The organism is Aeromonas sp. s13 (genome assembly GCF_040907905.1).
Lineage (GTDB): Bacteria > Pseudomonadota > Gammaproteobacteria > Enterobacterales > Aeromonadaceae > Aeromonas > Aeromonas veronii.
In genome coordinates this window covers 1-56,120 of sequence record NZ_JBFOCS010000054.1, presented here as the reverse complement: position 1 = coordinate 56,120, position 56,120 = coordinate 1, and the positions used below count along the sequence as shown (strand labels likewise).

Here is a 56,120-nt window from a genome sequence, read left to right as displayed (position 1 = left end):
TTCGGGTAAGCGATTCATTGAGGCTGCATTCTGGGGCGCGACCGCCAAAAGCTCAATAAAAAAGGGAGCCCGCGAGCTCCCTTTTTCATATACCAGAGGGTCGGGATCAACCGGCCATCTGTTTTTCCTTGATCTCGGCCAGCGTCTTGCAATCGACACAGAGGTCGGCAGTCGGACGGGCTTCCAGACGACGGATACCGATCTCGATACCGCAGTGTTCGCAGTAACCGAAATCATCGTCTTCAAGCAGCTGCAAGGTCTTCTCGATCTTCTTGATCAGCTTGCGTTCACGGTCGCGGGTACGCAGTTCAAGAGCGAACTCTTCTTCTTGCGCGGCACGATCCACGGGATCCGGGAAGTTGGCAGCCTCGTCTTTCATATGGTCGACGGTACGATCAACTTCCTGCATCAGTTGGTTGCGCCAGGCACCCAGGATCTTGCGAAAATGCGCCTTTTGTTGGTCATTCATGTACTCCTCACCCGGCTTTTCCTGGTAAGGCGCGACACCCGCAATGGCCAGGGGGCCCAGAGATTTCCTGTTTTCGCCTGTTGGCATGCCCTGTCTCCTAATTCAGCACGCTACCCGTGCCATCCATAAATTGAGGGCGACATCTATAGCAGAAGGGTAACGGGTAAGCAAACGAGCCGTACCAATAATGTTACCCACTCCAATATTTATGCACTCCCCTCGGGTAACAGGTGACCAGATTCAAACGGGATAAACCCTTGAGCCACCATGCCTTGCACCCCAACATGGGGCCGATAGCATAAAATTTCAACCCCCGCCGCGATTGCCTGCTCAATTAGCAGACTATAGTGCGGATCTATATGGGTTGCAGGGCGCATCCGGCTTATTCCGGAGTGCAACACCATAAAGAGCAGCACGGCCCTGTGGCCCGCCGCTTTCATCGCCATCAACTCGCGCAAATGCTTGGCACCACGGGCGGTGACCGCATCGGGGAAGTAGCCCATGCCAGCCTCCTCCCGCTCGTCGAGCAGGGTGACCGATTTTACCTCGATGTAACAATTGCCCTTTTCGTCATCTTCCAGCAACAGATCGATGCGACTGTTCTCTTCGCCATACTTCACCTCGGTGCGCAGCCGGCTGTAACCCGCCAGCGGAGCGATGGCCTCCTGCTCGATCAGCTCCCGGGCAATCTGGTTGGCGCGGGCCGTGTTGACGCAGATAAAGTGGCCTGCCGGGCTCTCGGCGATCTCCCAGCTGTTGGGCAGCTTGCGCTTGGGGTTATCGGAAGTGGAGTACCAGACCTGGGTGCCCGGATCGGCACAGCCGGTCATGGCACCGGTATTGGCGCAGTGGATAGTGATGACCTCGCCGTTATCGAGTTGCACATCGGTCAAAAAGCGCTTGTAGCGGGCTACCAGCTGGCCCGATTGCAGGGGGGGATCAAAGATCACGGGTTAGCCCTCCGCGCGTTTTCTTTTACCCGGGCACGCAGCGGCCAGCAGGCAAGCGGTTCGTAGCGAACCCCGTCCGGGGTCGAGATGGATTGATAGAGGCAGAACTCATCGGCCTGCAGCAGAAAATTTGGGGCAGGCAGGATGGCTGGCGCCTCGCCCGCCTTGCGCGACAGGGTGACGTGGGGGCGATAACCCTGCTCGCCATTGCCAAGGCGCAGCTTCTCACCGTGGCGGCGCAGCGCCTTCGCCAGCACGGTCAGCTCGTTGGGCCACTCCTTCGGGCCAATCCAGGCTGCCTTGGCCCGGCTGAACCAGCCGGTCTCATCCAGCCTGATGGAGAGCGGCGGACAGTGCTGACGCTCTACGGCGGCGATCAGGCGGCGGGTGGTCAACTCGTCCGCCTCACCCAGAAAAGCCAGGGTCAGGTGGAGGTTGGCTTGTGGCACCGGCTGACCGGGCCAGGGCAGCTTATCGCGCCAGGCGATGAGCTCGGGGGCGAGCTCCTTGACGGGCAGGGCAAAAAAAAGTTTGGCCATGTGGTGATAATGCCTTTTTCACGCTCATTGGATGAGCCCATTCTATGGCAGCCATCCGGCCATGTCTCGCCACCCTCCCGCCCGAGTGACCATCTGCGCACATCCACTCACGGTGGCACGGGTGGCTGTGGCAGAATAGGCGCCGTTTTACCGGTTGCTACAGAAGGTGCTCATCACTTTGTCCCAGCTCCCCATCGTTTCGGTATTGCCCGAACTCTTTGCCGCCCTCGACACCCACGCCAGCGTGATCCTGCAGGCGCCTCCCGGCGCAGGCAAATCGACCCTGCTGCCGCTGGAGCTGGTGCGTCAGAACCGGCTGCCCGGCCGCATCATCATGCTGGAGCCAAGGCGCCTCGCGGCGCGCAATATCGCCACTTTTCTGGCGCGCCAGCTGGGGGAGAAGGTGGGCGAGCGCATCGGCCTGCGGGTGCGTGGCGAGAGCCGCACCAGCTCAGCGACCCGGCTCGAGATTGTCACCGAAGGGGTGCTGACCCGGATGTTGCAGCAAGACCCTGAGCTGAATGGCGTCTCGCTGGTCATCTTCGATGAGTTCCATGAACGCAGCCTGCACGCCGATACCGCGCTGGCCTTCGCTATCGAGAGCCAGCAAGGGCTGCGCGATGACCTCAAGCTTGTGATTATGTCCGCAACCCTTGATGGCATGGCACTCGAGACCTTGTTGCCGGATGCCCCTGTGGTTCGCTCGGAAGGGCGCGGTTTCCCCATCGACTACCACTACCGCCCAGCCAACCGCCAGCAGTGGCTGGAGCCGCAGGTCGGCGCCGTGGTACTCGAAGCGCTGGCCGAGCAAGATGGCAGCCTGCTGGTCTTTCTGCCGGGACAGGGTGAGATCGAGCGGTTGGCGCAGTGGTTGGCAGACAAACTGCCGGACGACGTGACCCTCGCCCCCCTCTACGGCCGCCTCGACATGGCGGCACAGCAAGCGGCCATCGAACCGGCGCCTGCCGGCCGCCGTAAGCTGGTGCTCACCACCAATGTGGCGGAGACCTCCCTCACCATCGAGGGGGTCTCTGTCGTTATCGACAGCGGGCTGGAACGACGGGCCTCCTATGATCTGAAAAGCGGCGTCACCCGGCTGGAGACACGCCAGATAGCCAAATCCTCCGCCACCCAGCGGGCAGGCCGTGCTGGCCGTCTCGGCCCCGGCGTCTGCTACCGGCTCTGGAGCAGCGAGGTGCAGGAGCGGCTCGCCGAGCAGAGCCCGCCAGACATCCTCACTCAGGAGCTGACCGGCCTGCTGATAGATGCCGCCCAGTGGGGCGCCAAGGTAGAAGATCTGCCGCTTCTCGATATGCCTCCCGCCGCCGCGGTGGCCAGCGCCCAGAGGTTGCTGGTGGCCCTTGGCGCCATGAAGCCGGAGGGTGAGCAACAACTCACTCCCGCTGGCCGCGCCATGGCCGCCTTCGGTACTCACCCTCGCCTCGCTCGCATGCTGCTGCGCGCCCGCGAGCTGGAGTCCGAGGGTCTGACAGGGATTGTCGCCGATGCCGCTTATCTGGTGGCGTTGCAGGAAGAAGATCTGCGAGGATCGGAGCGCCTCTCCGTGCTGTTCCACCGCCGTCAAAGTGCCCTGCGTCAGGGAGCGGCCCGCTGGTTTGAGCGGCTTGGCGTGCGCCCTGCCAGTGCGCAGGGGCAGTGGCTGGGGCTGCTCTGTGCCCTCGCCTGGCCGGATCGCATTGGCAAACTGCGCAGCGGCAGTCGCTATCAACTCAGTGGTGGGGTGAGCTGCGATCTGGTAGAAGGTCATCCCTGTCAGGGACAAGCCGCCCTTATCGCCATCGAGATGGGGCAGAACGATCGCGGCAGCCGCATTTTTATCGCCGAACCGGTCGATCTGGACGAGCTGGTACGCCTGCTGCCGGAACTGGTGAGCGAACGGCAGTGGTTCGACTGGGATGAGCGGGAAGAGCGGGTGCGCGCCGAGCGCCAGCAGGTGATCGGCGAGCTGGTGCTGAGCCAGCGACCGCTGACCGAACTCTCTGACGAGCAGAAAGGGCGCTGCCTGCTGCAAGGCATTCGCCGCAAGGGGCTGCATGTACTGCCTTGGGACGAGAGCAGCGAAGGGCTGCTGGCCCGCCTGCGCTGCGCCCGCGACTGGCTGCCTGATGAGGGGTGGCCCACGATGGATGACGACAGCCTGCTGGCCACGCTGGAACAGTGGCTGCTGCCAGCGGTGAGCGGTATGACCCGGCTGGAGCAGCTGAAGAGGCTCAATATGAGCGACATCCTGCGCCAATCCCTGCCCTGGCCGTTGCCCAAACGGCTGGACGAGGCGCTGCCGAGCCACTTTGCAGCGCCCACCGGCAGCCGGGTGCGGATCCGCTATCAGCCGGGGCAGGCACCGGTGATCCCGGTGCGCATTCAGGAGATGTTCGGGCAAGGTTCGACCCCCTGCGTGGCCGATGACCGGGTGCCGCTGGTAGTGGAGCTGCTCTCCCCCGCCCAGCGACCGCTGCAGATCACCGCCGATCTGGCCGCTTTCTGGGCAGGATCCTACGAACAGGTGAAAAAAGAGATGAAGGGGCGCTATCCCCGCCACTACTGGCCGGATAATCCGCTGGAAGCGATGCCGACCAAGGTCACCAAGAAGAAGATGGGTATCTAGGTTCGATTGGCCAGGCCCGATCGGACGTTCGCGAATGCGACATAACAAGTAGAAAGGAAAGCAAAGAGGATTTATGGCAACCCAACGACGCAAGCGCGCCCCCAAGAAAGCGCCACCCAAGCGTACCATCTGGCGCAAGCTGTTCTGGCTTGGCTTCAAGCTCTCCCTGGTGGTGGCGGCCTTTATGGTGGTGTTTGGCATCTACCTCGATACCAAGGTGCGCGAGCGCTTCGATGGCGAGAAGTGGCAGCTGCCGGTGATGGTCTACAGCCGCCCGCTGGAGCTCTACCCCAGCCAGCGCCTGTCGCGGGACCAGATGCTGCGCGAGCTCAACATGCTGAGCTACAAGCAGGTGCGCCAGCCTCACACGCCGGGTGAATACACCATCAACGGCAACCGCATCGAGCTGATTCGCCGCCCGTTCGAGTTCTATGATGGCGCCGATGGGGCCCGTGGCCTTCGCCTCACCTTCAACGGCCCGCGCCTTGAGGGGATCCAGTCGCTGGAGAACCAGCGCCAGCTCGGTTACGCCCAGATGGACCCGGTGCTGCTCGATCGCCTCAATACCGAAGATCGGGAAGATCGCCTGCTGGTGCGCATCGCCGAGGTGCCCGACAGCCTGCTGGTGACCCTGCTCACCACCGAAGATCGCGACTTCTACCAGCATGGCGGCGTCTCGCCGGTGGCCATCATGCGCGCCATGTTTGCCAACCTGATCGCGGGTCGTACCGTGCAGGGGGGCAGTACCCTGACCCAGCAGCTGGCCAAAAACTTCTTCCTGACCCGTGAGCGCAGCCTGTGGCGAAAACTGCAGGAAGCCTATATGGCGGTGCTGATCGACTATCGCTACAGCAAGGACGAGATCCTGGAGTCCTACCTCAACGAGGTCTATCTGGGGCAGAACTTCTCGCAAGGGGTCTACGGTTTTGGCCTCGCCTCCTACTTCTACTTCGGCATTCCGGTCAACGAGCTGGATATCGATCAGGTCGCCCTGCTGGTCGGTCTGGTGAAAGGCCCCTCCTATTACGACCCATGGCGCTTCCCGGAGCGGGCCAAGACCCGCCGTGATCTGGTGCTGAAGCTGCTGATGGATCACGGCAGCCTGACCCAGGCCGAGTATGAACTGGCCAGCCGCCAACCCCTCGGCATCATCGCCCGTGGCCAGATGAGTTATGGCCGCACCCCGGCCTTTATGGGACTGCTCAAGCGAGAGATCCAGAGCCGCTTCGGTGCCGATCTGCTCAAGCAGTCCGGCCTCAAGATCTTCACCAGCCTCGACCCCATCGCCCAGCATGCGGCCGAGCGGGCGGTCGAATCGGGCCTCGCCGATATCGAGAAACTGCGCGGCAAGAAGAAGCTGGAGGCGGCCATGGTGGTCTCCGACTGGCATAAGGGCGAAGTCGTCGCGCTGGTGGGTGGCCGCGATCCCCGCTACGCAGGGTTCAACCGGGCGCTGGATGCCCGCCGCCAGATCGGCTCGCTGGTGAAACCGGCGGTCTACCTCACCGGTCTCTCCAACGGCCTGACGCTCGCGACCCCACTCAAAGATCAGCCGATCCGTATTCGCGGTCAGGATGGCCAGGTCTGGACACCGCAAAACTACGATCGCAAGTTCCGCCAGAGCGTGCCGCTGATGGATGCGCTGGCCAGCTCACTCAACGTGCCGACCGTCAATCTGGGTCTGCAAGTGGGGCTGGAAAAAGTGGTCGATACCCTGCACAAGCTGGGAGTCCAGCAGGAGATCCAGCCCTATCCGTCGCTGGTGCTGGGGGCGGTTGCCCTCTCCCCGCTGGAGGTGAACCAGATGTATCTGCCCATCGCCAATCAGGGACTGACCCAGCCGCTGTCGGCCATTCGCGCCGTAGTCAACGGTGATGGTAGCCTGCTCTATCAGCATGATCAGACCGCCAAGCGGGTCACCGACCAGCAAGCAAGCTGGCTGACCCTGTTCGCCATGACCAAGACGGTGAGTCAGGGCACAGCCCGCGCGCTCAGTGCCAAGTTCCCCGGCGCCACCATGGCGGCCAAGACAGGCACCACCAACGAGCTGCGCGACTCCTGGTTTGCCGGGATGGACAACAACGAGCTGGTCAGTATCTGGGTCGGTCGCGACGACAACACCCCGGCGGGCTTGACCGGTGCCAGTGGTGCTCTGCAGCTCTTTAGCGGCTACATGAGCCAGCGCGGCGTCAACAGTCTGGGATTGAAGATGCCGGAAGGGGTCACCTGGGCCAACTTCTCCCGCGCCAGCGGCACCCGCGTCACCAGCGACTGCCCGGGCAGCCTGCAGGTGCCGGCCAAAGCCTCCACCATGGGCTCCCCGGCCGGTTGCGCCAGCAATGCGACACCACGCAGTGCGCTGGATGACTGGTTCGGCGGTTTCTTCAACTAGATCAACAACACGGGCAGCGCAGGCTGCCCGTTCACTATGCTGCTGACAAGGAAACACCATGACCTTTCCGCTGTTTGACGCCATCCACCATGTGGCCATCATCGCCAGCGATTACCCACGCTCGCGCCACTTCTACCACGAGGTGCTGGGGCTGCCCATCATCGCCGAGACCCTGCGCGAAGCGCGCCAGTCGTGGAAACTGGATCTGGCCCTGCCGGACGGCAGCCAGCTGGAGCTGTTCAGCTTCCCCTCGCCTCCCGAGCGCCCCTCCCGCCCCGAGGCGTGCGGCCTGCGCCATCTCGCCTTTCGGGTCAGCGACCTTGACCGGGTCATCGCCCACCTGCTGGCCCATCGGGTCGAGGTAGAGCCGGTGCGGGTGGACGAGCTGACCGGCAAGCGCTTTACCTTCTTCGCCGACCCCGACGGCCTACCGCTGGAGCTCTACGAAGCGCCGCGCTGAGCCTGCATCGACCAAGCAATCAGCCAAACAAAAGCCGCCCGGCGAAACCGGGCGGCTTTTGTTATTGCTTCAGATTATCAGGCTGTCGTCAGCATAACGACAGCCAGCGCCATCACCATCATGCCAGCCCAGCCGATGGGCTTGAGCCGCTCACCGAAGAAGAGCAAACCGCCCAGCGCCGTACCGACGATGCCGATAGCCCCCCAGGTGGCGTAGGCAACAGCCAGGTCAATCTGGCCACCACTTACCGCTTCCGAGAGCAGGGTAAAGGCGCCGAGTACCAGCATGATCCCCAGGAATCCCCACCCCTTGTAACGAAAACCCTTGGAGCGGTTGATGGCCATGTTGGCGCCGATATCGATCAGTGCGGCACCCAATACAATCACAAACGGACTCATGCTGTGGCCTCCGCTTCTACTGACTTGTCTGCGGGCTCATCATGGGTCTCCCCCATGGTCACCATAACAATCCCCACTATCGCGAGAGCCAGGCCAATCAGCTCCTGAACGGTCACATCGTAACCAAGGAACATGACCGACACTATGGTGATCAAGGTGATCCCGAGCCCCTCCCAAAGCGCAAAGGCAATACCAATGGAGATTGTTTTGGCGGCTTTCGCCAGCAACCAGTACGAGAAACCGATCAACAGCCACATCGGGATGTAATTCATCCAGCCTGCCCCCTGCTCGGGGATCATGGCCATGCTGGAGGTACCGGCGACCTCGGTCACGATGGCGCCGGTCAGAAACAGCCGGGCCAGAAACATACGACTTAATAACATATAAGATGCCTTTGTTGCTTCGACGGGAGAGATGGTAAACGGGGAGAAGCAACTCGCGACAATCGCTCAGCGTCGATTATTCCGACGCCACAGGTTTGCCTTGCCTTGGTTCGACACGCTAAGGTGATGGTGAAAAACTCCGCCATGGCCTGTAAAACATGAAGCTATATCAGATAGAACTCTTTGTAGAGTCAGCCAATAGCGGCTCTATTGCCAACACCGCCCGTCGCCTCGGCAAAAGTCGCAGCGCCGTCAGCACCTCCATCGCGGCGCTGGAAGTTGAGCTTGGCGTCGAACTTTTTGAACGAGGCGCCAATCAGAGTCGCCTGACCGAGATCGGCGAGCTGGTGCTGGATGATTGCACCCGCCTGCTGCAGGCAGCCAACAGCCTGCAGCAGAAGTGCAAACATTACGCCTCGGGGGCCGAAGTGGCGCTGCGGGTCGCCCGCGATGACGCAATTCCCGAACCGGTGTGGCGCGAGATGCTGGCCAGCCTGCACAATCAGTTTCCCGGCACCAGTATCTCGCTAGTGCTCGCCTCTCCGCCCGAACTGCCGGCGCTGGTGGAAGAGGGATTCGTCGATGCCGCTTTTGGCCTTATCACAGAAGATCAGGAGCGCAGCGGCCTCAATATCGACGTGCTCAACCCGATCCGCACCCTGATGGTGGTGGCCCCCAGCCATCCGCTGGCCGGACTGAAGCGGGTCAAACAGCAGGACCTGACCGATCACACCCAGGTCACCCTCTCGTATGTAGATGAATTTTCTGTAAAAAGCCTGCTACCTGTGGGAGGCCAGCATATCGGCCTCTCCAGCTTCGAGTTGATGCGCAATGCGGTGCTGGACGGACTGGGCTGGGCAGTGCTCCCCTCGCCACTGATCCAGAGCCAGCTGCGACAAGGCTCCCTGCTGACCCTGAAACACAAGTTCAGCCTGCAGTGGCGGGATTACGGGGTCTATCTGGCGGAAAACGCCTATCACGGCAAGGTGTTGGCCTGGTTGAAGAAGTCGATCCAGGGGTATCTGGAACCTTTCGAGTAGCGATAAAGAGGCGGAGCCAGCTCACGATATCTACTTATCCTGATGATCCGAGAGGATGTGATCGTGCATACTGTTCACATACTCATTGAGCGCCGGAGGCGTAACCGATATGAGCAGTGCCCAAGACAAGGACGATATCTTGCTGGACGACGACATTATCGAACTCGATGATGAGGAGGTCGTGGTCCCCAAGGCACTCAACCCATGGCAAGTGCTGATCGTGGATGATGAGCCGGATATCCATCATGCCACCCGCCTGGCCCTCTCCAACATTCACTACAAATCCCGTCCGCTGGAGCTGCTCAATGCCTACAGCGGCGCCGAAGCTGGCCGCATGCTGGAGGCCAATCCCAGGATTGCGCTGATCCTGCTCGATGTGGTGATGGAGACCGAAGACGCAGGTCTGCGGCTGGTGCACCGGATCCGCAACGAAATGCACAACTCGCTGGTGCGGATCGTGCTGCGTACCGGCCAGCCCGGCCAAGCCCCCGAGCAGCGGGTGATCCTCGATTACGACATCAATGACTACAAGACCAAGACCGAGCTGACGGTACAAAAGCTCTACACCACTGTCATCGCATCCCTGCGTTCATACGAAACCCTCAGTGCCATCGACAAGAGCCGTCAGGGGCTCGGCAAAATTCTGGAAGGAGCGGGCGATCTCTACCATCTTCATTCACTCAAGGAGTTTGCCTCCGGCGTGCTGAAACAGATCAGCGCCATTCTCGATGTGGGCACCGAAGGGGCTATCTGCGCCGAGCGCCGTCCCGGCGAACAGGGGCTGGAGATCCTCGCCGCCACCGGCGACTACGAGACTCTGCTGGATGATGGCAAGATCACCGACTTTCCCACCCTCAATGACTCGGTCATGAAGGCACTGGCGGCGCGCTGCAACCGCTTTGAACACCCGCAGGACTCCCTCTATATCGCCGCCCAGAATGGTCGCGAGTTCGTGTTGAGTTTTACCCCGACCCAGCCCCTCGATCCCCTCGAGTGCGATCTGCTGGATGTCTTCTGTCAGCGCATCTCGGCGGCCTACGACAATCTCTATCTCTACAATCAGCTGCTGCGCGCCCAGGAGGCCACCGTGGTGGCGCTGGCGGCGCTGGCAGAGTTTCGCGACTCCGATACTGGCGAGCATGTCTTGCGGGTGCAGAAACTCTCGGATGCCATCGTGGCCGAATTGAAGCAGATGGCAGCCTATCCCGAGCAGCTGACCCCGGAGTTTGTCGAGATGATCGGCATGGCCTCCATCCTGCACGATGTGGGCAAGGTGGGCACCCCGGATCATATCCTGCACAAGCCCGGCCGTTTCGACCCGGAAGAGCGGGCCATCATGGAGCAGCACGCCGGCATCGGCGCCAATATCCTGCACAAGGCGGGCGAAATGGTGGAGGGAACCAGCTACCTCTCTCTCGGCGCCGAAATCGCCCGAGGCCACCACGAGCACTTCGATGGCAAGGGCTATCCGCAGCAGCTGGCTGGTCAGCAGATCCCACTGTCGGCGCGGATTGTGGCGGTAGTCGATGTATTCGATGCCCTGCTCAGCAAGCGCCCCTACAAGGAGCCCTGGACGCTGGCGCAGACCATGGAGTATATCCAGTCCCGCTCCGGCACCCAGTTTGACCCTCATGTCGTAACAGCCCTGTCACGACTGGTCAATGAGTCGAGACTACCCTACTCGCTCTGACCCTCTTTGCTCGCAACTCCACATGCCCTGCCGGTGACCAAGGTCAGCGGCAGGGCATCAAAACAGCCATTTTGTTGCATCCTGCACACATCAACGCGCCGCAAACAGGAAACATCCCCCTTCTTTGTTAGCGATAGCCGCTGAAATATGGTCATTTAACATCACATCGCTATAATATCGGCCTGCAAACCTGATACTAACAACGAAGGAATTATCATGAGCCTGAACCTGGTACCGGCTGGCAAGAGCCTGCCCGACGATATCTATGTCATCATCGAAATCCCGCAGAATGCCGACCCGATCAAATACGAAGTCGACAAGGACAGCGGTGCTATTTTCGTCGATCGCTTCATGTCTACCCCGATGTTCTATCCGTGCAACTACGGCTACGTGAACGCGACCCTCTCTCTGGATGGTGACCCCGTCGACGTACTGGTTCCGACCCCCTACCCGCTGCTGGCCGGTTCCGTCATTCGCTGCCGCCCGGTTGGCGTGCTGAAGATGACCGACGAATCTGGCGAAGATGCCAAGATCGTTGCTGTACCGCACTCCAAGCTGACCAAGCAGTACGACCACATCCAGGATGTGAACGATCTGCCGGAACTGCTGAAAGCCCAGATCCAGCACTTCTTCGAGCGCTACAAAGAGCTGGAAGCGGGCAAATGGGTCAAGGTGGAAGGTTGGGGCGACAAGGCCGCTGCCGAAGCCGAGATCAAAACCTCTGCCGAGCGTTACGCTGCCAAGTAAGCATCACTCGGTTTGTAAAAAAGGCGCCTTATGGCGCCTTTTTTGTCGGTGTTTGCGGCAGCTGACCGGCCGCATCTCCGGCAGGATTGCCCTGAATGTATATTTCACGGCCATCTTTCTGGTAAGGCCGATAGTAATCACCGCCACAGCGATAGCCGCCGCCCGGCTGGCTCATCAGCTCGCAGTTGACCGGCAACACCTCCAGCCACTTGATGGCCTGCTGGTAGCGCAGCCACTCCTGCCATTCGTGCTCGCGTGCCAGCTGATCACGCAGGGCAAAGGTATCCGCAATGGACATCCCCTTGTTGACGATCACCTGACCCGCCATGGCTGGCAGGCTGAGCAGCCCAAACAGCACTATGATCCAAGGCTTCATAACCCCTCCAGAGTGACTTAATTTCACAATTAAATTAAAAGTCACATCAATCTGTTATCCAGATCACAAAACGAAACATCACCAAAGTGGTGCTGGCTCACCTAGTTGTTAATTATCGTCCACGGCAGGAAGCACCACCATGAAGCTGACCCCCGCGCTGTTGCTCAGCCTCACTCTCTGCACCACTCTTGGTGCTACAAGCAACGCCAGCGAAATCAACATGAGCTGGCAGTGGCAATCCACCGATGGCCAGCGCAAGCACTTCCAGCTGACCACCGACGATCAGGTGATGGCCGCCAGTCGCCACGAGATGAGCCTGCTGAAGGCTTCCCTCACCAATCCGCTGGAGACGCTTTACGCCTACATCAGCCCGCGGCTCTACAACAGCATCAACCTGATCAATCAGAGCAGCCCCGAGACCGCTACCAAATTTCGCAATCTGGAGCAGGCCTTCACCCTGCGGGACGACAGCATGGAGTCGATGCTGTTCTGGCAAGCCTACCAGCAGTATCAGGAGGATGCCTTCTACCAGATGAGGGTGATCCCCTGCGTCCATCCTGCCAATCGCAAACTGCCTTGCGTGCGACCCGATTACTCCCAGCTCTTCTACCACTTCAAAGGGCACCTCAAGCCGCTGGCTCAGCAATTTGCGGCCAAAGATCTCGCCACCAGCGTCAGCCTGCTGCAGGAGTGGCTGAACGCCATCCCCACCCAGCCGGAGCAGCTGGATCACTTCGCGCCGCCGCTACAGGCACTGCAGGATAACAAGGCCGACAGCGACGAGAAGGCGCTGCTGATGGCCAGTCTGCTTGCGGAGCTGGCGCCGCAATATGTGCTCAGCATCATCTATCCGGATATCAGCATCGGCAGCGTCTCCCCTGCCTGGCTAGCCATTACGGCAGACAGCGGCGTACCCGGTGATGTGGTGGTGATCAACAATCAGCGCCATGTGCTGCTGACCGGCTCGTCCCTGCTGGCCCAGCAGATGACCATGGCCAAGATCCCTCTCATCAGCGAGTCGCTCTACTGACGCAGACAGCTCAGACCAGCAGCCAATTCATTGATTTTTATTGATGTCATGCCATCCTAGCCGCCCTTGCCAGCCAACCACCTGACTGGCGGGGCGCCGACGCTTCTGAATTGCGATCTTATTTAACACTTTTTAAACAGATCCGATCAGTTTAGGATGAAGCTCGCCCATTCCCTCAATCCGAAACTCGTTATAACATAACAAATGGAGTGTCATCAGGATGAAACATCTCGTACTTACTTTGGCGCTGCTGCCATCTCTGGTCTTTGCTCACAACTTCAAGGATGGCAACCCGGTGCCGCTGGTCAATGTCAGCGACAAGGGTGAGCTGGTACTGGACGGCAAGGATATCGGTTACCAGCCGTGGCAGAGCACCTCGCTCACCGGCAAGGTGTTCCTGATCCAGCATATTGCCGGTCGCTCCAGTGCCAAGGAGCTGAACGCCCCGATGATCGAGGCGATCAAGGCCGCCAAACTGCCGCAAGACAAGTACCAGACCGTTACCGTCATCAACAGCAATGACGCCATCTGGGGCACCTCCGGCTTCGTGAAGAGCAGTGCCGAGGACAGCAAGAAAGAGTTCCCCTGGTCCGCCATGGTGCTGGATGCCAAGGGCATGGCGCGCAACGCCTGGGATCTGACGCCGGAAAGCTCGGCGATCATCCTGCTGGATAAAGAGGGCAAGGTGCTGTTTGCCAAAGATGGCCAGCTCGATGCCAACAACATTGCTACCGTGATGGGGCTCATCAAGTCCCATCTCTAAGTCAGAGAGAAAGGGCGCTGATGGCGCCCTTTCCATAAGGGTCTATGGGTCGTATCAAGCTGAAAATCTGGATCTTGCTGCTGGGCTGGTTATGGCTGCAGCCTGCCCTTGCCCGGCACCAGTTTGAATCTGCCCTGCCCGGCCACGACGACCATCACTGCCTGGTTTGCGCCCTCCATCTGGATGGCAAACAGGTCATCACCGCTACCCCCTATTGTTTCCCCGGTTCGACCTCTGTTCTGCCCGTCGTTGCAACCATGCAACGATCGGCGGATACCGCCACGCTTCACAGCTATGCCATCCGTGCGCCGCCCGCCTCTGCTTTTCTCTATCCCTTTGCTTAATTTCGCTATTTGTTTTGAAAAAGGATTAAAGATGAAAGCAGTTACTCTGTTGCTGGCGGTAGCCACCTTTGGCGCACACTCAAATCACGACGAACACGAGAGCCACAGCCACGGCGCCCACGAGCATGGCCACGGCCACCTCAATCTGGTGGTCGATGGCGACCAATTGATGATCGAGCTGCAGGCACCCGCAGCCGATCTGGTGGGCTTCGAGCACACCGCCAAGAGCGATGAAGAGAAGGCGCAGTATGCCAAGGCGGTCGCCCGCCTCCAGCAGCCTGACGCCCTGTTTCGCTTCGACCCGGCCGCTGGCTGCAAACTGACCCAGCAGGAGCTGCAAGCCGCCAAAGAAGAGCATGATCATGATCACGACCACGACCATGACCATGACAAGGCTGCCAGCGACAAACATGCAGACCACCATGATCATGACGAAGCGGGTCACGCCGATATGGGCGCCATGTACACCTACACTTGCGCCACGCCGGCCAAACTGACCGGCCTTGAGGCGACCCTGTTCAGCGTCTATCCGAGCCTTGAGAAGCTGAGCGTGCAGGGGATCCTGCCCACTGGCCAGACCGCTGGCGAGCTGACCCCGTCCGCCAACAAGCTGAGCTGGTAACGCCATGAAAAAAGCCGTGGTTGAGATCCGCGATCTGGCCTTTGCCTGGCCAGGTGGCGACGCTGTACTCGATCTGCCCGCCCTCACCATCCGAGAGGGTGAGCGGGTCTTTATCAAGGGCCCATCGGGCTCTGGCAAGTCGACCCTGCTCGGGTTGCTGGCCGGGATCCAGACCGCCAACCACGGCACCCTGGAGGTGCTGGGCCAACCATTGGCCCGGCTCTCTGGCCGTGCCCGTGACCACTTCAGGGCGGCCAATCTGGGTTACATCTTCCAGCAGTTCAATCTGCTGCCCTTTCTCTCGGTGCAGGACAACGTGACCGCTGCCCTCACCTTTTCGCCCGCCAAACGGGCCCGCCTGCAAGGGAGCCCGGAGCAGGAGGCGCGCCGTCTGCTGGCGGAGCTGCAACTGCCGGACGAGGCGCTGCACCGCCCCGTCCATGCCCTCAGCATCGGCCAGCAGCAGCGGGTTGCTGCCGCACGGGCGCTGATCGGCTCGCCGCCACTGGTGATCGCCGACGAGCCCACCTCGGCCCTCGACACCGACAATCGGGCCGCCTTTATCAAGCTGTTGTTCGAGGAGTGCGACAAGCAGGGCTCGACCCTGATCTTCGTCAGTCACGACCCTTATCTCGAACCCCTGTTCCCGCGAGTCGAAAACCTGCAACAGCTCAACCGGAGGGCATCATGCTAAAGCTCGCCCTGCAAAGTCTCTGGGCCCGCCGCCTTACCGCCGGGCTCACCCTGCTGGCCGTCGCCATCAGCGTCACCCTGCTGCTCGGGGTGGAGCGGGTGCGCACCCAGGCCCGTGAAAGCTTCTCCAACACCGTCTCGGGAACCGATCTCATCGTCGGCGCCCGCTCCGGTCAGGTGAATCTGCTGCTCTACTCGGTGTTTCGCATCGGCAACCCCACCAACAACGTGGGGTGGGACTCCTATCAGGCCATCAAGCAGAAACCGGGCGTTGCCTGGACCATCCCGCTTTCCCTTGGTGACTCCCACAAAGGATTTCGGGTGCTCGGCACCAATGACGACTACTTCACCCACCTGAAGTACGGTCAGCAGCAGTCGCTGCAACTGCGCGAGGGGCGGCCATTCGACACGCCGTTTGAAGCGGTACTCGGCGCCCAGGTGGCCGAGAAGCTCGGCTATCATCTCGACCAATCCATCGTCATCGCCCACGGCGCTGGCAACACCTCGTTCAGCCAGCACGACAATCTGCCATTCAAGGTGGTGGGCATTCTGGCGCCGACCGGTACGCCCATTGATCGCACCATCCATGTGCCGCTGGCGGGGATAGAGGCGATCCATCTGGGCTGGGATACCGGCCGCCACAGCAAGAACGTGACGCCGGAGCAGGCGCTGGCGCAGGATCTCACCCCGAAAACCATCACCGCCTTTATGGTGGGCTTGAGCAACCGGATCCTGGCGTTCCAGCTGCAACGCAGCGTCAACACCTATCCCAAAGAGCCGCTGATGGCGATCCTGCCTGGGGCCGCCCTGCAGGAGCTGTGGAGCCTGATGAGCGTGGCGGAAACGGCCCTCTCGGTCATCGCCGGTTTCGTGGTGGTGGCGGGCCTGATCGGCATGCTGACTACCCTGCTGGCAGGGCTTAACGAGCGGCGCCGGGAGCTCGCCATATTGCGATCCCTCGGCGCAGGCCCTGCCCATCTGTTCCTGCTGCTGGCGCTGGAAGCGATGGCGCTGACCACGGTCGGTATCGCTCTCGGGGTCGCCGTGCTCTATCTGGGGCAGGGGCTTGCCTCGCCCTGGCTGCTCAGCCACTATGGCCTGCAACTGAGTCTGGGGCTGCCGAGCACCTACGAGTGGCAACTACTGGGGGTCGTCTGGCTGGCAGGCATGGTGATTGGCCTGCTCCCTGCCGCCCGCGCTTACCGCTACAGCCTGAGCGATGGCATGAGCATTCGCGTCTAGCGAGACGCTAAAAATAGAAACAGAAGGACAGATGATGAAGTGGAAAATTGTGGCTCTGCTCGCCAGCCTGCTGGTGCTGCCCGCCCTGGCCGCCGATTACAAGACCATCGACTGGGATGTGCTCATCCCGGAAGGGGAGAAACTGCTGCCACCGCCCCAGGTCAATCACGAAGATCCCATGTCGGTACCGCAACCGGTGGGCGGGGTAAACAAGAAGCTGGACAACCAGGATCTGCGCATTCCGGGCTTCGTGGTGCCACTGGAGGGGGATGCCAAGAAGATCACCGCCTTCCTGCTGGTGCCCTACTTCGGCGCCTGCATCCATGTGCCGCCGCCCCCCACCAATCAGGTGATCTATGTGAGCTACCCCAAGGGGGCGCCGGTGGATGATCTGTGGGATGCCATCTGGGTGAAGGGCAAGATGCGCACGGTCAGCTCCAGCCACGAGATGGCCACCGCCTCCTATTCGATGGAAGCGGTCGAGGTGAGCGTCTACGAGGAGTAATCCTCCCGTTGCAAAAAAAGCGGCCTCCACGGAGGCCGCTTTGTTATCTTGGCATCCCGGTTGGAGTAACATTCAGCTCCAGAACCTGTGCGAATGGAGTCAGCATGGCAGACCTCCCCCCCCCGAAGAAAGAGAGTTCGATCCTGAGCAGCCAGGAGCAGACCCTGCGTCTGGCCCGCAGTCGCGGCATCGACGGCATGCTCACCCGCAACACCGACAGCACCTTCGAACAGCGCGCCACCTTTCGCCATCTGGCGGATCAGGCCGCCCGCCAGCGCAATCTGGAAGCCATCATGGTGATGGCCTCCCGCCACTGCGAAGAGACCGCGGCTGGCGGCGAGATGGACAGCGACTGGCTGACCCGCTTCCTGCAACTGGCGGAAGATATCAGCATGGTGCCGATGCAGCAGCTGTGGGGGCGGATCTTCGCGCTGGAAGTCGCCACGCCGGGCCGCTTCTCCATTCGGGCGCTCGCCACCCTCAAAGAGATGACCCAGCGCGAGGCCCAGCTGTTCCAACGTATCTGCTCACTGACTTGCCACTATACCGGCAGCGACGAGCAGCGACTGCTGCTGGGGCTGCACAAGGGGGCCAGCCTGCTGAGTCGTGCCAAGGCAACGCGCCTTGGCCTTGGCAAATACCGACTGCCCTACAACGCCCTGCTGCAACTGTTTGAGCTCGGGCTGCTGCATCGCGCGGAGCTGGAGTCCGGCCCGCTGCCCGCCGATGGGGTCGAGCTGGAGTTCGGCAACCAGCGCTGGCGACTGCAGTGCAAGCAGAACAACATCACCCTGCTCTACTACCGCCTCACCCCGGTGGGCAACGAGCTCGCCCAGCTGCTGCAAGAGTCGCCGCTGGAGGAGTACCTGCAGGATCTGAAAACCGTGCTGGTGCAGGGGATCCAGATTGAAGTGATGCAGCTCGTCAGCGCCCCCTCCTCACCCGCTCCCGACCCTCTCCCCTGATCTCTGGCGGGGCAGCTGATGCCCCGTCGGTTCATGGCTCCTTCGCATCAAGCTGCTGGCTCCAAGCTTATGGGCTTGTCCAGAATAGGTTGCAAATTGCAGATGCCGCAGAGGCACACCCCGTCAGATCCGTTGCATATTGCAAACAACCACGCGCTTTTCCTCTCCAAACCTCGCTAATAACACATCAATCATTAGTTTTTGCCAGCTGGCCCGCCCCTTGCACATGTCTTGATGCAGATCAAAATTTAACCACCACAGCTCGGGAGCAAGGCCATGAGAATCAATCAACCGGTTACCCAAAGAGAACGTCTCTATCCAGACCACCAGAGCCTGATCTCCACCACGGATCTGGAGAGCCGCATCACCTACGCCAACGATGAGTTCTGCGATATTGCAGGCTTCTCGCTCGACGAGCTGAAGGGGGAGCACCACAATCTGGTGCGTCATCCTGACATGCCGAAACAGGCCTTTGCCGATCTGTGGGGTCACATCAGGGATGGCAAGAGCTGGATGGGGCCGGTGAAAAATCGCTGCAAGAATGGCGATCACTACTGGGTCAGCGCCTTTGTCACCCCCATCAAGGATGCCAGCGGCCGGGTGGTGGAGTATCAGTCGGTGCGCACCGCCCCGAGCGAGGAGATCAAACAGCGGGCCGAGAAGGTCTATGCCGACCTTCGCAACAACAAGCTGCCGCTGGCGCTCAAGTTGCCCACCTTCTCCCATACCCTGGCCATCAACCTCTGTCTGCTGCTGAGCCTGCTCGCCATGTTTGCCCTGGGCTACAGCCACGATATGAACTGGCAACTGGCGCTGGCCGCCCTGCCGCTGGCGATAGCGGCCATCACCCTGAATGCCCTCTCCCGTCGCCTCGGCAAGCTCAACAAGATGGCCCGCAGCCGCTTTGACAACCCGCTGATGCAGTTGCTCTACACCAACAAGGTGGACAACATCGCCGCCATCGAGCTCTCGATGGTGATGAATCAGGCCGAGTTCAACGCCGTGCTGGCCCGTACCCAGCAGACTTGCAGCAAGATCCTGCAAGCCGCCGAGGGGGATCTGCGCAACGCCGAATCCATCACCGACAACCTGCAACAGCAGCAGGCCGAAACCAATCAGGTAGCCACTGCCGTGACCGAAATGTCGGAATCCATTCGCGAGGTGTCACAAAGCTCGACTGACTCCTCCAGCCTGCTGGATGAAACAGCCGTGCTGTTCAAGAGCGGCAACAGTAGCGTGGCCGAAACCGTGGCTGCCGTGGCGGGCATGAACAGCGAACTTATCACCTCCAAGAGCGTGATCAGTGCGCTGGTCGGCCACTGCCGCGATATCGACGGCATCCTCGATGTGATCAACAACATCGCCAACCAGACCAACCTGCTGGCCCTCAACGCCGCCATCGAAGCGGCCCGGGCTGGCGAAGCGGGTCGCGGTTTCTCGGTAGTGGCTGACGAAATCCGCACCCTCGCCATCAAGACCCAATCCTCGACCAGCGAGATCCAGAAGATGATCACCGAGCTGCAAAACAGCTCTGGCGAGGCTGAGCAAGCGATGGAGAAGGGCTGCCAACTTGCCGACAGTTGCCAGCAGAAGGCCACCGCGACCGGCACCATACTCCAGCAAATCAACAACATGTTGCAGCAGGTCGCCTCCGGCAGCAGCCAGATTGCCCAGGCGGTGCAGGAGCAGTCCCACGTCACCGCCGAGATCAACCGCAACGTGCTCAGCATCAAGACCCTGGCCGATGACTCCAGCGTGGGCAGCCAGCACGCCGTGCACGGCATCACCCAGCTGGTCAACCAGTTGAGCGATCTCGACCGGCTGGTACGCCAGTTCCAGAAGGGCGCTCCGGCAAGCCAAAGCCGCTACGAAGTGACCGCCACCCGCGCCGTGCCGGTACGCCAAGCCAGATAACCACGACCCAAGCAATCACCGCAGAACAACCCTATGGGCCTTTGGGCCCATGTGGTTTTTTAATGTCTGTCGACAAGCTGGCGACACTCCCGCTTTCACCGTCCGATTTTCCCCAGCTCTGATGGCCGCCACTGTTGAGCGGTTATATCGTCGTCCGTTATTTATTAATTTATTGATCTTGCTCAGAAAACCGCCCGCTTGCGCTTTTCACCCAAGCCCCGTTCGGTAACATAGCCACTTGGCAACCTCTTGTCGGAGTCAGCCATGAGCCAAGCCAGTGCCAAAACACAGGTAAAAGGCAGCAAACTGGAGGCTGAAATTCAGGGGCGGTAGCGTGGTTTTTTGCTGGTTGGCGCAGAGCGTAGCCAAGCCCAGCAAATGAGCATGATCACCTCAACCAGAGCAGGATAAACATCGATTGGGTCGCTCGGTAACACAAATTTGTAGATACGTTTCGCGATAAACGTTGGGCTTCACTGCGTTCAGCACCAACCTACGATTTTTAGCCCAACATACGAGATGTCCGATTTCCCTCTGCGCTGATGGGCCCAAGCGGTTGAGCGACCACATTTAAACCCATTAATGATTAATTTGTTGATCTTGCTCAGGAAACGGCCCGCTTGCGCTTTTCACCCCAGCCCCGTTCGGTAACATAGCCGCTTGGCAACCTCTCGCAGGAGTCAGCCATGAACCAAGCCAGTACCAAAACGCAGGTAACAAACAGCAGACTGGAGGCTGAAATTCAGGGGCGGTAGCGTGGTTTTTGTCGGTTGGTGCAGAGCGCACCGAAGCCCAACAGACGAGATGCTTTTTCATACAGTAGTAACAGTGGCATAAAAAGAGGAAGTCAAGCGAATATGCCCAGCACGAGAAAGAAGCGGATAACATCATGATTTAATGATTATATTTACTTGGCGACAGTGAAAATGTTACGGAGTTATATGAAATGCTCTGCTAACGGATTAGTGCCGCCTTCCATCTAATCACTGTTAGATTTTTCTATGCACATACCATCTAGCCACGTATTTGAAGCTCTTTCAGAGAAAGGCGTTGACCAATTGCACCATGCGAACAGTGTTGCGACCGCATGCCAGTTCTTAAGGTCACGTGCGCTCCTATCCAGAGGCACGGTAGAGCGTCTTGGTATAACCCAAACGCCTCAGGAATCAGATGACATCGATCGCCGATACAGTATTTGGTTTGATGTATTTATCGACTCCGTTGATATTCATCATCGTGCGCGCCGTGCAAACGTATACGGCCCAGTGCTTTTCGTTTTCGATATTGGTCTAATAGATAGAACCGGCACCGGCCGACTATGGGTAACAAAACTAAATCCTACCAAATGGGCTGGTAAATCAGAAAAACAGCGCTGGTTCCAAGACAAGGACGATCTAGAAGAAAATTTTGTACTGGGACAATTCGATCAAATGGTTCTAGCCCGCCATAGTGGCGGAGAGCTTCCATTCAAGGGGCACTTGAGAAAAATAATACTTGATGACCCACGCCATGAAGACGACGAGGGAATAGATACATACAGTATGGCTGTAGGTGCTCTTCGGCTTGCAATGCAAGATGCGGGGCTTAATATTCCGATTGAGCGACGAGCTTGCAGGCAAGGTTGCATGTGCAGGCGATACTGGACGGAAGATGATGATCGAACCCTTAAGATGTTTAGCCCAAAAATCTAACCAGTGGTTCAAATCGTTCACTACGCTCACTGGGTCGAGCTAAAGCCCGCCCCTTAACCAAACGTTATGTTTATTCAGAGGTAAGAATGAGGTTCTTAAATAAAAATAATATTATGTGGGTTTGCTTATTGGTACTAGTTTATTTGCTAAGCCATGGAATTGTTAACAGCGATATTTTTATTGATTATTATAAAGGAAGTCTTATCCCAGAGTTTACGGGGATGTTTTTAGAGTTGCTGATAATATTGGCCATATTTAATAAATGGCAAGAGAGAATTGATAACCAAAACAAAATAGATAAAGAGCGTGTCTTGCGGAAATATATAATATTTACAATCAATAAATTAAGGGCTTTTGACTCCATTCCAACTTCTTTCAGTTTTTATGGAGAAAATCATAATGAAAATCATGCTACTTTAAATAGCCTGAGAGATGAAGTTAGAGCTTTGTCTGGAAATGATGTGTATGAAAAGGTTGGTAATGATTTCAAAAAACATTGCAAAATTGATGTTGATGCTATCACGGCTCTATTGCCCGTGGCGGCGGATTTATCTAAAGAGCATTTTAAATCTTGGTCTAGATTAGTCTTTTTTGTGAAAAAGCTATCATTTGATGATGTGAATGAAGAAGATGTAAAAGAGTATATTATTAATTTAATAGAGTACATTCGGGATTTTGATGATGCATCATTTAAAAATAAAATCTATGACGGCGCAAAATAAACATAACAAACGCCTCAAGAGGGACTGTCAACGCGTGGCGTTTCCAGCCCGTAGGTTCAAATAGCGTAGCGTATTCGGACAATCGCGAATAACCGCGCCGAAATAACAATCCAGCTCCCTTTATCAAATGGCGCAACTCAACAACTACAAATAATTCCCCTGCCGCAGGGCGGTCAGCAACTCCTCCACCAGCGTATCCACCGGTTTACCGGCATTAAGCAGATGGATTTCCGGCTGCTCCGGTGCCTCATAGGCGGAGTCGATACCGGTAAAATTGCGAATTTCCCCTGCCCTAGCCTTCTTGTAAAGTCCTTTGGGATCGCGCTCTTCACAGATGGCGAGCGGTGCATCGACAAAGACTTCGACAAACTCCCCTTCACCCAAGAGACTGCGCACCAGCGCCCGCTCGGCACGGAACGGCGAGATAAAGGCGGTAAGCACGATAAGGCCCGCATCCACCATCAGTTTCGCCACCTCGCCGACCCGGCGGATATTCTCCTGCCGCGCAGCATCGTCGAAGCCGAGATCCCCGCACAGGCCGTGGCGCACATTGTCCCCATCCAGCAGATAGGTGTGCTTGCCTTGTGCCGCCAGCGCCTGCTCCAGCGCCCCCGCCAGGGTCGATTTGCCCGCCCCCGACAGCCCGGTAAACCAGATCACCAGCGGCTTTTGCCCTTTAAGCTCGGCCCGGCTCTGTTTGTCGACGGCATGCTTGTGCCACACGATATTGCTCATCCAACACTCCTTGATTGGCGTTCACGCCTCAAAACTTAAACTGTCCGGCACCACGGGGAGCCGCCTCGGACTATCAGCCGACAACGTGCTGATGCCATGGCATTACTCATCCAACACCCCTTGATTGGTATTTACGCCTTAAAACGGAAACAGCAGGGGCACCATCACAATCACCCCGAGGCTATAGGCCAGCGAGACCGGCAGAGCCAGCTTGAGGTAGTCCGGCATCTTGTAGTTGCCCGCGGCATAGACCATCAGGTTGGTCTGGTAGCCGTAGGGCAGGATAAAGCTGGAGCTCGCCCCGAACAGCACCGCCAGAATAAACGGCATGGTCGAGACATCCATGCTGAGCGCCAGCTGGTAACCCATGGGGAAGGCCAGCGCGGCGGCGGCGTTGTTGCTCATCAGCTCGGTCAGCACCAACGTAAACACATAGATACCGATAAAGGCGATGATGGGGCTGGCACCGTTGAACTCCCCCATCAGCCAGTCGGCGATAAGCTTGGCCAGTCCGCTCTTTTCCAGCTGATCGGCGATGGCCAGCGCCCCGCCCACCACCAGCCAGATATCCAGCGGGAAGCGGCGGCGGATCTCGTCCAGGGTCAGAATGCGGGTGAGCAGCAGCGCCACCAGCATCAACAGCAACCCCTTGAACAGCGGCACCAGATCAAACACAGAGAGCGCCAGCACCCCGAGAAAACCCAGCACCACGGCAGCGCTGCGCTTGCCATCGAGGCGGGTAGAAGCTTCCAGCCCGCTCACCACCACAAACTCCCGCCCCAGCGATTTGTTGCGGGCAAACTGGGGGCCGGGGGCCAGCAGCAGGGTATCACCGGCGTGCAGTTCAATCTGGCCGAGACCGCCGGTGAGCTGGGTTTCGCCGCGGCGCACCGCCAGCACCACCGCATCGAAGTGGGTGCGAAATTCGGCATCCTTGATGGTCTGACCCACCAGCCGCGAGCTGTGGCTGACGATCACCTCCACCAGATGCTGGCCGTTGAGGCGGTGCTGGCCGTAGAGATCCAGCCCCTTCATCTCCTGCAATACGCCGACGCTCTCAACATCGCCGCAAAAGAGCAGCACGTCCCCTTCGTGCAGTTCGTGTTCCGGCTGCACCGGGCAGATCACCTGCTCGCCGCGAATGATCTCCGCCAGATAGAGGCTTTTCAGGCTGCGCAGGCCGTTCTCCTTGACGCTGCGCCCCGCCAGCGGTGAACCGGCGCCCACCTTGGCCTCGAGAAAGTAGCCGGATTCGCGGCTCATCTCGGTATCCTGCTCCGGCAGGTGGCGGGCAAACAGCAGCACGGCCACCAGACCGGTCAGCAGGGTGCCCGCTCCCACCATAAAGAAGTCGAACATGCCGAGCGGCGGCACCCCCATCTTGATGAGGAAGCTGTTGACGATCAGGTTGGTTGAGGTGCCGATCAGGGTCAGCACCCCGCCAAAGGTGGCCGCGAAGCACATGGGCAGCAGCAGCCGCGATGGCGCATGGTTGGGGTTGCGTTTGACCGCTCCCAGCATGGAGGCCACCACGGCGGTGTTGTTGACGAAAGCCGACAGGAAGGCGGTGGAGAACCACACCTTCACCAGCACCTTGTTGAATGAACCCGTGCCCACCAGATTGGCGAACCAGCTCATGATGCGGGTCTTTTCCACCGCCAGCGACACCAGCAGCAACAGCACCAGCGTCAGCAGGGCACTGTTGGTGTAGCCCGCCACCACGGCATTGATATCCGCCAGCCCGCTCAGGTAGGTGATGAGCACGGCGCCCGAAAAGAGCAGCGCCGGGCGGAGTTTGCCCTGGATCAGCAGGGCCACGAGAGCAGCCAGCAGACCCAGCACCAGGAATTGTTGCCAGGTCATGGGCTTACTCCTTGCTTGTGTCGTTACCGATGGCCAGCGCTTGCCAGTGCGGGAAGTGCTTGCGCACCAGCGCGTTGAGCTCGATTTCGAACTCGCTGTAGTGCCCTTTTACCGCTTTGGCGGCCAAGCCTTCCACTATCATGCCGGCGCCGACGGTGACGTTGGTCAGCCGGTCGATCAGGATAAAGCTGCCGGTATCGCGGATCTCCTGATACGGGTCGAACGCCACCGGGTCGGTGAGGCTCAGCTCGCACAGGCCGATCTCGTTGAGCTTGAGTTCGCTGGCGGGCAGCTCGTCGAGCTTGTTGATCTCGACGCGGTGGCGGATAGCCTCCACCTGACCGCGACTCTTCTTGGTGGCCAGTTTGACGTCGTAGACCCGACCCGGTTGCAGGGACTCCTCCCCCATCCAGACGATATGGGCCAGCACATTCTGGGTCACTTGCGGCTGCTTGGCCGCATCCACCAGCAGGTCGCCTCGGCTGATGTCGATCTCGTCGGCGAAGGTGACCGTGATGGCCTGACCCGGCAGGGCGTACTCCAGATCGCCGTCGAAGGTGACGATGCGGGTCACGGTGCTCTCCTTGCCCGACGGCAGCACCGCCAGCTTGTCGCCCACCCGCAGAATGCCAGAGGCCAGCGTGCCCGCAAACCCGCGAAAATCGAGGTTTGGGCGGTTCACATACTGCACCGGCAGGCGCACCGGATGGCGCTCCAGCTCGCGCTCAACCTCGGCAGACTCCAGCAGAGCCAGCAGGGTTTCGCCTTCGTACCAGGCCAGCTTGTCGCTCTGGTTGACCACATTGTCGCCGTCCAGCGCCGAGACCGGCACGATATGGATGGTGTCGACGCTGAGCTTCTTGGCGAACTCACGGTAATCGGCGCTGATGCGCTCGAACACCTCCTGACTGAACTCCACCAGATCCATCTTGTTGACCGCCACCACGAACTGCTTGATGCCGAGCAGGCTCGCGATAAAGCTGTGGCGGCGGGTCTGATCCAGCACCCCTTTGCGGGCGTCGATCAATATGATGGCGAGATCGCAGGTGGAGGCGCCGGTGGCCATGTTGCGGGTGTACTGCTCGTGGCCCGGGGTATCCGAGATGATAAATTTGCGCTTGGCGGTGGAGAAATAGCGGTAGGCCACGTCGATGGTGATGCCCTGCTCGCGCTCTGCTTGCAGGCCATCCACCAGCAGCGCCAGGTCCAGCTTCTCGCCGGTGGTGCCGAGCTTCTGGCTGTCGGACTCCAGCGCTTTGAGCTGATCTTCATAAATCTGCTGGGAGTCGTGCAGCAGGCGACCGATAAGGGTGCTCTTGCCGTCATCCACGCTGCCGCAGGTGAGAAAACGCAGCAGACTCTTGTGCTGCTGGGCGTGCAGGTAGGCTTCGATGCCCTGTTCGGTGATGGCGGTCTGAATATGGCTGTTCATGCTGACGACTCCTTAGAAATAACCCTGACGCTTCTTCTGCTCCATGGAGCCGGCCTGATCGTGGTCAATCAGCCGCCCTTGCCGCTCGCTCGAGGTGGTGAGCAGCATCTCTTCAATAATTTCCGGCAAGGTGGTGGCATCGGATTCGATGGCACCGGTCAACGGGTAGCAGCCGAGGGTACGGAAACGCACCAGCTCCTGCTTCACTTCGTCTTCCGGGCCGATGGGCATACGATCGTCATCCACCATGATCTTGATGCCGTTGCGCTCCACCACCGGACGGTAAGCGGCGAAGTAGAGCGGCACTATGTCGATCTTTTCCAGATAGATGTATTGCCAGATATCCAGCTCGGTCCAGTTGGAGAGCGGGAACACCCGGATGCTCTCCCCCTTGTTGACCTGGCTGTTGTAGACCCGCCACAGCTCCGGACGCTGGTTCTTAGGATCCCAGCGGTGAGACTTGTCACGGAAGGAGTAGACACGCTCCTTGGCGCGGGACTTCTCCTCGTCGCGACGGGCGCCACCGAAAGCAGCGTCGAAGCCGTATTTGTTGAGCGCCTGCTTGAGCCCCTCGGTCTTCATGATGTCGGTGTGCTTGCCGCTGCCGTGCACGAAGGGGTTGATGCCCATGGCGAGCCCTTCCGGGTTCTTGTGGACGATGAGATCCAACCCGTACTTTTTGGCGGTCTCGTCGCGGAACTTGATCATCTCCTTGAACTTCCAGTCGGTGTCGACGTGGAGCAAGGGGAACGGGATCTTGCCCGGATAGAAGGCCTTGCGGGCCAGATGCAGCATGACGGAGGAGTCCTTGCCGATGGAGTACATCATCACCGGGTTTTCAAATTCGGCAGCCACCTCGCGGATGATATGGATGCTCTCGGCTTCCAGCTGCTGCAAGTGGGTCAATCTTTCACGGTCCATGTTGGTCCTCGGGTCATTGCTTATGCGCCTGCTCGGGGCGCTGGGTGGTTCAGTGCGCGGCCGCACCGGCAGCCGCATCAAATATCTCTTTCCGGGTCAGGCCAGCTGCACCAGCTTGAGGTCGCAGCCATCGAGATCCGGGTTAGCGCGCTGCTGCTCGCCGCCCTGCTCTCCAAACCAGGCCAGCCGATCGCGCAGGGCGACCACTTCGCCGATGACGATAAGCGACGGGCTCACCGCCTGTTTGGCCAGCTCGGCCAGATCAGCCAAGGTGCCGGTCAACACCCGCTGGCGGGATGTGGTGCCGCGCTCGATGATGGCGATGGGGGTGGCTTGGCTTCGGCCATGATCCACCAGCTGCTGCTGGATATGCTCGGAGCGCATCAGCCCCATGTAGATGACCAATGTCTGACTGGTGGCGGCGAGCTGCTGCCAGTCGGGCTCCTTGCCATCGTTCTGGCAGTGGCCGGTAATAAAGACGGCGCTCTGGGCGTAATCACGGTGAGTCAGCGGAATGCCGGCATAGGCGGTGGCACCGGCGGCGGCCGTGATGCCGGGCACCACCGAGAAGGGGATTCCTTCGTCGGCCAGCACTTCCAGCTCCTCGCCGCCCCGGCCAAACATGAAGGGATCGCCCCCTTTCAGCCGCACCACCCGATTGCCCGCCTTGGCGTATTCCACCAGCAGGCGATTGGTCTCCTCCTGCGGCACGCTGTGGGCGCCCGCCTTCTTGCCGACCGACACCAAAGTGGCGTCGCGGCGAACCAGATCGAGGATCTCGGCAGAGACCAGCTGGTCGTAGAGCACCACTTCGGCCTGTTGAATCTGTTGCAGCGCCTTTAGGGTCAACAGGCCCGGATCGCCGGGGCCCGCGCCGACCAGCACCACTTCTCCTACTTCGCTTTTAGCTTGGTCGAGGCCATCGCTCAGCCACTGCTCGGCCCCTTGCCAATCCTCTTTTTCAATCAGGCTGGCGAGGGTGTTGGAGGCAAAGGCGCGCTCCCAGAAGCGGCGGCGATCGGAAATGGAAGAGAGCACCCGCTTGGCCTTGTCACGGACCCGGCCGGAGAGCTCGGTCAGCCCGCCAAGATGGCGTGGCAGCAGGCTCTCCAGCCGCTCGCGCAGCAGGCGCACCAGCACCGGCGCCTTGCCGCCGCTGGAAACCGCCACCATCAGCGGCGAGCGATCGATGATCGAGGGGAAGATAAAGCTGGAGCGCTTGGGGTCATCCACCACGTTGACGAACAGACCCAGCTGGTTGGCACTCTGATAAACCAGTGCGTTGACTTCGAGGTTGTCGGTCGCCGCCACCACCAAAATCTGGCCTGCCAGATGGGCCGGGGTGAAGCGCTCCGCCAGATGGGTGAAACGACCGGTGAACTCAGCAAATTCCGGTTCAAGATCCGGGGAGACCAGGGTCAGCCGGGCACCGGCCGCCAGCAGCAGGCGCGCCTTGCGCAGGGCAACCTCGCCCCCGCCTACCAGCAGTACCGGGCGGCCTTCCAACTTGGCAAACATAGGTAAATAATCCATTTCGGCCCATCCCTCGGAACACGACTAATATGGGGCGACTATAGGCAGGGCAGCTTATCCCTCAAAATAATAAAAAATGCTTTTTAATGCGTTTTGGTAATTAGCAAAACCGATTCATGACAAAGGCGTACAAAGTCACTTGTGGTACATGACGCCAGACCATAGGCTAGGGACTGTGTTTCATAAGGAGCTAAATGATGAATGAATCATTGATTGTGCTAGGGATTTTCGTGTTCCTGGTGCTCGCCACCCTGAGCGCGGGCATCAAGATCGTGCCCCAGGGCTACAACTGGACGGTAGAGCGCTTCGGCCGCTACACCCGCACCCTGACACCGGGCCTCAACCTGCTGCTCCCCTATGTGGATCGGGTCGGCCACAAGATCATCATGATGGAGCAGGTGCTGGATATCCCGGCACAAGAGGTGATCTCCCGCGATAACGCCAACGTCACCATCGACGCCATCAGCTTTGTGCAGGTGGTGGATGCCCGCAAAGCGGGCTACGAGGTCAACGATCTCACCAGCGCCATCCGCAATCTCACCATGACCAATATGCGCACTGTGCTCGGCGCCATGGAGCTGGACGAGATGCTCTCCCAGCGCGACACCATCAACGAGAAACTGCTGCGCACCATGGATGCCGCTACCGCCCCCTGGGGCATCAAGGTGACCCGCATCGAGATTAAAGATGTGCGCCCGCCGCTGGCACTGGTCGAGGCGATGAACGCCCAGATGAAGGCCGAGCGCCAGAAACGGGCCGAGGTACTGGAAGCCGAAGGCGTGCGCCAGTCCAAAATCCTGAAAGCGGAAGGGGAGAAGCAGTCCCAGATCCTCAAAGCCGAAGGTGAGCGTCAGGCCGCCTTCCTCGCCGCCGAAGCGCGGGAGCGGGCAGCCGAGGCGGAAGCCAAGGCGACCCACATGGTTTCCCAAGCAATTGCGGAAGGAGACCTGCAGGCCATCAACTACTTCGTGGCTCAGAAATATACCGAGGCACTGGCCCGCATCGGTGAAGGCCCCAACAGCAAGATCATCATGATGCCGCTGGAAGCAGGCAGCCTGATTGGCTCGGTGGCTGGTATGGCCGAGCTGTTCAACAAAGATGGCAAGGGCAGCAAGTCATGACAGCCCTGTTAGAGGGGCTGACCCACTGGCACTGGCTGGGGCTCGGCTTCATTCTGCTGGCCATCGAGGTACTGGGGTCGGTGGGCTTCCTGCTCTGGACCGGCATCGCCGCGCTGGAAGTGGGGCTACTGCTGCTGATCTGGCCCTTTGGCTGGCAGGCGCAGTTGCTGCTGTTTGCGGTGCAATCCCTGCTCACCACCTGGGCCTGGTGGCGCTGGCAACACCAGCGTGACAACTCGGGTCAGGATGCCGCCAGCACCATCAACGAGCGGATGCAGAGCTATATGGGCCGCGAGCTGACCCTGCTGGATGATGTCGCCCAAGGCACCAGTCGGGTACATCTGGACGACACGGTCTGGACGGTGCGCTGCGACGAGTCGCTGCCTGCGGGCAGCAAGGTCAGGGTAGTGGGGGCCGACTCCCACATCCTGCTGGTTGAACCCCGCAACTGACGCAACTCTGCCATCGAGTCATAAAAAAGCCCGCGATCGCTCGCGGGCTTTTGTCTCTCTGGCTGCCACTCAGGTACGCAGCCGATCGAGCTGACTGGCCAGCGACGTGGCCGCTTGCTCCAGCGCTTCGCTCAGTTGATGGCTGGAGCTTGCCTCCTGCCCGATCACGTTGGCGGTATCGCCGATCCGCATCAAATTCTTGTTGATATCGTCACTGACGGCGCTCTGCTGCTCGGCGGCGGTGGCAACCTGACTGATGTGGTCGTGGATCTGCTGGATCTGGGCCACCACCCGATTGAGCGCCTCGAACGCCTGCTCGGTACCCTGCACCGTGGTGGTGGAGCGCTCGATGCCGGTATTCATCAGACGCTGGCTGCTGCTCACCTCAGTCTGCAAACTGCCAATCAGCTGGCCAATCTCGTCGGTCGATTCACGGGTCTTGTTGGCCAGCGCCCGTACCTCGTCTGCCACCACCGCAAAGCCACGGCCCATGTCCCCTGCCCGCGCCGCTTCGATGGCGGCATTGAGGGCCAGCAGGTTGGTCTGCTCGGCAATGGCGCGGATCACATCGAGGATCCGGCTGATATTGGTGCTGCGCTGGGCCACCAGCGCCACCGCTTTATCCGCCTCATGCATATCGCCGACCAGAGTATGGATCTCGTTGCGGGCATTGCTGAGGGTCTGCTGGGCGGTATTGATGTGGTGGGTCGCCGCTTCCGACTCCTGCGCAGCCTGCTCGGCATAACCCGCCACGCTGACTGCCGTGGTGCTCATCTGATGCATGGCGCTCACCACGCTCTCCAGCTCCAGATTCTGCTCGTCCAGACTACTGCGCATGGTGTCGGCGGTATGTTTCATCTCCCGCGCCTGCTGGTAGACCTGCTGACCGATCCCCTTGCTCATTTGCACCATGCCCCGCAGCTTGCCGAGAAAGGCATTGAGCTGGGCGCCCAGATCGATCAGCTCCTGATGGGTGTCGATCTCCATCTGCTGGGTCAGGTCCCCCTCGTTGCTGGAGAGATGGCCCACATGGCGGCTGATAAGAGAAAGTGGCGCTGTGATGGTCTGGATAAACCAGACCAGCAGTCCCAACACCAACAGGGTGATACCGCCCATGGCGATGATCTGCTGCCGCTGGGCATCCACCAGCAGGGCGCCGAGCTCGCTGCTGATGGTGTGCGCCTTGCTTAGGGCCAGCGCCTTGGGCACCTTGATCATCAACCACCACTGGGTATTGGCTGCCTCAACCCGGATGGGCTGATGAAGAATGAAGTCACTGTCGCTGCTGACCGGCTGACCGTCAGGCAGGGTCAGGCCCACCTCCTTGAGTGGACGGCCCAGCTTGTCGGCATAGCGGTTGCTGCCCACAATCAGCCCCATCTTGCTGACCAGGGTCACATCCGCCTTGTTGTCATAGAGGCTCTTGCCAAGGTTTTCAGCCAGTTGCTGGAAGATGGGCAGGTTCATATCCACCCCGGCCAGCCCGACAAACTTGCCGTCACGCAGCACGGGCACCGTCAGACTGGTCATCAGCATCTTGTTGCCCGGGCTGATTTCGTAGAGGTAGGGCTCCATCAGGCAGGGCTGGCGGGTATCGCGACCACAGAGATACCACTCGCTGTTGCGAATGCCGAACTCGTTGAGGGAGGTATCAAACTTGGCCTCGCTGGCGGCGGCGTCCACCGCTTGCTGAGCGACGGCCCCTCCCTGATCCTTGGTGAAATAGACCTCCAGACTCCCCTTGCCTGCCACCGAGTGGCTGGCCCCGCCCAGCCAGTTGCCATCCTCGCCATCATAGCCATCCGGTTCAAACTGGGCATAAATGGAGCTGATCCCGCTCGCTTGCTGCAGGCTGCTGCCGAGCAGAGACTCCACTTGGGGCCGCGACAACCGCAGTTCCGGTTTGGCCATCCCGGCTTCAATCTGGGCGGTCACGGTCAGGGGGATCTGATAGGAGTTCTGCATCAGCGAGGCAATCTGGATGGCATAACGCTCTGCCTGATACTGCAGGCTGCGGGAGACCTCCTCTTCCAGTGCATCGCTGGTCTGGGTCATCACCATGTTGCGAAGGGAGCTGAAAGAAGCCGATTGCAACAGGGTCATGGCCAGCCCGGTCAGCAGAAACAGCCCCATGGTAAGGCACAACAACTTGAACTTGAGGGAACGTTGCTTCATGCGACAACTCCTTATGGCAGAATAACAACGAATTAATTGAGTATATTCGCCCACTTGCGCTTCACCCGATTTGTTGATGGGTTTGTGACAGGCTTATGGTTATAATTTTTGCCTTCCCGAGCGTTGATGGAACAGTCGCAATGAACAATGCACTGAGCAGTGTCCCGCCGGTAGTCGCGATGGACTACCCCTTTCCGGCCAAACCTCTTCCCCTGAGTGCCGAGCAGAGAACGACCTTGACCACAGAAATCAAGGCGCTGCTCAAGGAGCGCAAAGCGGTACTGGTTGCCCACTACTACACGGATCCCGAGATCCAGGCGCTGGCCGAAGCCACCGGCGGTTTCGTCGGTGACTCGCTGGAGATGGCCCGCTTTGGTCGCGATCACGAGGCGCAGACCCTGATTGTCGCCGGGGTGCGCTTCATGGGGGAAACCTCCAAGATCCTGAGCCCTCACAAACGGGTGCTGATGCCGACTCTGGAGGCCGAATGCTCCCTCGATCTGGGCTGTCCCATCGAACAGTTCTCCGCCTTCTGCGATGCCAATCCCGACCATACCGTAGTGGTCTATGCCAATACCTCGGCCGCCGTCAAAGCGCGGGCTGACTGGGTGGTGACCTCCAGCATCGCACTCGAGATCGTCGAACACCTCGACAGTCTGGGTCACAAGATCATCTGGGGCCCGGATCGCCATCTGGGTGCCTATATCGAGAAGAAGACCGGGGCGCAGATGCTGCGCTGGCAGGGCCACTGCATCGTCCACGACGAGTTCAAGGCCCGCGCCCTGCGCGAGCTGAAAGAGCAGAATCCGGATGCCGCCGTGCTGGTTCATCCGGAATCCCCCGCCTCGGTGATTGAGCTGGCCGATGCGGTGGGCTCCACCAGCCAGCTGATCAAGGCGGCCAAGGAGCTGCCCCAGCATAAGCTGATCGTGGCGACCGATCGGGGCATCTTCTACAAGATGCAGCAGGCTTGTCCGGAGAAAGAGATGGTGGAAGCACCGACCGGTGGCGATGGCGCTACCTGCCGCAGCTGCGCCCACTGCCCCTGGATGGCGATGAACGGTCTGGTGGCGATCAAGGAAGCGCTCACCGATGGTGCCGAGCGCCACGAGATCCATGTCGATGAAGCGCTGCGGGTAAAGGCCCTCATCCCGCTCGATCGGATGCTCAATTTCGCCGCCGAACTCAAGCTCAAGACCCAGGGCAACGCCTGATTGCCGCCGTCACGAGATGCAAAGAGGGCTCCCGCGGGAGCCCTCTTTATTTATCTGAATCTCATCCTGCTCAGATGATCACGGTAGAGAGACTGTGCTCTTCATCCGGCGCAACGGTCACCCCCGCCTCGCCAGCGATGGCGGCCTCGACACACAACATAGTGCGATAGCCATCGTCGCTCATGTCGGCCATGGCGGTGGCCCCTTCCAGCCAGGGGGTCCAGACCACCACGCTGTCGTGGTTGCCGCTCACTACCCGGGTCTCACGCTTACCATCCTGCACGCTCACCAACGCCTCTGGCTGCCAGTAGACCCGATCCAGCGGCCCGCTCAGGGTCAATGCAGCCTGCTGCTTGGCATCCTGCCCGGTCAGCTTGTCGGCATAGGGCTCGCCCAGACCGGTGACGCTCACCGCTTCCGGCGCACTGATTTGCAAATAGGTATGCAGCGCACCGCTATAAGTCAGCGGCTGGCTACCGGTGTTGCGAGTGGTCAGCACCAGCGAAAGCTCTTTGCCCACCAGCACGTCCAGTTCCAGCTCGAAGGGGTGATCCCACAGGGCGCGGGTCGCATCGCTGTCGCGCAGGGAAAGATGAACAAGCGTGCCGTCAGCGTGATCGGAGACCCCGTCCAGCATCCAGAGGGTGGTACGGGCAAAACCGTGGGAGGGCTTGCCGCTACCGACGCGGGCGGGCGCCGGGCCAAACCAGGGCCAGCAGATCGGGATACCACCGCGAACAGGCTTGCTGCCATCCAGCACCGCCTTGTCACTCAGCCAGATGGAGGCCGGCTCGCCATGACGCTGATAGCTCAGCACATGGGCGCCAAACAGGCTGATCTCGGCCTTGGCATAGTCGTTATTAATGGTGAGAACCGGCAGACCGGCCGCATTGTTGGCAAGCTTGCAATTGGCTGTCAGGGGACGAATGGATTGCATGTGGACTCCTGTCATCAGGGGAAACCGAAAAACAAAAAGGCGGCCAATGGCCGCCTTTTTCAAGCTACGCGATTGCGCATCCCAAATTACTTGGAGATGTGAGCGATCAGGTCCAGAACTTTGCTGGAGTAGCCCATTTCGTTGTCGTACCAGGATACAACTTTAACGAATTTGTCGTTCAGCTGGATACCAGCCTTGGCGTCGAATACGGAGGTCTGACGCTCACCCAGGAAGTCGGTAGATACAACTTCGTCTTCGGTGTAGCCCAGAACGCCTTTCATAGCGCCTTCGGAAGCAGCTTTCATCGCTTCGCAGATTTCTGCGTAGGTGGCAGCTTTCTTCAGGTTAACGGTCAGGTCAACAACAGACACGTCCGGAGTCGGAACACGGAAAGCCATACCGGTCAGCAGGCCTTTCAGTTCCGGGATAACTACGCCAACAGCTTTGGCTGCACCGGTAGAGGACGGGATGATGTTCTGAGCCGCACCGCGGCCACCGCGCCAGTCTTTGGCAGACGGACCATCAACGGTCTTCTGGGTAGCAGTGGTAGCGTGAACGGTGGTCATCAGGCCAGACTCGATACCGAAGGTATCGTTCAGAACCTTGGCGATCGGAGCCAGGCAGTTGGTGGTGCAGGAAGCGTTGGAAACGATGTCCTGGCCAGCGTAGGTAGAGTCGTTAACACCCATTACGAACATCGGGGTAGCGTCTTTGGACGGGCCAGTCAGAACAACTTTCTTGGCACCAGCAGCGATGTGCTTACGAGCAGTCTCGTCGGTCAGGAACAGACCGGTAGCTTCAGCAACAACGTCAACACCGATTTCGCCCCACTTCAGGTTGGCCGGGTCACGCTCAGCGGTAACACGTACGGTTTTGCCGTTTACAACCAGGTTGCCGTCTTTAACTTCAACGGTACCGTTGAAACGACCGTGAGTTGAATCGTACTTCAGCATGTAAGCCATGTAGTCAACATCGATCAGGTCGTTGATACCAACAACTTCGATGTCTGCACGCTCGCAAGCCAGACGGAATACGAAACGACCGATACGGCCAAAACCGTTAATACCTACTTTGATAGTCATATTTAGTTACCTAACTGTTCAGTAGTCAAAGAAAATTCCGCTTGTAAATTTACTAGAACTCTCCGGTGAGTCAACCAACATTCTGTCTGAAATTGCGCTATATCATGAAAAACTGTGAAATTAATTTTCTGTTTATGTAACTGATTACCACGTTTTGACGAAAAAAGTGCCAGATCGTGGCATCGCGCAGATATCAACAATAGTGCCTACTCGGTCACACAACCATTCACTGAGATATGTAAAAATGTGCGCGGTTTAGCATGGCCAAAGAGCCACTGTTCAAGTACCACCCCATAAAAATCAAACAAAATAGTATAGATAGAATCCACAGCGGGAATTCTCAAACTATGACCACCCTGATTGAACAGCTGGCTGCCGCAAAAGGTATCGCCAGCGAGTATGTCGATGCCTGGGGCCACCCGGCCCAGGTATCAGAAGAGAGCAAGGCCGCCATGCTGGGCGCCATGGGCTACCGCGTCGATGACGAGGCCGCACTGGTGCAGCAGCTGGAAGAGGAGCATCGCCAGCACTGGCTGCGGGCGCTGGATCCTGTGATGGTGGTTCGCACCGGCGACGCCGTTACCCTTGAGGTTCGCCTCCCCATCGAATTCGTCAACGACGCCCTCACCTGGCAGCTCCAGCAGGAGCAGGGTGCTGTGCTGTCCGGTCAATTCACCCCCATCGAGGGTGAGCTGGTCGGCGTGGCAGAATTTGAAGAGATGGAGTGCCAGGCCTATCGTGTCACGCTGGAGATGGCCCCGGAGCTGGGTTATCACCAGTTGGTACTGCTGGAAGAGGGCAATGACGAGCCGCTGGCTACCATGCGCCTCATCGTCGCCCCCAAGGCCTGCTACAAACAGGCGCCGATTGCCAATGGCCGCAAGGTATGGGGCCCCAGCGTGCAGCTCTACTGCCTGCGCAGCCGCCACAACTGGGGTATCGGTGATTTCAGCGATCTGGGCCAGCTGGTCGAGAAAGCGGCCGCCTGGGGTGCCCACTTCGTCGGCCTCAACCCTATCCACGCCCTCTATCCGGCCAATCCGGAGAGCGCCAGTCCCTACAGCCCCTCTTCCCGTCGCTGGCTCAACGTGGCTTATATCAATGTGGAAGCGGTGCCCGAATTCCAGCAGAGCGATCGCCTGAAGGCGGAAGTGGCAAGCCCTGCCTTCCAGCAACATCTGGCCGATCTGCGCGCCAAAGAGAACGTCGATTACACCGGCGTGCTCCAGACCAAACTCGGCATGCTGCGTCAGGTGTTCGATGAAGCCACCCTGAGCACCGAGCGTCAGGCCGCCTTTGATGCCTTCGTGGCCGCCGGTGGCGACAGCCTGCAACAGCAGGCAGCATTTGATGCCCTGCAGGCCCACTTCTATGCCAAAGGCGAAAATGCCTGGGGCTGGCCGGTATGGCCGCAGGAGCTGCGCGATTACCACAATCCTGCCGTTGCCGCCTGGATGGCCGCGCACCCGCAAGATGTCAACTTCTACCTCTATCTGCAGTTCCTGGCCGACGAGCAGCTGGCGCAAGCCGATGCCCGTGCCAAAGCAGCCGGCATGGTGATGGGGATCTACCGGGATCTGGCAGTGGGCGTCTCCGAAGGATCTACAGAGATCTGGGCCAACCAGGATCTATACTGCCCGAAAGCCTCGGTCGGTGCGCCGCCCGATATCCTTGGCCCGCTCGGTCAGAACTGGGGCCTGCCCCCGATGAACCCGAACAAGCTGTTCGAAGCGGCCTATCAGCCGATGGTGGACTTGTTCCGTGCCAACATGCGCTCCTGCGGCGCACTGCGCATCGACCACGTGATGGCCTTGCTGCGCCTGTGGTGGGTACCGCCCGGAGCGTCCGCCGCCAAGGGCGCCTACATCTACTATCCGGTCAACGATCTGCTGGGCATTCTGGCCCTCGAATCCCACCGCAATCAGTGCCTGCTGATCGGCGAGGATCTGGGCACCGTGCCGGAGGGGATCGACGTGACCCTGAAAGAGAACGGCGTTCACTCCTACAAGGTGTTCTTCTTCGAGCGCTCCAAGGAAGATGGCGGCTTTATCTCCCCGGCGCACTACACCGAGCAGGCGATGTCGGCCCTGACCACTCACGACATGCCGACCCTCAAGGGCTTCTGGCACTGCGATGATCTGGCGCTCGGCCGTCAACTGGGTCTGTATCCGGATGAAGATGTATTGAAGACTCTGTATGCTGATCGCCACCAGGCCAAACAGCGGATCCTCGACAGCTTGCATGCCCACAAGGTCATCTCTGACAACATCAGTCATGACGTGAACTGGGTCGGCATGAACACCGAACTCAACCACGGTCTGCAGATCCACATGTCCCACGGCAGCTGCGCCCTGTTCAGTACCCAGCTGGAAGACTGGCTGGAGATGGACAAGCCGGTCAACGTACCGGGCACCAGTTACGAATACCCCAACTGGCGCCGCAAGCTTTCCGCTGATCTGGAAGATATTTTTGCCAATGAGGCACTCAAGGCACTGGCTGGCAAGATGAGCCAAGCCCGTGATGAGGCCAGTCGTTGAGACGCTGTCTCCCACAGCGCTCTCACCTAAATCCACTCCGGCTTCGGCCGGAGTGGATGCTCTGTCATGAAAGGAAATCTCGATGCTCGTTGAACGTTTGGTTGCTGCCCGCTGTTCCGATCCCTTCTCTCATTTAGGCCTGCAGGCCAATCCGGATGGGCCCGGCCTCAAACTGACCGCCTGGTTGCCTGATGCCCTCGAAGTTCGCGTCAAGGATCTCAAGTCGGGCAAAGTCGTTGCCACCCTGGCGCCCACCGATGAATCGGGTCTTTTTGAAACTGTTTTCACCCGCCGCAAAAACTCCTTCCCCTATCAGCTGATCGCCAGCTACCAAGATGCCACCACCGAGGTCATCGACCCCTATCAGTTTCAGGATGCCGCCTGGGCAGGCCTGGCCGAACTGACCGCCCAGCCGGAAAACCTCTACCACACCCTTGGCGCCCAGCTGCGCACCGTGGAGCATCTTGGCCAGCAGGTGGAAGGGGTGCGTTTTGCGGTCTATGCGCCGAGCGCCACCGCCGTGAGCCTCATCGGCGATTTCAACTTCTGGGATGGCCGCCGCCATCCGATGCAGCGCAGCCTCTGCGGTCACTGGGTGCTGTTTGTGCCGGGCCTCAAGGCCGGGGATCGCTACAAGTTCGAACTCAAGGATCCCATGGGCAACCGGCTGCCCCACAAGAGCGACCCTGTCGGTTTCTACAGTGAGCAGTATCCGTCGTTCGCCTCCGTGGTCTATGACCACGCCCAGTACCAATGGCAGGATGCCGAGTGGATTGCCAGCCAGCACAACGACAAACGCGAGCAGCCGCTCTCCATCTATGAGCTGCACGTCGGCTCCTGGAAGCGCCACCCCAACGGCGACAGCCTGAGCTGGCGCGAGCTGGCAGTGGAGCTGGTCGCCTACGTCAAGGAGATGGAGTACACCCACATCGAGCTGCTGCCGGTCTCCGAGCACCCCTTCAGCGGCTCCTGGGGCTACCAGCCGGTGGGCATGTTCTCCCCTACCAGCCGCTACGGCACCGCCGATGATTTCAAATACTTCGTCGACCAGTGCCACCAGGCCGGCATCGGCATCATTCTGGACTGGGTACCCGCCCACTTCCCGTCCGATGCCCACGGCCTGGCCCGCTTCGATGGCACCCCGCTCTACGAGTACGAGGATCCGCGCCGTGGCTGGCACCCGGACTGGAACTCCTACATCTATGACTTTGGCCGCGACACAGTGCGCCAGTTCCTGGTGGCGAGCGCCCTGTTCTGGCTCGACAAGTTCCACATCGACGGCCTGCGGGTGGATGCGGTTGCCTCCATGCTCTATCTCGACTATTCCCGCAACGCCGGTGAGTGGGTACCGAACGTCGATGGCGGCAACCACAACTACGAGGCGATCAGTCTGCTCAAGTGGACCAACGAGGAGGTCTACGGCAAGTATCCCCACGCCATGACCATAGCCGAAGAGTCCACCGCCTTTGCCGGTGTCTCCCGCCCCACCTTCCTCGGCGGCCTCGGCTTTGGCTTCAAGTGGAATATGGGCTGGATGCACGACACCCTCACCTACATGCAGAAAGAGCCGATCCACCGTCGCTACCACCACAATGACATGACCTTCTCCATGGTTTACCACTATGACGAGAACTTCGTCCTGTCGCTCTCCCACGACGAGGTGGTGCACGGCAAGCACTCCATGCTCTACAAGATGCCCGGTGACGAGTGGCAGCAAGCCGCCAACCTGCGGGCCTACATGGGGTTCATGTACGCTCACCCGGGCAAGAAGCTCAACTTCATGGGCACCGAAATCGCCCAAAGCAACGAGTGGAACCACGATGCCCAGCTGCCATGGCATCTGCTGCAATATCCCAAGCATGCCGGTCAGCAGCGGCTGATCCACGATCTCAACCACCTCTATCGTCATGAGCCTGCCTTGTATCAGGCCGATTATGAGCAGACCGGCTTCCGCTGGCTGGATCACAACGATGCCGACAACAGCATCTTTGCCTGGCTGCGGGCGGACAAAGAGGGCAAGCAGGCTATTGTGGTGGCTTGCAACTTCACCCCGGTGCCCCGTATCGAATATCGGATCGGCGTCCCAGCGGCGGGCCACTATCGGGTGGTGCTCAACACCGACAGCGAGTATTACTGGGGCAGTAACTATGATGTAGGTCTGGTGTTCGCTGCCGAGCCGACCCCCTGGCAGGGGATGACGCACAGCATAGTGCTGGATCTGCCGCCGCTGGCGACCTTGTTTATCAAACAGGAGTCTTGATGCTTGTAATGGAAAAAGGGGTGGGCCACCCGCTGGGGGCCCGCCTTGACGAGAACGGTTGCCACTTCTGCGTCTGGGCCCCCCAGTCGGACAAGGTGGAGATCTGCCTGTACGACGAGCAGGAGCAGGAGCTGATGCGGCTGGAGCTGCCCGGCCGCCGTGGCCAGTATCGCTTTGGCTACGTGCGCGGCGTAAAGGCCGGTCAGCGCTACGGCTATCGGGTCTATGGCACCCCGCAGGAGGGGATGCTGTTCGATCCGCAAAAACTGCTGATTGACCCCTACGCCAAGGCGCTCAGTCGTCCCACCTACTGGGATGAAGCCCTCTATCAGGGTGACAGTGCAGGGATGATTGCCAAGTCGGTGGTAGTGGATGACAGTTTTGACTGGCAAGGGGTTGGCAAACCCGGGATCAGTCCGGCCCGCACCATTATCTACGAGACACACGTCAAGGGCTTTACCAAGCAGCACCCGGGGATCCCCAAAGCGCTGCAGGGCACCTACCTTGGCATCTGTCACCCGCTGGTTATCGAGCATATGAAGAGCCTCGGCATCACCTCGGTGCAGCTGATGCCGGTGGCCGCCTTCATGTCGGAACCGCGACTGGAGCAGCTCGGACTGACCAACTACTGGGGCTACAACCCCATCGCCTTCTTCGCCCCGGAGCCACGCTACAGCACCAGGCCCGACGAGGCGGTGACCGAGTTCAAGACCATGGTGCGCGAGCTGCACCGGGCCGGGCTCGAGGTGATCCTGGATGTGGTCTACAACCACACTGCCGCCTCTGGCTTCGACGGCCCCACCCTCTCGTTCAAGGGCTTTGACAACGCCGGTTACTACGCCTTCGAAGCGGGCCCCCACGGCCCGGACTACACCCGTCACGCCAACGTGACCGGCTGTGGCAACAGCGTCAATCTGGATCACCCCAACACCCTGCGGCTGGTGCTCGATGCCTTGCGCTACTGGGTCACCGAGATGCAGGTGGATGGCTTCCGTTTCGATCTGGCGGTGACGCTGGCGCGGGAAGCGGGAGAGTTCGAGCCCATGGGCGCCTTCTTCAAAGCCGTGATGGCCGACCCTGTGCTGTCACAGGTCAAGCTCATCGCCGAACCCTGGGATATCGGCCCCTTCGGCTACCGGCTGGGTCAATTCCCGAGCCAGTGGCAGGAGATCAACGACCGCTACCGCGATACGGTACGCGCCTTCTGGCGCGGTGATGCGGGCAAGATGGGGGACTTTGCCACCCGCTTGGTAGGCTCGCGGGATATCTTCCCGAAGAACTGGCGCTCCCCCCACACCAGCGTCAACTACCTCTGCTATCACGACGGTTTCACCCTAGAGGATCTGGTCTCCTACAACCAGCGCCACAATCAGGCCAACGGTGAGGACAATCGGGACGGCCACGGCAACAACCTCTCCTATAACCACGGGGTAGAGGGGCCGACCCTGGATCCGCGGGTCAACAGCCTGCGCCAGCAGCAGAAGCGCAATCTGATTGCCACCCTGCTGCTCTCCCAAGGGACTCCCCACTTCCTCGCCGGGGACGAGATGGGCCGCAGCCAACTTGGCAACAACAACGCCTACTGTCAGGACAACCAGATCAGCTGGGTCAACTGGCAGTGGCGACCGGAGGATGAGCGGCTGTTCGCCTTCACCCAGCAGATGATGGCGCTGCGGGCGGAGTCCTGCGTCTTCTCCAACCTGCAGCTGAGCGACGACAGCTGGAATGGCGCACCGTCCAGCTGCCATCAGGTCAACTGGTATCACCCGGACGGCCACCAGCTCACCGATCAGGATTGGCACGCCCCCATGGGGCAGGCGTTCGCCATGGATATCGGCATGATCAACTGTGTCGGCGAGCGCTGGTACGTGCTGTTCAACGCCAGCGACTATGATATCCAGTTCCGCCTGCCACCGCCGGGGGAAGGGCTGGAGTGGATCCAGACCATCGACACCGCCACCAACGATGGCCTCCCCTTCCTGCCCGATGACATCAAACGGCAGGTGGCAGTCGGCCGGGCCCACTCCCTCAAACTGCTGGAGCGGGTGGCGCTGGCAAGCACGGCGGAAGATGCCCAGCCACCGCAGCAGGAAATTCTCCCTGCATCCGGTGAGGAGATGGTTGCCACCTCGATCACAGATACAGGCAAAGCATAAGAGGCATGCTGGAGTCAGCTTTACGGAGCCGTTATGCTGGGCTCCGGTATGGATGGCAAGGAGTCGGTATGAGCAGTAACAATCCGGAACAGTGGCGCAGCAAACTGACCGCCGAGCAGTTTCACGTCTGTTGGGAGAAGGGCACAGAGCGCCCCTACAGCGGCGCCCTGCTCCACAATCGCAAGAGCGGCGACTACCTCTGTGTCTGCTGCAAGAGCGTGCTGTTTCACTCAGGAGCCAAGTTTGATTCCGGCTGCGGCTGGCCCTCGTTCGACAAGGCCATCGAGGGGACGGTGGAGTACACCGAGGACAACAGCCACGGCATGAAGCGAGTGGAGATCACCTGCCGCCAGTGCGGCTCTCACCTCGGTCACGTCTTCCCCGACGGACCGACCGAGACCGGCCAGCGCTACTGCGTCAACAGCCTGAGTCTGGATTTCGATCCCGACGCTTAAGCGGCTGACCCATTGCAATAAAAACGGCGCCTCCATCACGGAGGCGCCGTTTTTTATCGGGATTTCACCGGCTTCACGCCAGCAGGATGGTGGCCATCACCAACAGGGCCGCGATGGCCGGCACCGGCAACTTCACCACCCGCAGCAGATAAAAGCCGATGGCCGCCAGCGCCAGATCGGTCGGCGCCAGCACCGCGCTCTGCCACACCGGCTGATAGAGGGCCGCCAACAACAAGCCCACCACGGCGGCGTTGATTCCGGTGACGGCCCCCGCCAGACGGGGACGGGCCAGCCACTGTTGCCAGCAGGGGCCCACCGCCCAGAGCAGCAGAAAACCGGGTGCAAAGAGCGCCAGGGTCGCCGACAAGGCTCCGAGCAGCGGCATCTCGGGCTGCAGCTGGGCGCCAAGATAGGTGGCAAGGGTAAACATGGGGCCCGGCACCAACTGGGCCAGGCTGTAACCGGTCAGAAACTGCTGCTCGTTGAGAGTGTGGCCCACGCTCTCTTGCAGCAGCGGCAGCACCACATGGCCACCGCCAAACACCAGACTACCGGCGCGATAGAAGTCGGCAACCAGCTGGCCAAGCGGGCTGCCGAGCAGCGGCAGGCCGATAAAAAGGATGCCAAACAGCAGCAGGGTCGGCCAATGAGGCTGACTGCTGGCGGCAGAAGGCAGCTCGGCGGAGGCTGGGCGACTCCCCGCCCCGCGCTGGCTGCGGGCGCAGATCAGCGCCGCTCCCGCCAGCATCAACAGTTGAGTCATCAGACCGGGCTGCCACCAGAGTGCAGCAGCGGTCACCACCATAATCCCTTGGGTCATTCCCGTGGCAGAGAACTGACGACTCATGGTGAGCACCGCATCGGCCACCACGATGAGCGCCAGCAGCTTGAGGCCGTGCAGCGCCGCATCGAGCCACAAATTGCTGCCCAGCTGGCCGATACCGATCGCAGCCGCCAGTAGCAGAAGAAATGAGGGAAGCGTGAAGCCAAGAAAAGCTGAGAGCGCCCCGCCCAGACCGGCGCGATGACGACCGATGGCGAAACCAAGCTGGCTGGAGGCGGGCCCCGGCAGCAGCTGGCACAGCGCCAGCAGGCGGGCAAATTCGGCCTGTGTCAGCCAACCGAGCCGCTGGACGAAGGTGCGCTGGAAATAGCCGATATGAGCGGCCGGACCACCAAAGCTGATGCATCCCAGCCATAAAAACTGAATAAATACCTGTCCCACGCTCTTCTCCCTCATCTCTCTTCTCCCGATGGAGAGGGGATATTATGACAGCGCGATGATCGTTTTATGACAATCAGGCTGATTCGGCCGACACCATTGGCACATCACCCGGCAGATAGCAGCGTCCCGCCAGCCAGCAGGCGATGGACTGACGGCTGGCGTCGAAATGGGGCTCAGGCAGCGCGCGCGGATCGCACCAGACCCAGCCTTCGCACTTCTCCGGCTCCAGCAGCTGCGGCTCACCATCGGCCCGGGCGTGCAGCGTCACCGAGATATAGTGCAGCCCGCTCTCGCGCCATGTCTCCAGATTGTTGGTCACCGCTACCACCTCGGGCCCGTGAATTCCAAGTCCGGTCTCCTCGGCCACCTCGCGGATCGCCGCCGACTCGAAGCTCTCCCCCAACTCCAGATGACCACCCGGGATCGACCAGTAGGGGGCATGGCTCCCTTTGCGTTTGCCAAGGAGCACCTGGCCTTGGGCGTTGGTCAGGATGACGCCGACCCCGACGCGGGGATAGAGAGTGGACATGAAAACGCTCCTTCAATCAGGCAGTAAAACGGCCCCACCTTAGGCCCAAGGAGGGCACAGGGCAAGCCCCGGCTGCACGGCACCTGCGCCTGTCGGTGGCTCCTCCCCTTGCCCCTGAACCGGTTATCACTGATGCTGGGGAGTGAAGCCCGGATGGAGAGGCCATCCCCATCCTCTCAGTCCCCCATCACCCCGAGGAGTCCGCCATGAAAAAATTGCTCCCCCTGTGCGCTCTGCTGCTCACGGCTTGCCAAACCACGCCGCCCCCCAACTCGCTCGCCATCGATGATGCCGACGCCTGGCAGGCCATTTGCAAAGATGGCACCCGGGTTCGCGCCGTGGTGGCAGAGGGGATCTGTGGGGATCATCGCGGGGTAGCCATGTGGACGAATAAGCCAAGAGCTGAACGGATGGCAGAAGAAGCCGCCAAATAGTGTGATCTAGGCACCATAAAATGACACTGCCGGCCAATTGGCCGGATTTTTTCGCGATCTCGCCAGCACTTTGCCACCTTGTTCATGGTGCGCTCAGTTTTCTGTTCCCATACTGGCCCTACAGTTCCAAAAGAGGAGAGACAAGATGCAAACATCCATCGTCGGGCTCTCCATTCTGTGGGGGCTAGCCAGTTTTGGTGTTCAGGGGGATTTCATCGAGAGCCGTGATTCCGTTGCGCCATCCTGGCAAGCCGAGTCCAGAGTGGAGATGGAAGGTTATCTGATTGAATCGCTTGGCGAAGATCGCTGGCTGTTCGACAACGGCAGCGAGAGCCTGCTGGTCTCCCTGCCCGAGGGGCAGTGGGTGCCGACCGGCGAGCGGCTGCGGGTCAGCGGCGAACCGCAGCAGGAGCAGAGCGGCTGGCTGCTGCAGGTGGAAAACATCAGCCAGGTCAGCGTCTGACCACGGCAGTCACCCCGTCACCGCGACAGCTAATCCAGACCGATAACCACTACCGAATAACCAAGAGCGAATAGCAAAAGAGGAGGCCACTGGCCTCCTCTTTCTGTTTATATGAGCGGCTTGCGCGGGCTCAACCCAGATGGTTGAGCGGCAGCGCCGTCTTGTGCTTGATGCGGCGCAGCACGAAGCTGGAGCGCACACCGGTCACCCCCGGAATATGGGTCAGCTTGTCCAGCAGGAAGTGCTGGTAGTGCTCCATGTCGCGCACCACCACCTTGAGTTGGTAGTCGGCATCATTGCCGGTGATGAGGTCACACTCCAGCACTTCGGGCAGTTCGCTGATGGCGCGATCGAAGTTTTCGAACCGCTCGGGCGTGTGTCTGTCCATGGAAATGTGAATGTAGGCGGTGAGGGTGAGGCCAAGCTGGCGGGCGTTGAGCAGAGTAACGTGGGTGTCGATGAGACCGGCATCCTCCAGCGCCTTGACCCGGCGGGAGCAGGGGGACGGCGAGAGCCCGACCAGCTCGGCCAGTTCCAGATTGCTGATGCGGCCATTCTCCTGCATCAGCTCGAGAATATGTCTGTCTATGCGATCAAGTTTCAGCATCTACCCTTCCTCGTTGCAATGACTAATCCACTTTTCCTAGATTAAGGGTGAACTATTGCAAAAACAACCGAAATAAGTGGTTACTTTGCAACCACTCACCGGCATGGGAGGGATACTATGGTTACATCTTCCGGTGGCAAAGCAGATACCTGACCGGGTCTCTGCGGTGAAGGACCTTACCGGGTCAAGAGCCCCATCAGCCGTCTTACCTTATCGGGAAACGACGGGCTGGAACGAGAGAACCCCCTCCCCGAAGGCAACAAAGCAGGCATCCCGGCGCCTGCTTTGTTGTTTTTGGGCGTTTGACGCAATCAGAGCGCGGGCGGCGTGATGCGATAGAGGCAGCGATGCGCCCCCTCCAGCAGATATTGCTCCCGCTCCACCGTCGCCGGCGCCAGCAGCTGGCGAAACAGCGCCAGTTCGCTGCGACAAAAACCGCGGCAGGTGCGCGCCGCCGCACAGATGGGGCAGTGGCTCTCCCACAGCAGCCAGCTGCCATCCTCTTCGCGGAGGATCTCCGCCATGTAGCCCTCGCGAGTGCGCAGCTCCCTGAGCGCCGCCAGCCGGCCAGAGAGACCATGGGACCCCAGCGCCTCCTGATAGCGCGCCAACATCTGCTGCTCTCGCTGCAGGATCAGCCGCTCCATCCCCTCCTCGCCAAACAGCTCGCGCACGTTGTCGATCAACTGCACGGTCAGATCGCTATGGCTATCGGGGAAGCGCTGCCAGGCCTGCTCGGTGAGCTGCCACAACCGCACGGGACGACCGCGCCCGCGCGCCTCATCGCTGAATGTGACCCACCCCTCCTGCTCCAGCGTGAGCAGGTGCTGGCGGGCGCCCATGGAGGTCATCTGCAACTGCTCCCCCAGCGCGGCGGCGCTCTGCGGGCCATGGCTCTTGAGCAGAAACAGGATCTTGTCGGTGCTTGCGTTCATGATCTCATTATGGGGAGCACCCTTTATTAAATCAATAATTCACTTTACTTAATCCCGTCTATGAATCAGCATAAATAAACCAATAACTTTATTTAATGGGTGCAACATGGAGAAACACGGGCACAAAAATCCCCTCTGGGTGCTGGTCATGACGGTCACGCTGGCAGTTGCAGGCTTCAGTCTCCCCTCCCCGGTATTGGCACCCTTGCTGCTGGATCCGGCCCACGGCATGCTGACGCCGGAAGCCTCCGACTGGAGCCGCAAAGTGTGGCTGGGGGTCATCATGGGGCTCTATCCCCTGTTCCAGCTGGTGGGCAGCCCCTGGCTCGGGCGCCTCTCCGACCGCTATGGCCGCAAGCCACTGCTGTTGCTCTCGCTGGCGGGGGTACTGGCAGGCTATGCCCTGATGGCACTCGGTATCGCCTGGCGCTCACTCCCCCTGTTGCTGCTCAGCCGGATTGTGGAGGGGCTGTGCAACGGCAACATCGCCATCGTGCAGGCGATGGCGGCGGATCTCGCCGGCAAGGAGCACAAGGCCCGCAGCTTCGCCTGGATCAATATCGGCATGAATCTGGGCTGGGTAGTGGGGCCGGTGATCGGGGGCTACGCCGCAGTGATCTCGGGGGATTACAGTCTGGCCGCCTGGCTGGCGGTAGGAATGACCCTGCTCAACCTGCTGCTGGTCTACTGGCTGATCCCCTATCGTCCGCCGGTGGCGGCCACCCGTCAGGCAGCGACCATCTCCAGCCGCCAGCTGTTGTTGCAACCGGCCCTGCTCCCCTACTTCGCGCTCACCCTGATCAGCTATGGCGCCGTGCAGCTCTATTTCACCTACTTCAATATCTGGCTGGTGGAGCGGCTGGCCTGGGATCCGGCCCAGCTGGCGCAAGCGGCGGTGCTGGTGAGTTTGCCTATGATGGCGGGCTCCTGGCTCGGCTCCCGCATCGCCCGTCACTGGCGCGGCAGCTCCCTCGGCATTGTCGGCCATCTGGTGATGGCGAGCGGCATGCTGCTCTTTATCCTGCCCGTGCACTGGTGGGGACTGGCGCTTACCTTCGTTCCCGCTGGCATCGGCATGAGTCTGGGGGAGCTGGCCACCTCGGTGGCGATCTCCAACCGCAGTCACCCGGAGCAGCAGGGGCAGGCGATGGGGCTCTACCGCGCCCTCGCCGTGGGCAGCGAGATCCTGGCGGTGCTGCTTGGTAGTCTGGTGCTGCTGGCCGGTACCGAGTGGCCCTTCTATCTCGCCACCCTCTGCTCCCTTGCCAGTGCCGCCGGTTTCTATCTGCTGCGCCGCCGTGCTGACCGTCGTCAACAGCTGGCCAGCTGCACCTGAGCCACGAAGGGATCACAGTTCGGCGCTTCGGCCGCGGGCAAGACTTGCATCGGGGCGCCGGGTCTGGGACGGTAAGGCTCTTTGCGGATTTGTTCGATGCTGGAGGAGCTATGAGTGAGTACAAGGCCATCGCGCTCGATATGGATGGCACCCTGCTGACCCGGGATCACAAGATCTCGTCGGCCACCCGGGCAGCACTGGCGCAAGCCCGCGCCCACGGCATCAAGGTGCTGCTGGTCACGGGGCGCCACTACATGACGGCACGCCCCTTCCACCACGAGCTGGCCCTCGATACCCCCCTCATCTGCAGCAATGGCGCCTATCTCTATGATCCGGTGCAGAACCGGATCCTCAGCGGCGACCCGCTGGCGGCCGCCCCGCTTACCGAGCTGCTGGCCGCGGTCGAGGCGCAGCAGATGGGCGCTCTGTTCCACCTGAGCGAGGGGATCGGCTACATCGGCTGCGAAGAGCATGTCACCCGCATCCACCACTGGTCGGCCAATCAGCCGGACCACCTCAAGATCGCCCTCCACCCGGTCGAGGAGCTGGCAGGCTGGCTCGACAACCCGGTCTGGAAGCTGGAGCTGTTCAATCAGGATCCGGCACGCCTGCACACCTTTATGGGCGAGGTGGTCGAGCAGATGCCCTTTACCCGCGACTGGGCGGCCCCCTATGCGGTAGAGCTGGTACAGCCCGGTTGCAGCAAGGGCAACCGGCTGGCCCAGTGGGCAGCCAGCGAAGGGATTGCGATGGAGCAGGTGGTGGCGTTTGGGGACAACAACAACGACATCAGCATGTTTGAGCAGGTAGGGCTGGCGGTGGCCATGGGCAATGCGGCCCCGCAGATCCAGAGCCATGCCCATCGGGTCACGGCCGACCACAACGAAGATGGTATCGCACTGGCACTGCAGCGCTGGGTACTGCCCTGAGCTGACAAGATGCAACATGGCCAGCACGCGGGCTGGCCATGAAGAGAGGGATTAACCGCCGAAGGAGAACTGGATCACCCGATCCGGATAACGCAGACGGTTATACTCCCGGCGCAGGGATTCGTAGTGGCGCATGGCCCGATCGCGCTTGGCGCGGTAGTAGTCGCGCTGTTCCGTGTTGGTTTCGTTGCGGATGCTGCGCTCCAGCGTATCGATATCCCGCTCGGTACGCTCCAGCTCGTCGCTGATCTCCCGCATGCGGGCGGCCAGTTTGTACTCTTCGTAGCCGCGTTGATACTGCTTGAGGAAGCTGGCGTCATTGGGGCATACCCCCAGATAGGCCTGCCCCTCCTTGCCCTTGCTGTAAGCCAGCTCGGGGATGCAGTAGAGCTCCAACCCCTTGTCGTAGCCCCGTTTCCACTCGGCTTCATCCACTTTGAGGCCATACTCGCTGCATGACGAAACGTAATCGCGGGTCGCCTGACGGGTTTTGCCTTCCGATCCATCCTGATAACCCAGGTTGTACCAGCTCATGGTGCGGCACTCATCTTCTGACAGGGCACTGCATCCCGCCAGCAATACCGGCAGGGTCAGCAACAGGATTTTGGGGGACATGAACAGACTCCGGAAAAGATAGTGACCGGCATTCTAGAGAGGATAAAAGGCCATAACAAGGGATGCGCTCCCGTGCGGTCTGGCGCGGTTTATTTGATGTTTTTGTCACTATTCAACGCCGTGCCAGACGGGGCGGCCAACCCGCTTTCCTTGTTATCAGGTGCAAGGTAAACTGCGCCATCTTTTAACTGGCTCGCAACAAAAACAATGAAAGTCCTGACCGTCGATTACCGCTCACCCGATGCGGCCCAACGCTTCACCGAATCCCTGCGAACCACCGGCTTTGGCGTGCTGACCAACCACCCCATCCCGAAAGAGCTGGTGCAGTCCATCTACGACAACTGGTATCGCTTCTTCATGAGCGAGCAGAAGCAGGATTTCCTGTTCAACCGCGAAACCCAGGATGGCTACTTCCCGCCGTCGGTCTCCGAGGTGGCCAAGGGCCATAGCCAGAAAGACATCAAGGAGTACTTCCACATCTACCCCTGGGGCCAGATGCCGGAAGAACTGAAGGAGCAGGCGATGGAGTACTACCGCCTCGCCAACGGTCTGGCCGCCGAGCTGCTGGGCTGGGTCGAGCAGTACACCCCGGCCGATATCGCCGCTCACTACAGCTGCCCCCTCTCCTCGATGCTCGAAGAGAGCCAGAAGACCCTGCTGCGGGTGCTGCACTATCCGCCGTTCGATGGCACCGAGGAACCGGGCGCCATCCGCGCCGCCGCCCACGAGGATATCAACCTGCTCACCATTCTGCCCGCCGCCAACGAGCCGGGGCTTCAGGTGAAGGGTTCCGATGGCGAGTGGATGGACGTGCCGTGCGACTTTGGCACCCTCATCATCAATATCGGCGACATGCTGCAGGAGGCCTCTCGCGGCTACTATCCCTCCACTACTCACCGCGTCATCAACCCGACCGGTGGCAGTGCCAGCAAGTCACGCATCTCCCTACCGCTGTTCCTCCACCCGCGCCCGGATGTGGTGCTCTCCGAGCGCCATACCGCCCACAGCTACCTGATGGAGCGGCTGCGGGAGCTCGGGGTGATCTAGTCCCCCGACGAGCAGTTGTCAGAGACCAAACCGGAGCAATCTCGCTCCGGTTTTTATTTGGTGGCAGGATTGGGCAAAAAACAGAATTAAATTAGCCAATCATGCCAATAAATCGCATTTACACCTGATAACCGTCGTAGTGATTGCGCCGTGACCTCCGTAACATGAGCGCCATTCTGCCCCTGCCAAGGGGCGCTCGATTGGAGTTCTTATGAAGCAGTCCCAATGGTCATCCCGACTCGGTTACATCCTCGCCGCAGCGGGTTCCGCGGTCGGTATCGGCGCAATCTGGAAATTCCCCTATGTCACCGCCGTCAACGGCGGCGGTGCCTTCCTGCTGGTCTTTCTGCTGTTCAGCTTCACCCTGGGGGTTGCAGTACTGATGGGGGAAACCCTGCTCGGCGGCATGAGTCGCCGCGGGGTAGTGGGTGCCTTCTCCGATCTGCTCGGCAAACAGTGGCGCTGGGTTGGGGTAATGGGGGTGATCTCTACCCTGCTCATCTACTGCTTCTACAGCGTGGTGGGCGGCTGGACCCTGGGTTATACCGGCATGGCCATCTCAGGCCAGCTCAACCATGGCGATGCGGCGGCCCTCACCGCCCGCTTCAATGACTATGTCAGCGGTGACGTCTGGCCCATTCTCACCCATCTGCTGTTTGCCGCCCTCACCTGGATGGTGGTGCAAGGCGGCATTCAGAAAGGGGTGGAGCGCACCCTGCGCTGGATGATGCCGGCCCTGTTCCTGATGATCCTGATGCTGGTCGCCTTTGGCCTCACCCTGCCCAATGCAATGGCGGGGGTACGTCACTTCCTGATGCCCGACTTCAGCAAGCTGGGGATGTCCGGCGTGCTCGATGCCATGGGGCTGGCCTTCTTCTCCCTCTCCATCGGTCTTGGCATCCACACCACCTACGGCGCCTATCTGCCGACCAGCGAAGGGGTTGGTCGCTCCAGCCTCTGGGTGGTGCTGCTGGCCAGCATGGTGGCGGTACTGGCGGGCTTGATGATTTTCCCGGTGCTGGCCTCGACCGGTATCGACCCGGCCTCCGGCCCCGGTCTCACCTTTATGACCATGCCGGCAGTATTTCAGCTGCTGCCCTTCGGTCAGGTGCTTGAGGTGATCTTCTTCGCCCTGCTGGTCTTTGCGGCGCTCTCCTCGGCCATCTCCCTGCTGGAGCATTTGCAGTGCTTCCTGTGCGAGACCTGGGGCTGGTCACGCCGCACGGCCTGCAGCGCCATCACTGGATTCGTCATGGTTAGCGGTGTTCCGGTCAGCCTGTCGTTTGGCCCGCTGCAACACGCCACCCTGTTTGGCAAAACCATTTTCGAGTTGCTGGACTTTGTCACCTCCAACCTGATGATGCCGCTGTTCGGCCTGATGCTGACGCTGCTGCTGGGCTGGAAGCTGGGACGCAAGGCACTGCCGCAGGGGATTGCCAGCCACTGGCATCACCTGCTGATGAACTGCTGGCGCTGGATTGCCCCCTTGCTGATCGGCGGGATCTTGATTCGCGGTCTGGTGTGACGGTTACTCTTCGCGGGTGGGCTCATCGGCCCGCCCCTGTGCGGCTCTGACGGCATCCAGGGCATGCTGCCAGCGGGTGATCTCGGCATCATCCGTTCCCTTGGAGAAGACGATATAGAGACCGGCCTGATGAAGCAGCACTCCACTGCTGACGATGCTGCGCCGGGATAACCCCATCTTGTCGAGGGTGGCCTCCATCACCAGCTCCGCCATCGGCAAGGCATCGATCTTGCCCAGCATCAGCCGCTCTATCGCCTCCCCGACCGTCTTGTAGCGCACCAGATTGGTGTAGCCCTCATGGGTCAGCCGCACATCATCGGCGTTACCCAGTACTACCCCCACTCTGGGCAGCTCCCGCAGCTGCGCCAGCGAGGTCAGCGGGTGGCGACTATCCGGCGCCTGATAGATAAAGACCCGATTGATAAAGAGCGGGCCAACCCATTTGAAATGGGACTCCCGTTCCGGGAGCCGCTGTACCACGAACAGTCCATAGCCGGGCTCGACCCGTGCCAGCGCCAGCGCCCGCTTGAGCGGGTAAATCCGCACCGGATAGCGGGTGCCAAGCTCCTCCTGCACCTCATCGATCAGGCGAATGGCAAATCCGTCGAGCTTGCCGTCGCGGTATTCGGTAAAGGGGGGTAAGTCGTGACTCAGCAGGGTTAATCCGGGCTGCGCCGACACACTCAGGCTGATCAGTAACCAGGGCAGCACCATCCATCTCATACGACATCCTGTCTCATCGTTGTTCCCGTCAGCGCCATGTAGCGGTCACTAGTTCCAGAAGAAGCTACGTCGATTATCGCCCAGTAAATAGCCACAAGGTAGAAAAGATACGGCCCGGCGAGGTTTTCCCCCATTGAGTTGTACGTATAGCCAGAGTGGTGACAGCGGCACACATAAAAAAATTTTGATTTTATGTGTCAATTATTCTTTCCATGGTTTAGGCTGTTTCCTCATTCATTAGTCAGGTTGTCACCTCATGTCTGCCATCCTCGTGCTGTTTGGTCGATTTTTTAGCTCGCAAGAGAGGTGACCTTGCACGCACAGTTTTTCTGAATGTTCATTGCAAAGGTCGCCTCAGGCGGCCTTTTTTATGGTCTGTCGTTTATTGCTACAGAGGAGTATTGCTTCGATGTCGTGTTACCCGGAGGTTGTATGAGCCAGGTTCAGTGGTCTTCCCGTCTCGGTCATGTGCTGGCCGCAGCAGGCACAGCGATTGGCCTTGGTGCCATCTGGAAGTTTCCCTATGTGACCGCCACCAATGGCGGTGGCGCCTTTCTGCTGGTGTTTCTGCTGTTCAGCTTCACCCTGGGGGTAGCGGTACAGGTCGGCGAAACCCTGCTCGGCAGCCATAGCCAGCGCGGGGTGCTCGGCGCTTTTCGCAAACTGGTGGGGCCGAACTGGCGCTGGATGGGGTATATGGGGATCGCCTGCGGCTTCTTTATCTACAGCTTCTACAGCGTGGTAGGCGGCTGGACTGTGGGTTACGCCGCGCTGGCGATGGCTGGCAAGCTCAACCTGAGCGAAGGAAGCGCCCTCACCGCCCTGTTCAACGGCTATGTCAGCAACCCCTGGTGGCCGGTGCTGACCCATCTGGTGTTTGCCGGGCTAACCTGGTGGTTCGTGCAGGGAGGTATTCAGAAAGGGGTGGAGCGGGCACTGCGCTGGATGATGCCCGCACTCTTCATCATGATGTTGCTGCTGGTGGGGGTCGGTCTCTCCATGCCGGGCTCCATGGCGGGTGTGCGCCAGCTGCTGCTGCCGGACTTCTCCATGCTGACCGGCCAGAGCGTGCTGGACGCGCTGGGGCTGGCCTTTTTCTCCCTCTCCATCGGGCTCGGGGTACACACTACCTATGGCGCCTACCTGCCCAATAGCGAAGGGGTGCTGCGCTCCGGGGTTTGGGTGGTCACTCTGGCAAGCCTTATCTCGGTGCTGGCGGGCTTGATGATCTTCCCGGCGCTGGCCTCCACCGGCATCGATCCCACTGCCGGGCCGGGTCTCACCTTTATGACCATGCCTGCCGTCTTCAGCCATCTGCCGTTCGGTCAGGGGCTGGGGGTGGTCTTCTTCCTGTTGCTGCTGGTCGCCGCTCTCTCCTCCTCCATCTCCATGCTGGAGCATCTGGTGCGCTTCACCACCGAGGAGTGGGGTTGGTCGCGTCGTGGCGCCTGCCGGGTACTGACCCTGCTTATCATGGCCTCCGGCATTCCGGTGAGCCTGTCGTTCGGCCCATGGAGCAATCTGACCCTGTTTGGCAAGACCATCTTCGAGCTGCTCGACTATCTGACCTCCAACCTGATGATGCCGCTGTTTGGTCTGGTACTGACCCTGCTGCTGGGCTGGCGCCTGGGTGATGCCATTCTCCCTGTAGGCCTGTCACCCGCCCTGCGTCTGGCGCTGCTCTGGTGCTGGCGCGTGGTGGCGCCGCTGCTGATCAGCGGGATCCTGATCCGCGGGATCATGTAGCACCTTGCGCATCTTTGCGGGCAGGCCTTGGCCTGCCCTTTTTATTGCCGCTCGCCAGAGGCGACGATCAAGGAGCTGCAATAAGATGAGCAGACATCAGCAGACCAAGAGCGGGAATGGAAAAGGGCGCTTGGATAAGGCGGGAGCTGACGGGACAGGTTAAGAGATCGAACAATAGAAAGTGCTGTTCACTGAATTTCAGGCAAAAAAATCCCCATCTGAGTGGGGACTTTCTCTGCAATCTCAGCTGATATCTCAGCCTTGATTGCGAATATGGTGGTCGTTACTGGGATCGAACCAGTGACCCCCTCCTTGTAAGGGAGGTGCTCTCCCAGCTGAGCTAAACGACCTGGGATTCTGAAATGATGGTGGGTCGTGCTGGATTCGAACCAGCGACCAATTGATTAAAAGTCAACTGCTCTACCGACTGAGCTAACGACCCATCTAAATCATTTTTTAAACTTTTTACTACAAATATGGTGGTCGTTACTGGGATCGAACCAGTGACCCCCTCCTTGTAAGGGAGGTGCTCTCCCAGCTGAGCTAAACGACCTGGGATTCTTGAAATGATG

General features: G+C 60.0%; 51 protein-coding genes and 3 tRNA genes. 31 read left to right on the top strand and 23 right to left on the bottom strand.

Annotated features, from left to right (window positions below; all coding sequences use genetic code 11):
- Nucleotides 1–106 precede the first annotated feature (106 nt).
- The 3 genes from dksA to thpR form a co-directional block, all read right to left on the bottom strand.
- Complete coding sequence (dksA, locus tag AB5Y82_RS09925) at nucleotides 107–556, bottom strand: RNA polymerase-binding protein DksA (protein ID WP_005335644.1); 450 nt, start codon at nucleotides 554–556, stop codon at nucleotides 107–109.
- Nucleotides 557–675: 119 nt separating this feature from the next.
- Nucleotides 676–1,419, bottom strand: a complete 744-nt coding sequence (gene sfsA, locus AB5Y82_RS09920; protein WP_111900190.1) for a DNA/RNA nuclease SfsA — start codon at nucleotides 1,417–1,419, stop codon at nucleotides 676–678.
- Nucleotides 1,416–1,958: an RNA 2',3'-cyclic phosphodiesterase gene (thpR, locus tag AB5Y82_RS09915; protein WP_111900191.1), complete on the bottom strand. Its 543-nt coding sequence runs from the start codon at nucleotides 1,956–1,958 to the stop codon at nucleotides 1,416–1,418. The genes sfsA and thpR overlap by 4 nt, the downstream gene beginning before the upstream one ends.
- A 178-nt stretch (nucleotides 1,959–2,136) precedes the next feature.
- Between thpR and hrpB the strand changes: the two genes are divergently transcribed.
- The 3 genes from hrpB to AB5Y82_RS09900 all read left to right on the top strand — a co-directional run bounded on the left by hrpB (nucleotide 2,137) and on the right by AB5Y82_RS09900 (nucleotide 7,436).
- Nucleotides 2,137–4,584 carry an ATP-dependent helicase HrpB gene (gene hrpB, locus AB5Y82_RS09910; protein WP_368173921.1) on the top strand — a complete coding sequence of 816 codons (2,448 nt, stop codon included), beginning with the start codon at nucleotides 2,137–2,139 and terminating at the stop codon, nucleotides 4,582–4,584.
- A gap of 73 nt (nucleotides 4,585–4,657) precedes the next feature.
- A complete protein-coding gene (gene mrcB, locus AB5Y82_RS09905) occupies nucleotides 4,658–6,976 on the top strand; it encodes a penicillin-binding protein 1B (RefSeq protein ID WP_111900193.1) in 2,319 nt (772 codons plus the stop codon).
- Nucleotides 6,977–7,034: 58 nt separating this feature from the next.
- Entirely contained in the window at nucleotides 7,035–7,436 is a 402-nt protein-coding gene (locus AB5Y82_RS09900; RefSeq protein ID WP_005362902.1) for a VOC family protein, read from the top strand.
- 77 nt (nucleotides 7,437–7,513) lie between these two features.
- Here AB5Y82_RS09900 and AB5Y82_RS09895 read toward each other — a convergent pair whose 3' ends face one another.
- Nucleotides 7,514–7,834 (bottom strand): SMR family transporter, encoded by a 321-nt coding sequence (locus AB5Y82_RS09895; protein ID WP_005335659.1) that lies wholly within the window; start codon nucleotides 7,832–7,834, stop codon nucleotides 7,514–7,516.
- Nucleotides 7,831–8,217 (bottom strand): multidrug efflux SMR transporter, encoded by a 387-nt coding sequence (locus tag AB5Y82_RS09890; RefSeq protein ID WP_005335660.1) that lies wholly within the window; start codon nucleotides 8,215–8,217, stop codon nucleotides 7,831–7,833. The genes AB5Y82_RS09895 and AB5Y82_RS09890 overlap by 4 nt, the downstream gene beginning before the upstream one ends.
- A 158-nt stretch (nucleotides 8,218–8,375) precedes the next feature.
- Between AB5Y82_RS09890 and AB5Y82_RS09885 the strand changes: the two genes are divergently transcribed.
- The 3 genes from AB5Y82_RS09885 (at nucleotide 8,376) to ppa (ending at nucleotide 11,694) form a co-directional block, all read left to right on the top strand.
- Nucleotides 8,376–9,257 (top strand): LysR family transcriptional regulator, encoded by an 882-nt coding sequence (locus AB5Y82_RS09885; protein WP_021229560.1) that lies wholly within the window; start codon nucleotides 8,376–8,378, stop codon nucleotides 9,255–9,257.
- A 109-nt stretch (nucleotides 9,258–9,366) separates the two neighbouring features.
- On the top strand, nucleotides 9,367–10,947 hold the full coding sequence (locus AB5Y82_RS09880) for a DUF3369 domain-containing protein (protein ID WP_101529634.1): 1,581 nt from the start codon (nucleotides 9,367–9,369) through the stop codon (nucleotides 10,945–10,947).
- A 216-nt stretch (nucleotides 10,948–11,163) separates the two neighbouring features.
- Entirely contained in the window at nucleotides 11,164–11,694 is a 531-nt protein-coding gene (ppa, locus tag AB5Y82_RS09875) for an inorganic diphosphatase (protein ID WP_005335667.1), read from the top strand.
- A 28-nt stretch (nucleotides 11,695–11,722) separates the two neighbouring features.
- On the opposite strand, the gene AB5Y82_RS09870 is transcribed toward ppa, so the two are convergent.
- Nucleotides 11,723–12,070, bottom strand: coding sequence for a hypothetical protein (locus AB5Y82_RS09870; RefSeq protein WP_076492509.1), 348 nt, complete (start codon nucleotides 12,068–12,070; stop codon nucleotides 11,723–11,725).
- Nucleotides 12,071–12,209: 139 nt separating this feature from the next.
- On the opposite strand from AB5Y82_RS09870, the gene AB5Y82_RS09865 reads away from it, so the two are divergent.
- The 11 genes from AB5Y82_RS09865 to AB5Y82_RS09815 all read left to right on the top strand — a co-directional run bounded on the left by AB5Y82_RS09865 (nucleotide 12,210) and on the right by AB5Y82_RS09815 (nucleotide 22,561).
- Nucleotides 12,210–13,100 (top strand): hypothetical protein, encoded by an 891-nt coding sequence (locus AB5Y82_RS09865; RefSeq protein ID WP_043821720.1) that lies wholly within the window; start codon nucleotides 12,210–12,212, stop codon nucleotides 13,098–13,100.
- A gap of 220 nt (nucleotides 13,101–13,320) precedes the next feature.
- Nucleotides 13,321–13,863, top strand: coding sequence for a YtfJ family protein (locus tag AB5Y82_RS09860; RefSeq protein WP_111900194.1), 543 nt, complete (start codon nucleotides 13,321–13,323; stop codon nucleotides 13,861–13,863).
- A gap of 44 nt (nucleotides 13,864–13,907) precedes the next feature.
- Entirely contained in the window at nucleotides 13,908–14,207 is a 300-nt protein-coding gene (locus AB5Y82_RS09855; protein ID WP_111900195.1) for a DUF2607 family protein, read from the top strand.
- Between the two features lie 31 nt (nucleotides 14,208–14,238).
- The gene (locus AB5Y82_RS09850; protein WP_368173920.1) at nucleotides 14,239–14,829 is read left to right on the top strand and encodes a DUF2796 domain-containing protein; all 591 of its coding nucleotides are present in this window, start codon (nucleotides 14,239–14,241) and stop codon (nucleotides 14,827–14,829) included.
- A 4-nt stretch (nucleotides 14,830–14,833) separates the two neighbouring features.
- Nucleotides 14,834–15,523, top strand: a complete 690-nt coding sequence (locus AB5Y82_RS09845) for an ABC transporter ATP-binding protein (protein WP_005362918.1) — start codon at nucleotides 14,834–14,836, stop codon at nucleotides 15,521–15,523.
- A complete protein-coding gene (locus AB5Y82_RS09840; protein ID WP_111900197.1) occupies nucleotides 15,517–16,764 on the top strand; it encodes an ABC transporter permease in 1,248 nt (415 codons plus the stop codon). Before AB5Y82_RS09845 ends, AB5Y82_RS09840 begins: the two co-directional genes overlap by 7 nt.
- Nucleotides 16,765–16,795: 31 nt before the next feature.
- Complete coding sequence (locus tag AB5Y82_RS09835; protein WP_043821723.1) at nucleotides 16,796–17,269, top strand: DUF3299 domain-containing protein; 474 nt, start codon at nucleotides 16,796–16,798, stop codon at nucleotides 17,267–17,269.
- A 104-nt stretch (nucleotides 17,270–17,373) separates the two neighbouring features.
- The gene (locus AB5Y82_RS09830) at nucleotides 17,374–18,234 is read left to right on the top strand and encodes a TIGR03899 family protein (RefSeq protein ID WP_005335692.1); all 861 of its coding nucleotides are present in this window, start codon (nucleotides 17,374–17,376) and stop codon (nucleotides 18,232–18,234) included.
- A 276-nt stretch (nucleotides 18,235–18,510) separates the two neighbouring features.
- On the top strand, nucleotides 18,511–20,148 hold the full coding sequence (locus tag AB5Y82_RS09825; protein ID WP_368173919.1) for a PAS domain-containing methyl-accepting chemotaxis protein: 1,638 nt from the start codon (nucleotides 18,511–18,513) through the stop codon (nucleotides 20,146–20,148).
- Between the two features lie 1,001 nt (nucleotides 20,149–21,149).
- Entirely contained in the window at nucleotides 21,150–21,839 is a 690-nt protein-coding gene (locus AB5Y82_RS09820; RefSeq protein WP_100645128.1) for a hypothetical protein, read from the top strand.
- 86 nt (nucleotides 21,840–21,925) lie between these two features.
- Entirely contained in the window at nucleotides 21,926–22,561 is a 636-nt protein-coding gene (locus AB5Y82_RS09815) for a hypothetical protein (protein ID WP_270656538.1), read from the top strand.
- Between the two features lie 144 nt (nucleotides 22,562–22,705).
- Here the strand turns inward: AB5Y82_RS09815 and cysC are convergent, their stop codons facing one another.
- The 5 genes from cysC to cysG all read right to left on the bottom strand — a co-directional run bounded on the left by cysC (nucleotide 22,706) and on the right by cysG (nucleotide 29,045).
- Entirely contained in the window at nucleotides 22,706–23,296 is a 591-nt protein-coding gene (gene cysC, locus AB5Y82_RS09810) for an adenylyl-sulfate kinase (RefSeq protein WP_270656539.1), read from the bottom strand.
- A 138-nt stretch (nucleotides 23,297–23,434) separates the two neighbouring features.
- Nucleotides 23,435–25,159, bottom strand: a complete 1,725-nt coding sequence (locus tag AB5Y82_RS09805; protein WP_167565434.1) for an SLC13 family permease — start codon at nucleotides 25,157–25,159, stop codon at nucleotides 23,435–23,437.
- Between the two features lie 4 nt (nucleotides 25,160–25,163).
- Complete coding sequence (gene cysN, locus AB5Y82_RS09800; protein WP_368173918.1) at nucleotides 25,164–26,591, bottom strand: sulfate adenylyltransferase subunit CysN; 1,428 nt, start codon at nucleotides 26,589–26,591, stop codon at nucleotides 25,164–25,166.
- Nucleotides 26,592–26,603: 12 nt separating this feature from the next.
- Nucleotides 26,604–27,536, bottom strand: a complete 933-nt coding sequence (cysD, locus tag AB5Y82_RS09795; protein WP_323137704.1) for a sulfate adenylyltransferase subunit CysD — start codon at nucleotides 27,534–27,536, stop codon at nucleotides 26,604–26,606.
- A gap of 72 nt (nucleotides 27,537–27,608) precedes the next feature.
- Nucleotides 27,609–29,045, bottom strand: a complete 1,437-nt coding sequence (gene cysG, locus AB5Y82_RS09790) for a siroheme synthase CysG (protein WP_368173917.1) — start codon at nucleotides 29,043–29,045, stop codon at nucleotides 27,609–27,611.
- Nucleotides 29,046–29,242: 197 nt separating this feature from the next.
- Between cysG and AB5Y82_RS09785 the strand changes: the two genes are divergently transcribed.
- On the top strand, nucleotides 29,243–30,166 hold the full coding sequence (locus AB5Y82_RS09785; protein WP_111900204.1) for an SPFH domain-containing protein: 924 nt from the start codon (nucleotides 29,243–29,245) through the stop codon (nucleotides 30,164–30,166).
- Nucleotides 30,163–30,618, top strand: a complete 456-nt coding sequence (locus AB5Y82_RS09780) for an NfeD family protein (protein WP_005354718.1) — start codon at nucleotides 30,163–30,165, stop codon at nucleotides 30,616–30,618. The genes AB5Y82_RS09785 and AB5Y82_RS09780 overlap by 4 nt, the downstream gene beginning before the upstream one ends.
- Before the next feature lie 69 nt (nucleotides 30,619–30,687).
- Here the strand turns inward: AB5Y82_RS09780 and AB5Y82_RS09775 are convergent, their stop codons facing one another.
- Complete coding sequence (locus tag AB5Y82_RS09775) at nucleotides 30,688–32,793, bottom strand: methyl-accepting chemotaxis protein (protein WP_111900205.1); 2,106 nt, start codon at nucleotides 32,791–32,793, stop codon at nucleotides 30,688–30,690.
- Nucleotides 32,794–32,933: 140 nt separating this feature from the next.
- Between AB5Y82_RS09775 and nadA the strand changes: the two genes are divergently transcribed.
- Entirely contained in the window at nucleotides 32,934–34,007 is a 1,074-nt protein-coding gene (nadA, locus tag AB5Y82_RS09770; protein WP_162632514.1) for a quinolinate synthase NadA, read from the top strand.
- Nucleotides 34,008–34,077: 70 nt separating this feature from the next.
- Here nadA and AB5Y82_RS09765 read toward each other — a convergent pair whose 3' ends face one another.
- Together AB5Y82_RS09765 and gap are read right to left on the bottom strand one after the other, a co-directional pair.
- A complete protein-coding gene (locus AB5Y82_RS09765) occupies nucleotides 34,078–34,944 on the bottom strand; it encodes a D-hexose-6-phosphate mutarotase (protein ID WP_111900206.1) in 867 nt (288 codons plus the stop codon).
- A gap of 86 nt (nucleotides 34,945–35,030) precedes the next feature.
- Entirely contained in the window at nucleotides 35,031–36,026 is a 996-nt protein-coding gene (gap, locus tag AB5Y82_RS09760; RefSeq protein ID WP_005335708.1) for a type I glyceraldehyde-3-phosphate dehydrogenase, read from the bottom strand.
- A gap of 347 nt (nucleotides 36,027–36,373) precedes the next feature.
- Between gap and malQ the strand changes: the two genes are divergently transcribed.
- The 4 genes from malQ (at nucleotide 36,374) to msrB (ending at nucleotide 43,434) form a co-directional block, all read left to right on the top strand.
- The gene (gene malQ, locus AB5Y82_RS09755) at nucleotides 36,374–38,563 is read left to right on the top strand and encodes a 4-alpha-glucanotransferase (protein ID WP_162632515.1); all 2,190 of its coding nucleotides are present in this window, start codon (nucleotides 36,374–36,376) and stop codon (nucleotides 38,561–38,563) included.
- Between the two features lie 82 nt (nucleotides 38,564–38,645).
- Entirely contained in the window at nucleotides 38,646–40,823 is a 2,178-nt protein-coding gene (gene glgB / locus AB5Y82_RS09750; protein ID WP_111900208.1) for a 1,4-alpha-glucan branching protein GlgB, read from the top strand.
- Entirely contained in the window at nucleotides 40,823–42,979 is a 2,157-nt protein-coding gene (glgX, locus tag AB5Y82_RS09745) for a glycogen debranching protein GlgX (protein ID WP_368173916.1), read from the top strand. The genes glgB and glgX overlap by 1 nt, the downstream gene beginning before the upstream one ends.
- A 68-nt stretch (nucleotides 42,980–43,047) precedes the next feature.
- Nucleotides 43,048–43,434 carry a peptide-methionine (R)-S-oxide reductase MsrB gene (msrB, locus tag AB5Y82_RS09740; protein ID WP_040068248.1) on the top strand — a complete coding sequence of 129 codons (387 nt, stop codon included), beginning with the start codon at nucleotides 43,048–43,050 and terminating at the stop codon, nucleotides 43,432–43,434.
- 73 nt (nucleotides 43,435–43,507) lie between these two features.
- Here msrB and chrA read toward each other — a convergent pair whose 3' ends face one another.
- Nucleotides 43,508–44,674, bottom strand: a complete 1,167-nt coding sequence (chrA, locus tag AB5Y82_RS09735; RefSeq protein ID WP_368173915.1) for a chromate efflux transporter — start codon at nucleotides 44,672–44,674, stop codon at nucleotides 43,508–43,510.
- Between the two features lie 58 nt (nucleotides 44,675–44,732).
- Nucleotides 44,733–45,188 (bottom strand): NUDIX hydrolase, encoded by a 456-nt coding sequence (locus AB5Y82_RS09730; RefSeq protein WP_368173914.1) that lies wholly within the window; start codon nucleotides 45,186–45,188, stop codon nucleotides 44,733–44,735.
- Nucleotides 45,189–45,394: 206 nt separating this feature from the next.
- On the opposite strand from AB5Y82_RS09730, the gene AB5Y82_RS09725 reads away from it, so the two are divergent.
- On the top strand, nucleotides 45,395–45,622 hold the full coding sequence (locus AB5Y82_RS09725; protein WP_005335715.1) for a hypothetical protein: 228 nt from the start codon (nucleotides 45,395–45,397) through the stop codon (nucleotides 45,620–45,622).
- A gap of 145 nt (nucleotides 45,623–45,767) precedes the next feature.
- Complete coding sequence (locus tag AB5Y82_RS09720; protein ID WP_368173913.1) at nucleotides 45,768–46,085, top strand: hypothetical protein; 318 nt, start codon at nucleotides 45,768–45,770, stop codon at nucleotides 46,083–46,085.
- A gap of 130 nt (nucleotides 46,086–46,215) precedes the next feature.
- On the opposite strand, the gene AB5Y82_RS09715 is transcribed toward AB5Y82_RS09720, so the two are convergent.
- Both AB5Y82_RS09715 and AB5Y82_RS09710 read right to left on the bottom strand, forming a co-directional pair.
- Entirely contained in the window at nucleotides 46,216–46,692 is a 477-nt protein-coding gene (locus AB5Y82_RS09715; RefSeq protein WP_005304871.1) for an Lrp/AsnC family transcriptional regulator, read from the bottom strand.
- A gap of 311 nt (nucleotides 46,693–47,003) precedes the next feature.
- Nucleotides 47,004–47,627, bottom strand: a complete 624-nt coding sequence (locus tag AB5Y82_RS09710) for a metalloregulator ArsR/SmtB family transcription factor (RefSeq protein WP_279490230.1) — start codon at nucleotides 47,625–47,627, stop codon at nucleotides 47,004–47,006.
- A 106-nt stretch (nucleotides 47,628–47,733) separates the two neighbouring features.
- Between AB5Y82_RS09710 and AB5Y82_RS09705 the strand changes: the two genes are divergently transcribed.
- Nucleotides 47,734–48,963, top strand: a complete 1,230-nt coding sequence (locus AB5Y82_RS09705; protein WP_368173912.1) for an MFS transporter — start codon at nucleotides 47,734–47,736, stop codon at nucleotides 48,961–48,963.
- A gap of 110 nt (nucleotides 48,964–49,073) precedes the next feature.
- Nucleotides 49,074–49,892, top strand: a complete 819-nt coding sequence (locus AB5Y82_RS09700; RefSeq protein ID WP_368173911.1) for a Cof-type HAD-IIB family hydrolase — start codon at nucleotides 49,074–49,076, stop codon at nucleotides 49,890–49,892.
- A gap of 51 nt (nucleotides 49,893–49,943) precedes the next feature.
- On the opposite strand, the gene AB5Y82_RS09695 is transcribed toward AB5Y82_RS09700, so the two are convergent.
- A complete protein-coding gene (locus AB5Y82_RS09695; protein WP_111900215.1) occupies nucleotides 49,944–50,507 on the bottom strand; it encodes a DUF2799 domain-containing protein in 564 nt (187 codons plus the stop codon).
- Between the two features lie 207 nt (nucleotides 50,508–50,714).
- Between AB5Y82_RS09695 and AB5Y82_RS09690 the strand changes: the two genes are divergently transcribed.
- Entirely contained in the window at nucleotides 50,715–51,554 is an 840-nt protein-coding gene (locus AB5Y82_RS09690; protein ID WP_368173910.1) for an isopenicillin N synthase family dioxygenase, read from the top strand.
- 211 nt (nucleotides 51,555–51,765) lie between these two features.
- The gene (locus AB5Y82_RS09685) at nucleotides 51,766–53,079 is read left to right on the top strand and encodes a sodium-dependent transporter (RefSeq protein WP_368173909.1); all 1,314 of its coding nucleotides are present in this window, start codon (nucleotides 51,766–51,768) and stop codon (nucleotides 53,077–53,079) included.
- Between the two features lie 3 nt (nucleotides 53,080–53,082).
- Here the strand turns inward: AB5Y82_RS09685 and AB5Y82_RS09680 are convergent, their stop codons facing one another.
- Complete coding sequence (locus AB5Y82_RS09680) at nucleotides 53,083–53,802, bottom strand: ABC transporter substrate-binding protein (RefSeq protein WP_213389307.1); 720 nt, start codon at nucleotides 53,800–53,802, stop codon at nucleotides 53,083–53,085.
- A gap of 432 nt (nucleotides 53,803–54,234) precedes the next feature.
- On the opposite strand from AB5Y82_RS09680, the gene AB5Y82_RS09675 reads away from it, so the two are divergent.
- Nucleotides 54,235–55,548: a sodium-dependent transporter gene (locus tag AB5Y82_RS09675; RefSeq protein WP_368173908.1), complete on the top strand. Its 1,314-nt coding sequence runs from the start codon at nucleotides 54,235–54,237 to the stop codon at nucleotides 55,546–55,548.
- A 274-nt stretch (nucleotides 55,549–55,822) separates the two neighbouring features.
- On the opposite strand, the gene AB5Y82_RS09670 is transcribed toward AB5Y82_RS09675, so the two are convergent.
- The 3 genes from AB5Y82_RS09670 to AB5Y82_RS09660 form a co-directional block, all read right to left on the bottom strand.
- Nucleotides 55,823–55,898: transfer RNA gene (locus AB5Y82_RS09670), tRNA-Val, on the bottom strand.
- 16 nt (nucleotides 55,899–55,914) lie between these two features.
- Nucleotides 55,915–55,990, bottom strand: a tRNA-Lys gene (locus AB5Y82_RS09665).
- Between the two features lie 35 nt (nucleotides 55,991–56,025).
- Nucleotides 56,026–56,101: transfer RNA gene (locus AB5Y82_RS09660), tRNA-Val, on the bottom strand.
- Nucleotides 56,102–56,120 lie beyond the last annotated feature (19 nt).

Excerpts from the sequence above, each read along its gene's own strand:
- dksA (WP_005335644.1), bottom strand. The coding sequence starts at position 556 with ATGCCAACAGGCGAAAACAGGAAATCTCTGGGCCCCCTGGCCATTGCG.
- thpR (WP_111900191.1), bottom strand. The coding sequence starts at position 1,958 with ATGGCCAAACTTTTTTTTGCCCTGCCCGTCAAGGAGCTCGCCCCCGAG.
- mrcB (WP_111900193.1), top strand. The coding sequence starts at position 4,658 with ATGGCAACCCAACGACGCAAGCGCGCCCCCAAGAAAGCGCCACCCAAG.
- AB5Y82_RS09900 (WP_005362902.1), top strand. The coding sequence starts at position 7,035 with ATGACCTTTCCGCTGTTTGACGCCATCCACCATGTGGCCATCATCGCC.
- AB5Y82_RS09895 (WP_005335659.1), bottom strand. The coding sequence starts at position 7,834 with ATGAGTCCGTTTGTGATTGTATTGGGTGCCGCACTGATCGATATCGGC.
- AB5Y82_RS09890 (WP_005335660.1), bottom strand. The coding sequence starts at position 8,217 with ATGTTATTAAGTCGTATGTTTCTGGCCCGGCTGTTTCTGACCGGCGCC.
- AB5Y82_RS09885 (WP_021229560.1), top strand. The coding sequence starts at position 8,376 with ATGAAGCTATATCAGATAGAACTCTTTGTAGAGTCAGCCAATAGCGGC.
- AB5Y82_RS09880 (WP_101529634.1), top strand. The coding sequence starts at position 9,367 with ATGAGCAGTGCCCAAGACAAGGACGATATCTTGCTGGACGACGACATT.
- ppa (WP_005335667.1), top strand. The coding sequence starts at position 11,164 with ATGAGCCTGAACCTGGTACCGGCTGGCAAGAGCCTGCCCGACGATATC.
- AB5Y82_RS09870 (WP_076492509.1), bottom strand. The coding sequence starts at position 12,070 with ATGAAGCCTTGGATCATAGTGCTGTTTGGGCTGCTCAGCCTGCCAGCC.
- AB5Y82_RS09865 (WP_043821720.1), top strand. The coding sequence starts at position 12,210 with ATGAAGCTGACCCCCGCGCTGTTGCTCAGCCTCACTCTCTGCACCACT.
- AB5Y82_RS09860 (WP_111900194.1), top strand. The coding sequence starts at position 13,321 with ATGAAACATCTCGTACTTACTTTGGCGCTGCTGCCATCTCTGGTCTTT.
- AB5Y82_RS09855 (WP_111900195.1), top strand. The coding sequence starts at position 13,908 with ATGGGTCGTATCAAGCTGAAAATCTGGATCTTGCTGCTGGGCTGGTTA.
- AB5Y82_RS09850 (WP_368173920.1), top strand. The coding sequence starts at position 14,239 with ATGAAAGCAGTTACTCTGTTGCTGGCGGTAGCCACCTTTGGCGCACAC.
- AB5Y82_RS09845 (WP_005362918.1), top strand. The coding sequence starts at position 14,834 with ATGAAAAAAGCCGTGGTTGAGATCCGCGATCTGGCCTTTGCCTGGCCA.
- AB5Y82_RS09840 (WP_111900197.1), top strand. The coding sequence starts at position 15,517 with ATGCTAAAGCTCGCCCTGCAAAGTCTCTGGGCCCGCCGCCTTACCGCC.
- AB5Y82_RS09835 (WP_043821723.1), top strand. The coding sequence starts at position 16,796 with ATGATGAAGTGGAAAATTGTGGCTCTGCTCGCCAGCCTGCTGGTGCTG.
- AB5Y82_RS09830 (WP_005335692.1), top strand. The coding sequence starts at position 17,374 with ATGGCAGACCTCCCCCCCCCGAAGAAAGAGAGTTCGATCCTGAGCAGC.
- AB5Y82_RS09825 (WP_368173919.1), top strand. The coding sequence starts at position 18,511 with ATGAGAATCAATCAACCGGTTACCCAAAGAGAACGTCTCTATCCAGAC.
- AB5Y82_RS09820 (WP_100645128.1), top strand. The coding sequence starts at position 21,150 with ATGCACATACCATCTAGCCACGTATTTGAAGCTCTTTCAGAGAAAGGC.
- AB5Y82_RS09815 (WP_270656538.1), top strand. The coding sequence starts at position 21,926 with ATGAGGTTCTTAAATAAAAATAATATTATGTGGGTTTGCTTATTGGTA.
- cysC (WP_270656539.1), bottom strand. The coding sequence starts at position 23,296 with ATGAGCAATATCGTGTGGCACAAGCATGCCGTCGACAAACAGAGCCGG.
- AB5Y82_RS09805 (WP_167565434.1), bottom strand. The coding sequence starts at position 25,159 with ATGACCTGGCAACAATTCCTGGTGCTGGGTCTGCTGGCTGCTCTCGTG.
- cysN (WP_368173918.1), bottom strand. The coding sequence starts at position 26,591 with ATGAACAGCCATATTCAGACCGCCATCACCGAACAGGGCATCGAAGCC.
- cysG (WP_368173917.1), bottom strand. The coding sequence starts at position 29,045 with ATGGATTATTTACCTATGTTTGCCAAGTTGGAAGGCCGCCCGGTACTG.
- AB5Y82_RS09785 (WP_111900204.1), top strand. The coding sequence starts at position 29,243 with ATGAATGAATCATTGATTGTGCTAGGGATTTTCGTGTTCCTGGTGCTC.
- AB5Y82_RS09780 (WP_005354718.1), top strand. The coding sequence starts at position 30,163 with ATGACAGCCCTGTTAGAGGGGCTGACCCACTGGCACTGGCTGGGGCTC.
- AB5Y82_RS09775 (WP_111900205.1), bottom strand. The coding sequence starts at position 32,793 with ATGAAGCAACGTTCCCTCAAGTTCAAGTTGTTGTGCCTTACCATGGGG.
- nadA (WP_162632514.1), top strand. The coding sequence starts at position 32,934 with ATGAACAATGCACTGAGCAGTGTCCCGCCGGTAGTCGCGATGGACTAC.
- AB5Y82_RS09765 (WP_111900206.1), bottom strand. The coding sequence starts at position 34,944 with ATGCAATCCATTCGTCCCCTGACAGCCAATTGCAAGCTTGCCAACAAT.
- gap (WP_005335708.1), bottom strand. The coding sequence starts at position 36,026 with ATGACTATCAAAGTAGGTATTAACGGTTTTGGCCGTATCGGTCGTTTC.
- malQ (WP_162632515.1), top strand. The coding sequence starts at position 36,374 with ATGACCACCCTGATTGAACAGCTGGCTGCCGCAAAAGGTATCGCCAGC.
- glgB (WP_111900208.1), top strand. The coding sequence starts at position 38,646 with ATGCTCGTTGAACGTTTGGTTGCTGCCCGCTGTTCCGATCCCTTCTCT.
- glgX (WP_368173916.1), top strand. The coding sequence starts at position 40,823 with ATGCTTGTAATGGAAAAAGGGGTGGGCCACCCGCTGGGGGCCCGCCTT.
- msrB (WP_040068248.1), top strand. The coding sequence starts at position 43,048 with ATGAGCAGTAACAATCCGGAACAGTGGCGCAGCAAACTGACCGCCGAG.
- chrA (WP_368173915.1), bottom strand. The coding sequence starts at position 44,674 with ATGAGGGAGAAGAGCGTGGGACAGGTATTTATTCAGTTTTTATGGCTG.
- AB5Y82_RS09730 (WP_368173914.1), bottom strand. The coding sequence starts at position 45,188 with ATGTCCACTCTCTATCCCCGCGTCGGGGTCGGCGTCATCCTGACCAAC.
- AB5Y82_RS09725 (WP_005335715.1), top strand. The coding sequence starts at position 45,395 with ATGAAAAAATTGCTCCCCCTGTGCGCTCTGCTGCTCACGGCTTGCCAA.
- AB5Y82_RS09720 (WP_368173913.1), top strand. The coding sequence starts at position 45,768 with ATGCAAACATCCATCGTCGGGCTCTCCATTCTGTGGGGGCTAGCCAGT.
- AB5Y82_RS09715 (WP_005304871.1), bottom strand. The coding sequence starts at position 46,692 with ATGCTGAAACTTGATCGCATAGACAGACATATTCTCGAGCTGATGCAG.
- AB5Y82_RS09710 (WP_279490230.1), bottom strand. The coding sequence starts at position 47,627 with ATGAACGCAAGCACCGACAAGATCCTGTTTCTGCTCAAGAGCCATGGC.
- AB5Y82_RS09705 (WP_368173912.1), top strand. The coding sequence starts at position 47,734 with ATGGAGAAACACGGGCACAAAAATCCCCTCTGGGTGCTGGTCATGACG.
- AB5Y82_RS09700 (WP_368173911.1), top strand. The coding sequence starts at position 49,074 with ATGAGTGAGTACAAGGCCATCGCGCTCGATATGGATGGCACCCTGCTG.
- AB5Y82_RS09695 (WP_111900215.1), bottom strand. The coding sequence starts at position 50,507 with ATGTCCCCCAAAATCCTGTTGCTGACCCTGCCGGTATTGCTGGCGGGA.
- AB5Y82_RS09690 (WP_368173910.1), top strand. The coding sequence starts at position 50,715 with ATGAAAGTCCTGACCGTCGATTACCGCTCACCCGATGCGGCCCAACGC.
- AB5Y82_RS09685 (WP_368173909.1), top strand. The coding sequence starts at position 51,766 with ATGAAGCAGTCCCAATGGTCATCCCGACTCGGTTACATCCTCGCCGCA.
- AB5Y82_RS09680 (WP_213389307.1), bottom strand. The coding sequence starts at position 53,802 with ATGAGATGGATGGTGCTGCCCTGGTTACTGATCAGCCTGAGTGTGTCG.
- AB5Y82_RS09675 (WP_368173908.1), top strand. The coding sequence starts at position 54,235 with ATGAGCCAGGTTCAGTGGTCTTCCCGTCTCGGTCATGTGCTGGCCGCA.